The sequence below is a fragment of the Variovorax sp. J2P1-31 genome, from assembly GCF_030317215.1.
Classification (GTDB): domain Bacteria; phylum Pseudomonadota; class Gammaproteobacteria; order Burkholderiales; family Burkholderiaceae_C; genus Variovorax.
The window spans coordinates 280105-335071 of record NZ_JASZYA010000001.1; the positions used below are offsets into that span (position 1 = coordinate 280105).

Sequence of the window (54967 nt, forward strand, 5' to 3'; positions counted from 1 at the left end):
CCAGCACCGGCAAGGCCGGCCAGTCGCGCTTCAAGTGCTGGTGGATCTCGATGGCGGCGGCATGGTCCTGCGAGAAGTCGAGGAACACGGCGCGCGGGCTGATGGTGGCGATCTGCGCATCCAGCGTGTCGATGCTGGGCGTGACCGGCATCACCGTACCGCCGCGCTGCAGCGCATGCAGCAGCCAGGTGATGTTCGTTCCGCTGTTCGAGGCGAACAGGTAGCTGTCCATGCCGACGTCGGGAGCGCGGAAGGGGGCGTTCATGGGGAGCCTGGGCGGTATCCGGTGTTGCTCAGCGAGAAAAGCCGGGCAGGGCCGAGCGCGACGCGGGGTCGAGGAACATGGTGCGCCAGACCGGGCCGTTGCGTTGTTCCGAACTGCCGGGCAGCTGCTCCGACAAGTCGGTGCCGCGTGCGATCGGTTTGACCAAGCGTGGCGTGACCATGATGACGAGCTCCTTCTCGTTCATCTGGTACTTGCTCTGGCGAAAGACGGTTCCCAGCACGGGAATGTCGCCGAGCCAGGGCACCTTGTCGACCTTGGAAGTCGTATTGCGGCTGACCAGTCCGCCGATGATGAAGCTCTCGCCGTCACCCAATTCCACCGTTGTGTCGGCGCGTCGCGTGGAAATGGCCGGCACCGGAACACCGTTGAGATTCACTTGGTTGGAATAGTCGATGTCACTGACCTCAGGCGCCACCTTGAGCACGATACGATCGTTCGAGAGGACGGTCGGCGTGACCGTCAGGCCAATGCCGAAAGGCTTGTACTCGATCGTGGTTGAGCCCAGGCCTTGCGGCACCGGAATGGGCAGTTCCCCACCCGAGAGAAAACTGGCGCTTTGCCCCGAGGTGGTCACCAGTGTGGGTTCGGCGAGCACACGTGCGAGGCCATTGCCTTCCAGCAAGCTCAGCGTCAGCGTCATGCCGCGGCCTTTGTTCGCATTGCCAAAGCCCAGCGCCAGGTTGAACGCATCCGTCAACACGCTGGCGGGTGTGTTGCTGAAGCTGAAGCCATGGCTGTTGGGGCCGTAGGAAGAGAGATTGATGCCGACCTCTTTCAACATGCTCTTGTTGAACTCCACCACCTTCACGTCGACCTGGACGGTGTGGCTGCGCACGTCGACGACCGAACGATCCGATAGGACTGCCTTGTCGGCGTGTGAGGCTGTGAACTCGTCACGGGCCTGCTGTTGCGCTGGGACGCTGTCGAGCGTTCCTTCCAATATGGCGATACGGCGCTGCACTTCGATCGCATAGGTTGTGGCGCTGTTGCTGCCCTTCTCCCACACCATCAGCGTGGTGCGGCCGGCGGCCTTGCCGTTGATGAGCAGGCGTGCGGCAGTGCTGCCAGCGGTCTTGCGCGTCACGAGTACCGTGGCGACCCCCTCATCTGCGATGGCGATGCGTTCAACCCCTTTCTCCATGAGGAGTTCCTGGTGGGTGCCGGCAACCAGCGTGAGTGGCCGGGTAGCGTCGGCTGCGAACAGCGAGGGCGAGGCGGTAACCGCGCCGAGGCTCAGGGCGAGTAGGGTGGTTTGAAGGAGGGCGTGGCGTGTCGCACGAGGCGGCTGGTCGAACATGATTTCTCCGTCTCGGATAAGGGCGGCCTGAGGCGTGCAGGAATAGGCCATCAATAGCTCAGCGTTTCGCGCTTGTCGCCACGGATGAATTCGACGTCGGCGCCGCGTGACAAACGAGCCGCCTGCGCCGATGGCGTTACGCGGGACGCGCTCGATGGCTCGTTGCGCACAGCGAGGGCGCTGCGGACCGAGGCTTGCGGGCCACCATTTGCTAGGTCAACTGTCGTCAATCCCGCCTGAGCCCGGTCGATACTTTCCAGGGGCCCGCGTGGAGGTGCGCCTGCCTTGAGAGGTTGAGGCCGCAGTGCTGTCGGCAACTCGGCGAACAGCGTTGGGTCAGGCTCGCTTCGATCGGTGGGGTTACGCAATGCAAGCATCAAGCGGCCGCTGGCTTCGCCCAGCGTCAGCCGATTGACCTCCGCCACTGGCACGGCGAGCACGGCCGTGCGTGCGGGCTCGTTGCGCTGGGATTGCGCCCCGGACTTGTCAGCCATCTGCGACGGCGAACCGTCCACTGATGCACTGCCGAAAGCCAGCACACGCATTCGCGAAAGCAGCAGTCGCGCTTGCGAACGGTCGACGTCTTTGCCGTCGGACTTGAGAATGAAGAACACGTCGACGAAGTCGCCGGGTCGAATCCTGTTGCCCACGCCTATCATCTCGTCGGCTTTGACGGCCAATGCACGTTCGCCTGGCACCACGTGCAGCGCGAGGCCCGTCACCAACTGATTCTCGAGCACCGGAGTGCCTTCACCCAGATCGGACACGGGTATCCCCCCGGCGGCTTTCTCCACTTCTTGGAACGCTCCGGCAGGATTGATTGGCAAACGTTCCACGCGCAGCGACTCGGCCTTGATGGGTTCGCCCGCCGGCACAGCTCGGGTCGTTACCACGACCGGAAAAAGTGCTCTTTGTTCCTTTGCTGCCATAGCTGCAGCCGTGACCGCTGGCGGCGGCGGGACTGGCTGGCGGCTCAACATCCAGGCATATATGCCCAGCGCGAGCGCCACAAGCACCAGCATGGCGGCAATGATTTTGGTGAGGTGGATCATGGGGCGGAAGGGGAGGTGGAATGACTGCCGAGAAATCGATCGTCTGTGCAGTGCGCCGTCGCGCTAGAAGGTGGCGTGATTGCGCCAAACCAGCCAACCCACGGACGCAATTGCAAGGTATGCCGCAAACGGAATATGGCGTTGGCGCCTTCGCATCTCTGTATCGTCATGCTGGAGTGAGAGTTCGCCCGAGAAAGCTTTGGTGAGCCGTGGGAAGTAGGGCCAGCGTTTCAGAAACATCCACAGAAGCGCATGTCCTCCAGCTAGCAAGCTAGCGCCGATCCATATTGGCAAGAGCGGTTGCAGTCCGACCCAAAGTCCGAGTGCTCCAGCGAACTTCACGTCACCTGCGCCCATGAGCCCGGCAACGTAGAACACCAGCAGGAACGTGAAGCCCGCGCAAGCTCCTGCAACGGCGTCAAACCCTTCGATGGAGAACGGCTGTGAAGCCGAAACCAGAGCAATGCTGCCTAGCACTGCTCCGATCAGAACCAACCAGTTGGGTACACGCCGATTGCGGAGGTCTTGGTCAGTGACCAGAAGCAGCCAGAGCAACCATGCGTAGAGCATTTTTAGGCGGGAGCGACGGGGCCCTTTACTGCGATCCCAATGTTCTTGAAGATCGTATCCAGCGCGCCGCGGACTTCGCCGGTAGGGCCAAAAAGTGCAATCAAGGCAACCGCCATCAGCCCAGCAATGATTCCGTATTCAATTGCCGTCGCACCTTCTTCATCGCGCAGAAACTTCATAATTGCGTTGGACATGGTTTTTCCTTCAGTAAATGGAAGATGTATTCGAAAAAATTACCGCGATCCACGGTGACTTCATCGTAATTGAATGTAAGTGGGCAGTTCAATTAGCCTGTAAGTTCACATTCGGTAACAAACGTCAAATTCGTCACCTTTTGTGATGTTTCCTGACAAGAACGCAACGGGCGTGCCGATGTCACCCACGCCTTCGAACACGTGCGGAAAATAAAAAAGCCGTTGAAAATCAACGGCTTGTACAAGAGATGGAAGGTCGCGTAGCGGGTGTGGGAGTGGGCGTTACGGCGTTGTTACGGTGACACCTTCGGAACACGCAACACCCGAATGAGACGGCGGCAGGGTTATTCGGGTCATTGCGGCCCGCGAGCCCGAATCAAATGAATACCAAGGTATTACGAGCCGGAGACTTCTTCCTGAAGAATTCGCCATTCGACGCCTTGGCGGATCCAGTATTGCCTGCGCTGGCGGCCTGTCCGCTGCCCTGCAGCCACCTCGCCGAATGAGCTGACCATGGTGTTGTCTTCACCGTTCCAGCGCAAATAGGAGACGTCCTTGAGCAGCAAGTGCTGCCCATTGGCGGCGCGGATGTCCTCGGTAATTCCCTGGGCGGAATCAATGGTCTTCTTGTTGCCGATGCGCCGGAAATCCGGGGCATGGAATTTCTGCAGGCGCGCGGTGTCGCCCTGGGCACGGGCGTCGAGCCACTGGGCCAGCGTCTTGTCGAAGGCCTGCTTGTCGCCCTGCAGCTGCGCGGGTGCGGTCCACTGCAGGTTCTGCGCGACCACCACCGGCGTGGCGCCGATCTGGGCGCGCCGGATCAGCTCCTGAAGGTCGTTGTTCGCGAGCACCACGCAGCCGTCGGTCGACAGCGGTGCCCGGGCGTACTGCGTGCGCGGGGTGCCGTGCAGCCAGATGCCGCTGCCGGTGCGCCCGCGGCGCACGTCATAGGGGTTGGGGTAGTTGATGGGCAGGGCACCGATGCCGTAGAAGTCGCGCAGGGTCTTCGGATCGAGGTTGCTGGTGACGTGGTAGATGCCCAGCGGCGTGCGTGCATCGCCTTCGGCCTGCTTGCCGATGCCGGACTTGCCGACCGATATGTAGTAGTCGGCCTTGAGCTGCAGGCCTTGCGGGCCGTTCTCCAGCAGGTACAGGCGCGAACGCGAGGTGTCGACCGCGATCGCGTGGCGGATGCTGGGCGCGAGCTCGACGAAGGCCGAGGGCACGGTGCCGGCCGGGGGCCGCTCCCGCAGCGCCTGCAGGCGGCGGCGCGACTCGTCCGCGAGTTCGCCCAGGGCCTGGGGGTCGGCGTCGGGCCGCATCTGCGAGGGCCGGCGCGCGGGCGGCAGCCGGGCGGCGAGCAGGTCGCCGTAGACCAGCTGCGCCAACTGGAAGTTGGGTTGGTCCGCCACCAGCTTCTGCGCCGCGGCCAGTGCTTCGCGGCTCTGGCCGCGGCCGAAGAGCCGGTAGACCTCGATCAACCGGGCTTCCGCGCCGGCGGCCGGGCGCATGGGCAAAACGGTGGGTGCGGGGCGGGCGGGGCGATCGGCGCGTGCCGTCGGTTTGGCGGCGGGCGCCGGAGGGGTCTTGCCGCGCTTGGCTTGCGCCTTCGCCGGCGTCTTGGCTTCGGCCTGTGGCTTGGACTTGGCGCGGTGCGGCGGCGTCTGTGCCGGCGTGGCCAGGGCCGGCAGGGCCGTGGCCAATGCCAGCAGCAGCGCGATGCCGAGCCGGTGGCGCGGGCCCTGCGGCCCGGCACTCGTCATCCCCGGACCCGCGGGCGGCCGGCCACTTCCTGCAGCAGCGTTCACCGGCCGGCGGTTTCCTTGCGGATGCGCCATTGCTTGTCGCGCAGCACCAGCTCGAGGGTCTTGCGGCTGTTCACGTTGAGCGAATCGGCGCGGTAGGCCTGGCGGAACTTGGCCGTGGCGGTGTTGCCTTCGACCTCGATCTCGAGGTTGCGCACGTCGACGCTGATCGCAGTCTTGCCCACGATGCGCGCGCGGCGTTCCTCTTCCCAGGCCTTGCGGGTCTGGTTGCCGGGCGGCGCGAAGCTGCTGTCGTAGGCGGACAGGTAGTCGTCCATGTCCTGCGCGGCCCAGGCCGAGGCCCAACGATGCACCGCGGCGCCGACGGCGGCATTGGCTGTCGACGTGGCGGCCGGTGCTGCAGGTGCAGCGGCCGGCTTGGGCGGCGCCACCGGTGCGGCGGCGACGGGCGGCGCAGCGGGAGGCGGTGCCACCGGCGCCGGTGGCGCAGCAGGCGCGGGAGCCGGTGCCGGCGGGGCGGCCTTGGCCGGCGCGGGGGCCGGCGCGGGGCTGGCTGCAGCGACCACGGCCGCGGGCGGCTTCGCCGGCACGGCGGGCTTGGCGGATGCCGGTGCCGCGAACAGCGTGCGGATCACGGCCAGCTTGGTCGGCACGACGCTGTTGCCCTGGTCGAGCTGCATCGCCTTGCTGTAGGCCTCGGTGGCGCGCCGGGCGTAGAGGTCGCCCAGGTTCTCCTGCGCCGTGGCATAGCTGGGGTTGGTGCGGATCGCGCTTTCCAGCGTGGCCTGCGCCTTGTCGAACTGCCCCTGCGCGGCGTAGAGCACGGCCAGGTTGTTGTAGGGCTCGGGCAGCTCGGGCGAATCCTGCGTGAGCTGGGTGAAGATCGCGATGGCTTCGGGGCGCTTGCCGGCATCGATCTGGATCACGCCCTTGAGGAAGCGCATCTGCGGATCGCGTGGATTGCCGGCCAGGTAGCGGTCGGCCTTGGCCGTGGCTTCGTCGAGCTTGCCGGCCTGGGTGAGCCGGTCGACCTCGTCGTGCTCGGCCGCGGCATGTGCGACCGAGAGGCCACCGAGCGCGAGCACGGCCGACAGCAGTGCAGCGGCCGCGGTCGACCCGGCACGGGGACGGAAGGAGGGTTGCGATGCCGCGTGGCGGGCTGCTGCATTTCCGAGCACGTTCTTCATACCTGATCGATCTGATGGATTCACGGATGCGAGCGGTTCCGGTGGGGCCGGCGCAGGAAGTCCCGGGCCCTGGCCACCGGAGCAACGCTCCCCTTCAGAAGCAGAAAGCCCGCAGGGCATGGACCGCTGCGGGCATTCACTTTTCTCTTGGTCGGGGCGAAAGGATTCGAACCTTCGACCCTCTGGTCCCAAACCAGATGCGCTACCAGGCTGCGCTACGCCCCGACAAGCCTGCGATTCTAGCCCGCCGCGATGGCGTTTCCGGGCAGGCATGCCTTAAATACTTTCCGGTCAGCGCTTGGCGTACTGGCTTTTGCCGAAAAGGATGTCGCGCGCCTTGTCGTCGGTGATGGGCTTGCGCCGATCGGCCAGCACCTTCACGCCGCGCTGCACCGCGGGCCGCGCGGCGATGCCTTCGAACCAGGCCTGCAGGTGCGGGAAGTCGGTCAGCACGATGCCCTGGTTCTCCCAGCTGCGCAGCCACGGGAAGATCGCGATGTCGGCGATCGAATAGTCCGGGCCCGCGATGAAGGCGCTCTGCGCCAGCTGCCTGTCGATCACGCCGTAGAGGCGCCGGGCCTCGTTGGTGTAGCGCTCGATGGCGTAGGGCAGCTTCTCCGGCGCGTACAGCCGGAAGTGATGGGCCTGGCCCAGCATCGGGCCGACGCCGCCCATCTGGAACATCAGCCACTGCAGCACGTCGAAGCGGCCGCGGTCGGTGGCGGGCATGAAGCGGCCGGTCTTGCCGGCCAGGTAGACCAGGATGGCGCCCGATTCGAAGAGCGAGATCGGCTGGCCGTCCGGTCCCTGCGGATCGACGATGGCCGGGATCTTGTTGTTGGGGCTGATCGCGAGAAAGTCCGGTCCGAACTGGTCGCCCTTGCCGATGTCGATGGCATGCGCCACGTAGGGGAGGCCGCACTCCTCCAGCATGATGTGGACCTTGTGGCCGTTGGGCGTGGCCCAGGTGTAGACGTCGATCGGGGCTTGGGGCATGGCGGTCGTTTCAGGCGATGAACAGAGGAGGGCGCCAGCATATAGGCGCGCCGGATTTCCTGCAGCGCGCCCGGCTTCAGGCGCTGCGTTCGCTGGCCGCCAGGTGCTGGTGGATCTGTGCCACCACCGCCGCCCCTTCGCCGATCGCGCCACCCACGCGCTTGACCGAGCCCGAGCGCACGTCGCCCACCGCGAACACGCCTGGCACGCTCGATTCGAGCGGCGCCGCGGGCCGCGCGGGAAAGCCGCCGCTGGCGGCCGGCCCCGTCAGCACGAAGCCGCTGCGGTCGACCGCCACCTGGCAACCCGCGAGCCAGCCGGTCTCGGGCTCGGCGCCGACGAACAGGAAGATGTTGCGCGCCGGGCAGTCGTATTCCTCGGCCGATCCGCGGCGGCGCCAGCTCGCGCCTTCGAGTCCGGTGGCAGGATCGCCGCGCAGGCTCACCAGCTCGGTGTGCGGATGCAGCTCGATGTTCGGCGTGGCCTCGATGCGGTCGATCAGGTAGCGCGACATGCTGGCGGCGAGCGAGGGCCCGCGCACCAGCACGTTGACCTTGGCCGCGTGCTGCGACAGGAACACCGCCGCCTGACCGGCCGAGTTGCCGCCGCCCACCAGCGCGACCTCCTGTTGCGCGCAGGTGCGGGCCTCGAGCGCCGAGGCCCAGTACCAGATGCCGCGGCCCTCGAACTCGGCCAGCCGCGGCACGCCGGGGCGGCGGTAGCGCGCGCCGCTGGCGATCACCACGGTGCGCGCGCGCAGCCGGCGGCCGTCCGCCAGGTGCACCGCCATCTCGCCCGCGGCCGCGCGGCTGCAGTCGAGCGAGGCGACTTCCGAGGGGATCATCATCTCGACGCCGAACTTCTGCGCCTGCACATAGGCCCGCCCGGCCAGCGCGCCGCCCGAGATGCCGGTGGGAAAGCCCAGGTAGTTCTCGATGCGCGCGCTCGCGCCGGCCTGGCCGCCGTAGGAGCGGCAGTCGAGCACCACCACCCGCAGCCCTTCGGAGGCGGCATAGACCGCGGTCGCGAGCCCGGCCGGCCCGGCGCCGACCACGATCACGTCGAACAGGTCGTCGTGGATGGCGCTGTCGACCATGCCCAGGCAGCGCGCCAGGGCCAGCTCGCTCGGGTTCATCAGCACCGAGCCGTTGGGGCAGGCGACCAGCAGCGTGGCCTCGCCGTACTGGGCGAGCATCGCGGCCGCGTCGGCGTCGCGGGTCGAGTCGACCACCTGGAAGGGGTGGCCGTTGCGGCTCAGGAAGTTCTGCAGCCGCCGCACGTCGGCGGTGTCGGGCGGGCCGATCAGCACCGGGCCGCTGGCACCGGATTCGATCAGCGCCACGCGGCGCAGGATCAGCGCGCGCACCAGCCGCTCGCCCAGGTCGGCCTCGGCCACGATCAGCGCGCGCAACTGCTCGGGCGGAATCAGCAGCGCCTCCACCGCGGTCTCGGCATGCCCGTCGACCAGCGAAGGCTTGCCAGAGAGCTGCGCGATCTCGGCCATGAACTGGCCCGGCCCCTGCCGGCCGATGGGCACCACATGGCCCAGACCGTCACGCTGGGTGATGGCGACCGTGCCCGCCAGCAGCACGAACATGCCGAGGCCGGGCTCGCCGGCCCTGAACATGCACTCGCCCTGCGCATAGGTGCGCAGGCTGCCGAAGCGCTGCATGCGCCGGATGTCCTGTTCACCGAGCACCGGAAACATCTGGTGGCGCCGGGTTTCGACCTCGACCTCGATCCGTCCTTCGTCGGCCATGGGCGACTCCTGTGGGGTTGGGGCAGCACTTATTAGACGACGAAGAAGGGCCATCGGCGGCGTCATGCAATTGCCATGACGGCGACACGGCACTTTCATCGGGGTTCTGGAGACTCGCGCTCAACACGAAGGGTCCCCCATGCAAGAACTGCCCAATCCGATGTTCGCGATCTCCCAGCTCGGTTCGCGCCCCGCCTTCTGGCGTGCGCCGCCCGCGGCCCGCGTGCCGTCCGCGGTGCCGGTCGTGCCGGCCACCACGCCCGCACCCGCGCGCGCCGCCGGCCCGGGCATCACCGTGAGCTGGGCCCGCCACCAGGACGACGTGCGCGCCGCCCAGCGCCTGCGCTTCGAGGTGTTCGCCGGCGAAATGGGCGCGCGCCTGACCACGCCGCTCGAAGGCCACGACATCGACCTGTTCGACGATTTCTGCGAACACCTGCTGGTGCGCGACGAAGAGACCGAGCAGGTCATCGGCACCTACCGCGTGCTCACGCCGGCGCAGGCCCGCCGCATCGGCAGCACCTACAGCGACACCGAATTCGACCTGACCCGGCTGCGCGACCTGCGCGAGCGCATGGTCGAGCTGGGCCGCAGCTGCGTGCACCGCGACCATCGCCAGGGTGGCGTGATCCTCGCGCTGTGGGGCGCGCTGGCGGCCTTCATGCACCGCAACAAGCTCGACACCATGATCGGCTGCGCGAGCATCCCGATGTGCCACGAAGGCGCGCGCAACGGCGACGCCGCGGCCAGCATCTGGCGCCAGCTCTCGGCCACCCACATGGCGCCGATCCAGTACCAGGTCCAGCCGCGGCTCGCGCTGCCGGTCGACCGGCTCGACAGCGAGATGGCGGTGGAGCCGCCGGCGCTGATCAAGGGCTATCTGCGCCTGGGCGCCAAGGTGCTGGGCGCGCCGGCCTGGGACCCGGACTTCAACACCGCCGACCTGCCGATGCTGATGCGCATCGACGACCTGCCGCCGCGCTACCGCAAGCATTTCCTGGGCAACTGATCGACGCCCGCGGGTGTCATATGACAGCGTCACGAAAATGTCATGAAGGCGCTCGACACTGTCATATCTCCGCTGACAGCGGCGCTCTCCGCCCTTGCGCCAGAATCCGTGATCATGTTGTCCAAACAGGCCCTTACGCCGGCCGAAACGCCACCCGCCACCGAAGCGGAATCCCCACGTCCCGCACTGATCCTGCTCGACCGCGACCTCAGCATCCTGGCCTTCAATGAGCGTGTGCTCGATTGGGCGCAGCGTGCCGAGGTGCCGCTGATCGAGCGGCTGCGCTACCTGTGCATCGTGTCGTCGAACCTCGACGAGTTCTTTGAAGTCCGCGCCGCACCGCACCTGATCGCGGCCAGCCTCGGCGAGGCCAAGGGCAACGAGACGGTCGCCTCCTTCGAGCGGCTGGCCGATATCGCGCACACGCTGGTCGACACGCAGTACGCGCTCTACAACAACGAGCTGATGCCGGCCTTCGCCCAGCATGGCGTGCACATCATTTCGCACGGCGAACGCAACCCGGCCCAGCGCAAGTGGGTGCACGACTATTTCGAGCGCGAGGTGCGGCCGCTGCTGATCCCGGTCGGGCTCGATCCCTCGCATCCCTTCCCACAGGTGGCGAACAAGTCGCTCAATTTCATCGTGCGCCTGGGTGGCAAGGATGCCTTCGGCCGCGAGAACCCGATCGCGATCCTCAAGGTGCCGCGCGTGCTGCCGCGGCTGGTCCGCATGCCGGCCAAGGTGTCGGGCGGCAAGACGCTGTTCGTGGCGCTGTCGAGCATCGTGCGCGCGCACCTCTCCAGCATGTTCCCGGGCCGCGAGGTGGGCGACTTCTCGCAGTTCCGCGTCACGCGGCACTCGGACCTGGCGGTCGACGAAGAGGACGTCAAGAACCTGCGCACCGCGCTGCGCCAGGGCCTGGAGCACCGGCACTACGGGCAGGCGGTGCGGCTCGAGGTCTCGGCCAGCTGCGCCGAGTCGCTGGCCAGCTTCCTGCTCGCGCAGTTCAACCTGCCGCCGCAGTCGCTCTACCGGGTGCACGGGCCGGTCAACCTGGCGCGGCTCACGCAGCTGATCGACCTGCTCGATGAGCCGCAGTTCAAGGAGCTGCGCTTCGCGCCTTACAAGGCGTCCTACCCGATCACGCTGTCGCCGGGCCAGTCCTTCTTCGACCGACTGCAGCGCGGCGACGTGCTGATCCACCAGCCCTTCGAGAGCTTCGACGGCGTGCTGGCCTTCCTGCGCGAGGCGGTGCTCGACCCGCAGGTGCTGGCGATCAAGCAGACCATCTACCGCACCGGCGCGGACTCGGTGCTGATGGACCTGCTGCGCGAGGCCGTGCGGCGCGGCAAGGAAGTGACCGTGGTGGTCGAGCTCAAGGCGCGCTTCGACGAAGAGGCCAACATCAACTGGGCCGAGATGCTCGAGTCGATCGGCGCCCAGGTCGTGTACGGCGTGGTCGGCCTCAAGACCCACGCCAAGATGCTGCTGGTGACGCGCCGCGAAGGCAAGCGCATGCAGCGTTACGGCCACCTGTCGACCGGCAACTACAACCCGCGCACCGCGGCGCTCTACACCGACATCAGCCACCTCACGGCCGACCCGCTGCTGACGGCCGACATGGAGGCGGTGTTCGTGCACCTGGCCAGCCAGAGCCGGCTGCCCAAGCTCAACCGGATGTCGCTCGCGCCCTTCGACCTGCACCGCAACCTGGTGGCGCAGATCGATGTGCTGGGCCTGGCGGCCGAGCAGGGCGAGCCCACGCGCATCGTCGCCAAGATGAATGCGCTGACCGACGAGGCGCTGGTCCATGCCCTGGTGCGGGCCGGGCAGAAGGGCGTGAAGATCGACCTGATCGTGCGCGGCGCCTGCACGCTGCCGGCACAGGTGCCGGGACTGACCGACAACGTCCGCGTGCGCTCGGTGATCGGGCGCTTCCTCGAACATTCGCGGGTCTTCTATTTCCGCAATGGCCAGGACGAGTCGCTCTACCTCTCGAGCGCCGACTGGATGAACCGCAACATGATGCGGCGCATCGAACTGTCCTGGCCGGTGACCGACCCGGGCCTGCGCCAGCGCCTGATCGACGAATGCCTGGTGGCCTACCTGCACGACGGCAAGGACGCCTGGGACCTGGGCGCCGACGGCGTGTACCACCGCGTCCAGGGCGACACGCATCCCGGCGAGGAGGGCGCGTCGCACCGCATCGAGGCGCATGGCGCCCAGGCCGCGCTGATGGGCCGCTATGCATCGCGCGGGCTGGGCCGCGTGCGCAACTGAAGGAGAACGCTCGAAATGGACTTGATCTTCTGGCGCCATGCCGAAGCCGAGGACTGGACCGAAGGCTGCGACGACATGCAGCGCGCGCTGACCGCCCGCGGTGAAAAGCAGGCCCGGCGCATGGCGAGCTGGCTCGACCGCCAGCTGCCCGACGGCACGCGCATCGTGAGCAGCCCCGCGCGGCGCTGCGAGCAGACGGTGATGGCGCTGGACCGCAAGTACAAGCTGCGCGACGACCTCGCGCCCGACGCCGGTCCCGAGGCGCTGCTGGCCGCGGCCGGCTGGCCCAACGGCAAGTCGGTGGTGCTGGTGGTCGGGCACCAGCCCGGCCTGGGCCAGGCGATCGCGCAGTTGCTGGGCATGGCGCACGACAGCTGCCCGGTGCGCAAGGGCGCGGTCTGGTGGATCCGCACGCGCGAACGCGACGGCGACGTGCAGACCGTGGTCGTGACGGTGCAGGCGCCCGAGCTGATGTGATGTAGCGAGGCGGGGCGCGCTGCCGCCGCGCCTCAGCCGCCGAGCACGACCTTCCAGCCGGTCTTCTGCCAGGCCAGCACTTCCTCTCGCAGCAGGTGGGCCGACTGCGGGAAGGCATCGGCCCAGTCGGGGCGGTAGCTGACGCTGAAGGTGCGCGCATCGCTACGCGCGAGCTTCAGCGCCTGCGGCTCGGGATCGCGCCGCGCGTGGCACAGGATCACCGCGAGGCGCAACGCGAGCAGCTGGGCCGCGAAGGTGTCGTCTTCCAGGGCCGTCTCGATCTTGCGCAGCTTGCCGCGATGGCCCAGCACCAGCTGGCTCAGCTGGTGCAGCTCGTTGGAGGCGAAGCCCGGTGCGTCGATGTTGTCCAGGATGTAGGCGCCGTGCTTGTGGCAATCGCTGTGCGAGATCAGCGCGCCGATCTCGTGCAGCTGCGCGGCCCAGCCCAGCTTGCGCAAGGTGCGGCCGGCGCGGCTGGCGGTGCTGCCGCCCCGCGCGGCCGGGTCGAGCTGCACATACAGCGACGCCGCCGTGTCGCCCACGCGCCGCGCCTGCGCCGCGTCGGCGGTGAAGCGGGTGGCCAGCCGAGCTACGGTGGCGGCGCGCAGGTCGGCCACGCTGTCGTCGCGCTCCAGCAGTTCGTACAGCACGCCGTGGCGCAAGGCGCCCTGGGCGATCTTCATCTCGCGGATGTCGAGCAGGTCGAACACCGCGCGCAGCACGCTCACGCCGCCGCCGATCACGGCCTTGCGGTCCTCGCGCATGCCGTCCATGCGCAGCTTCTCGATGCTGCCGGCCTTGAGCAGGCGGTCGACCAGCCAGTCGAGCCCCTCGCGCGTCACCACGCCGGCTTCGGCGCCCGAAGCGGCCAATATGTCGCCGACCGCGCCGATGGTGCCGGACGCACCGTAGGCCACGTCCCAGCGGTCGGCGCCGTAGCTGGAGAGCGCGTCGTCGAGCACGGCCTTGGCCGCGATCTCGGCCGCGCGGAAGGCCGGGGCGGTGAACTGGCCCTGCGGGAAGTGCTTGAGCGACCAGGCGACGCTGCCCACGCGGTAGGACTCCATCACCTGCGCCTCGAGCGCGCGGCCGATGATCATCTCGGTCGAGCGGCCACCGATGTCGACCACCAGCCGTCGTTCGCGGTCGGAGACATCGTTGTGCGGCAGCATGTGGGCCACGCCCTGGTAGATCAGGCGCGCTTCCTCCCGGCCCGGGATCACGTCGATGCCGAAGCCCAGCACGGTGCGCGCGCGCAGCAGGAACTCGTCGCGGTTGCGGGCCTCGCGCAGCGTCTGGGTGGCCACCACCCGCACCTGCGAGCGCTTGAAGCCGGCCAGCCGCTCGCCGAAACGCGCCAGCGCCTCCCAGCCGCGCTGCATGGCTTCGGGCGTCAGGTTGCGTGCGCTGTCGAGCCCGGCGCCCTGGCGCACGACCTCCTTGAGGTATTCGATCCGGTGGATCTGCCCGTGGTCGACCCGACCGATTTCGAGGCGGAAGCTGTTGGAGCCGAGATCGACCGCAGCGAGGAGGGAGCCGTTTTGCATGGAGAAATAGGAGGCGGTCGCTGGGAAATGGCGGGCTCCGATGGTAGCCGGGGCGGGGGTGTCCGATCGTGACGATTCTGTGACGGCGTCACATGTACACAGCGTCCCGGAGGCCTTTTTCATTGGGAAAAGGGGTGTCACATCGATGTCACACAAGCTTTCTAAAGTTCGCGGCAACCCCCAACCCGGGATTGCTGAACTTCACAAAGGAAGCCTCATGAAAACGACGATCAAATTCGCAGCAGCCAGCCTCGTGGCTGCCGCTTTCGCCCACGCTCCCGCCTTTGCGCAAGACGTGACCGGTGCCGGCGCCAGCTTCCCCGCACCCCTGTATTCCAAGTGGGCATCCGACTTCAACAAGGCCACCGGCGTCAAGGTGAACTACCAGTCGGTCGGTTCGGGCGCGGGCCTGAAGCAGATCGAAGCCAAGACCGTCGACTTCGGCGCTTCCGACGCACCCCTGAAGGACGAAGAACTGCAGGCCAAGGGCCTGATGCAGTTCCCCACCGTCATCGGCGGCGTGATCCCGGTCGTGAACATCACCGGCATCAAGCCCGGCGAACTCAAGCTCAACGGTCAGGTCCTGGGCGACATCTACCTGGGCAAGATCACCAAGTGGAACGACCCCGCCATCAAGGCCCTGAACGGCTCGCTGGCCCTGCCGGACGCCACCATCGCCCCGGTTCGCCGCGCCGACGGTTCGGGCACCAGCTTCCTGTTCACCAACTACCTGAGCAAGGTCAACGCCGAGTGGAAGAGCAAGGTCGGTGAAGGCACGGCCGTCAACTGGCCCCTGGGCACGGGCGGCAAGGGCAACGAAGGCGTCGCCGCTTTCGTGAAGCAACTGCCGAACTCGATCGGCTACGTCGAATACGCCTACGTCAAGCAGAACAAGATGACGTACGCCCAGATGCAGAACGCCGCCGGCACCATCGTGTCGCCCGACGACAGCGCCTTCAAGGCCGCCGCCGCCGGCGCCGACTGGAGCAAGACCTTCTACCAGGTGCTGACCAACCAGGCCGACAAGGGCGCATGGCCCATCACCGGCGCGACCTTCATCCTGATGCAGAAGGTGCAGGACAAGCCCGCCAACGCAGCCAGCGTGCTGAAGTTCTTCGACTGGGCCTACAAGAGCGGCGACAAAACGGCCGAAGACCTGGACTACGTGCCGATGCCCGACGTCGTGAAGACCTCGATCGCCAAGGCCTGGAACGACAGCATCAAGGACGCGTCGGGCAAGCCCGTCGCAGCCAAGTAAGGTCCACCGGCGCGTCGCATGAGCCACCATCCGCTCGACGACGCGCCGCCTTCCCCATTGCCGGAGCGACCCTTGTCATCCACCTTCCCCGCCAACGCCCAGACGCTCGACCTCGCGGCCGAGCGTGCCCGCGCTTCCGCCACCCCGCCGCCGGCCAAGCGCCCGCGCACCGGCGCCGCGACCGACCGTCTGTTCGGCATGCTGGCCAAGGGCGCAGCCCTGCTGACGCTGGTCATGCTGATCGGCATCCTGTTGTCGCTGATCGTCGGCGCCTGGCCCGCGATCACCAAGTACGGCCTGGGCTTCCTGACCAGTTCCACCTGGGATCCGGTGCAGGACGAGTACGGCGGCCTGGTGATGATCTACGGCACGCTGGCCACCTCGGTCATCGCCCTGGTGATCGCGGTGCCGGTGAGCTTCGGCATCGCCCTGTTCCTGACCGAGATGTCGCCGTCGTGGCTCAAGCGCCCGCTCGGCACCGCGATCGAGCTGCTGGCCGCCGTGCCCTCGATCGTCTACGGCATGTGGGGCCTGCTGGTCTTCGGCCCGATCCTGTCGACCTACGTGCAGCAACCGCTGCAGAAGCTTTTTGACGGCGTGCCCTACCTGGGCGCGCTGGTGTCGGGCCCCCCGGTGGGCATCGGCATCCTGTCGGCCGGGATCATCCTGGCCATCATGATCATCCCGTTCATCGCCGCCGTGATGCGCGACGTGTTCGAAGTCACGCCGCCGCTGCTCAAGGAATCGGCCTACGGCCTGGGCTCCACCACCTGGGAGGTCGTCTCCAAGGTGGTGTTGCCGTACACCAAGGCCGGCGTCGTCGGCGGCATCATGCTCGGCCTGGGCCGGGCGCTGGGCGAGACGATGGCGGTCACCTTCGTGATCGGCAACGCCAACCAGCTCAAGTCGCTGTCGGTCTTCGAGGCCGCCAACAGCATCACCTCGGCGCTGGCCAACGAGTTCGCCGAAGCCGGCGCGGGCCTGCACCAGGCCGCGCTGATGTACCTCGGCCTCGTGCTGTTCTTCATCACCTTCGTCGTACTCGCACTGTCGAAGCTGCTGCTGCAACGCATGAAGAAGAGCGAAGGAACCAAGTCATGACCACCGCAGAACGCCTGTTGAGCATCAAGGCACTCGACGAGACCCGCGCCGCGAAGTTCGCCGGCCGCAAGCGGGTCAACCAGATCGCGCTCACGCTGTCGCTGGCCGCCATGGCCTTCGGCGTGTTCTGGCTGGTCTGGATCCTCTGGGAGACGCTGCGCCAGGGCATCGGCGGCCTGGCGATCGCCACCTTCACCGAAATGACGCCGCCGCCCAACGAGGCCGGCGGCATCGCCAATGCGATCTTCGGCTCGGTCGTGATGGTGGCCATGGCCACCTTCGTCGGCACGCCGATCGGCATCATGGCCGGCATCTACCTGGCCGAGTACAACCCCAAGGGCTGGCTGTCGAACGTGACGCGCTTCGTCAACGACATCCTGCTGTCGGCGCCGTCGATCGTGATCGGCCTGTTCGTCTACGCGGTGGTCGTCGCCTACTTCAAGAGCTTCTCCGGCCTGGCCGGCGGCCTGGCGCTGGCGCTGATCGTGATCCCGGTCGTGATCCGCACCACCGAGAACATGCTGCAGCTGGTGCCGCCGGGCCTGCGCGAGGCGGCCTATGCGCTGGGCACTCCGAAGTGGAAGGTGATCCTGAGCATCACGCTGCGCGCGGCGCGTTCGGGCGTGGTCACCGGCGTGCTGCTGGCCGTGGCGCGCATCGCCGGCGAGACGGCACCGCTGCTCTTCACCGCACTCAACAACCAGTTCTGGACCTCGGACGTGACCCAGCCGATGGCCAGCCTGCCGGTGACGATCTTCAAGTTCGCGATGAGCCCCTACGAGAACTGGCAGCAGCTGGCCTGGGCCGGCGTGTTCCTGATCACCGTCGCCGTGCTCGCCCTCAACATCCTGGCGCGCGTGCTGACGCGCAACAAGCTCTGAAAGCCCCTATGTCCGCCACTCTTTCGCAACCCGTGCGCTCCAAGATCTCGGTCAAGGACCTGAACTTCTACTACGGCAAGTTCCACGCCCTCAAGGGCATCAACCTCGAGATCCCCGAGAACAAGGTCACGGCCTTCATCGGCCCCTCGGGCTGCGGCAAGTCGACGCTGCTGCGCACCTTCAACCGCATGTTCGAGCTGTACCCCGAGCAACGCGCCGAAGGCACCATCGCGCTCGACGGCGAGAACCTGTTGACCTCCAAGCAGGACGTGGCGCTGATCCGTGCCAAGGTCGGCATGGTCTTCCAGAAGCCGACGCCGTTCCCGATGTCGATCTATGACAACATCGCCTTCGGCGTGAAGCTGTTCGAGAACCTGAGCGCCAGCGACATGGACGACCGCGTCGAATGGGCGCTGAAGAAGGCCGCGCTCTGGACCGAAGTGCGCGACAAGCTGCAGCAGAGCGGCTCGGGCCTCTCGGGCGGCCAGCAGCAGCGGCTGTGCATCGCGCGCGGCATCGCCATCAAGCCGGAAGTGCTGCTGCTCGACGAGCCGTGCTCGGCCCTCGACCCGATCTCGACCGCCAAGATCGAGGAACTGATCGCCGAGCTGAAGAGCGAGTACACCGTGGTGATCGTGACCCACAACATGCAGCAGGCCGCCCGCTGCAGCGATTACACCGCCTACATGTACCTGGGCGACCTGATCGAGTTCGGCGCGACGGAACAGATGTTCTTCAAGCCGCAGCGCAAAGAGACGGAAGACTACATCACCGGCCGTTTCGGCTAAGGAGAAAGCGATGACCGAGAAACACCTTTCCAGCCAGTTCGACAGCGAACTCAACGGCGTCTCGTCGCGCGTGATGGAGCTCGGCGGCATGGTCGAGTCGCAGATCCACCAGGCGGTCTATGCGCTGGCGCAGTTCGACCCCGAAGCGGCCGACCGCGTGATGGAGACCGAGCACCGCGTCAACGCGATGGAGATCGAGATCGACCGCGAGCTGTCGTCGATCATCGCCCGCCGCCAGCCGACCGCGCGCGACCTGCGCCTGTTGATCGCCATCTCCAAGACCACCGCCAACCTCGAGCGCGTGGGCGACGAGGCCAACAAGATCGCGCGCATGGTCAAGTCGATCATCGAAAGCGGATCGGCGCGCGCGCTGCCCTCGACCGACCTGCGCATCGCCGCCGACATGGCCTCGGGCCTGCTGCGCAAGGCGCTGGACGCGTTCGCCCGGCTCGACACCGCCGCGGCGCTGTCGATCCTCAAGGACGACGACCTGATCGACAAGGAATTCGACGGCTTCGTGCGCAAGCTGGTCACCTACATGATGGAAGACCCGCGCACGATCTCGGCCAGCCTGGACCTGCTGTTCCTGGCCAAGGCCATCGAGCGCATCGGCGACCATGCCAAGAACATCGCCGAGTTCATCATCTACATCGTCAAGGGTGCCGACGTCCGGCACACCTCGATGAACGACATCGAAGCCGCACTGCAATGACGCTCGCCCCCAGGCTGCGCGCACTACGTGTCGCTTCGCCAACCCCCGGCCGGGGGCGACATCCGTGGACCGGCGGAGCCGGATCCACGATGTCCCTGGAAAAGACCTGGCGCACACCTGACAATCGATATCCATGAAGAAACCCCGCGTCCTGATCGTCGAAGACGAGTCGTCGATCGCCGAACTGATCGCCGTCAACCTGCGCCACAACGGCTTCGAGCCGATCTGGTCGGAAGACGGCGTGTCGGCCCAGCGCGAAATCGACGCCTTCCTGCCCGACCTGATCCTGCTCGACTGGATGCTGCCGGGCCAGAGCGGCCTGCAGCTCGCGCGCCAATGGCGCAAGGACCCGCGCACCAAGGCGATCCCGATCCTGATGCTCACGGCGCGTGGCGACGAGCCCGACAAGGTGGCCGGGCTCGATGCCGGTGCCGACGACTACATCACCAAGCCCTTCTCCACGCAGGAGATGCTGGCGCGCATCCGCGCCGTGCTGCGCCGACGCGCGCCCGAAGCCGTGGCGGAACGCGTCGAGATCGGCGAACTGGCGCTCGACACCGCCACCCACCGCGTGACCTGGCAGGGCGCGCCGCTGAAGGTCGGCCCGACCGAGTTCAAGCTGCTGGGCTACCTGATGCAGCACGCCGAGCGCGTGCACAGCCGCGCGCAGCTGCTCGACAAGGTGTGGGGCGACCACGTCTACATCGAGGAGCGCACGGTCGACGTGCACGTCAAGCGCCTGCGCGAATCGCTGGGCGCCGCCGCGCCGATGGTCGAGACCGTGCGCGGTGCCGGCTACCGACTGACCGCCCAAGCCACGGTGTGAGGCGTCTTTCGCTTCGCGGCCGCGGCGGATAATCGCGCGCCATGCCTTTTCGCATTGCCACCTTCCTGATGGCCTCCGCCGTCGTGGCGGGGCTCGCCCAATGGTTTTTCGGCTGGCATTTCGTCGGCTGGGGCGCCTGGATCGGCGCCGTGCTGTGGCTGGCGCTCGACGCCTGGCGTGCCGGCCGCCTGCTGGGCGTGCTGCGCCAGGGCGGTGCCGGGCTGCCGGCGCGCGGTGCCGGCGTCTGGGGCGAACTCGCCGAGCGCATCCGCAAGCTGCTGCGCGAGCGCGAGCAGCAGACCCGTCAGGCGGAAGACCGGCTGCAGGAATTCCTGGCCGCGATCCAGGCCTCGCCCAACGGCGTGGTGCTGCTCGACGAGCAGGGCCGCATCGAATGGTGCAACCAGACGGCCGCCGCGCAGTTCGGCATCGACGCCGAGCGCGACGTGCTGCAGCACCTGGCGAACCTGGTGCGCGACCCGGGCTTCGTCGCCTACCTGGCCTCCTGGAACTACAGCCGCGACGTGGTGATCGACGCCACCCATGCGCGCGGCCAGAGCGGCCATGCGCTGCGCCTGTCGGTGCAGGTGCATCCCTACGCCGGCAACCGCCGCATGCTGCTGACGCGCGACATCACCGCGCTCGAGCAGGCCGAGGCGATGCGGCGCGATTTCGTGGCCAACGTCTCGCACGAGATCCGCACGCCGCTGACCGTGCTGGCCGGTTTCGTCGAGACGCTGCAGAACCTGCCGCTCGATGCCGAGGAGCGCGCCCGCTATCTCGCGCTGATGGCGCAGCAGTCGCACCGCATGGAAACGCTGGTCAACGACCTGCTCACGCTGTCGCGCCTGGAGGGCAGCGCCGCGCCCACGCTGATGCAGTGGACACGCGTGCGCGCGCTGATGGCGCAATGCGAGGACGAGGGCCGCGGCCTGTCGAGCCGGCTCGCGCCGCAGGCCGGGCATCGGCTGTCGTTCACGGTCGAGGGCGACCTGGAGATCGCGGGCGTGCCGACCGAACTGCAGAGCGCGATGTCGAACCTGCTGAGCAATGCGGTGCGCTACACGCCGGGTGGCGGCGAGGTCGCGGTGAGCTGGCGCCTGCTGCCCGACGGCCGGGCCGAGTACGCGGTGCGCGACAGCGGGCCGGGCATCGCCAAGGAACACCTGCCGCGGCTGACCGAGCGCTTCTACCGGGTCGACCGCAGCCGTTCGCGCGAGACCGGCGGCACCGGCCTGGGGTTGGCGATCGTCAAGCACATCGCGCAGCGCCACGGTGCCGAGCTCCGCATCGAGAGCACCGTGGGGAAGGGCTCGCGTTTCGCGATCCTGTTCCCGGTCACGCGCTTGCGGCCGGCGCGTCCATCGGCGGGTGTGCCTGCCGTGTCCGCCTGAGGGTGTGCCAGAGCAGCGCCACGAAGAGCAGCGCGGTCAGTGCCAGCGCCGCTGCGCTCATCAGCCAGAAGGCCAGCGGTGACTGCATGGCCTCCCAGGGCCCGAGTCCGCGATAGGCCAGCAGGTAGCTGCCGCCCAGCCCCACCACCCACAGCAGCGCGCAGTAGAGCAGCAGCGGCATGACCGTCACGCGGTAGCAGCGCAGCACGAACACGCACAGCGTCTGCACCGCATCGGCCAGGTGGTAGACGGCGGTGGCGAGCAGCAGGCCGGCGGCCACCGCGATCACCGCGGTGTCGTCGGAATAGATGCCGGCCAGTTGCCAGCGCAGTGTCGCCATCAGCGTGGCGACGACCAGGGCGCACAGCAGCATCAGCTCGAAGCCCCGGACACAGGCGCGCCGCGCCAGCGTCGCATCGCCCGCGCCCAGCCAGTAGCTCACGCGCGCGCTGGTCGCGATGCCGAGCGACAGCGGCACCATGTAGGCGGCGGCCGTGAGGTTCGATGCGATCTGGTGCGCGGCCGACGCGGCCGTGCCCAGCCGCGCGATGAACAGCGCCATCAGCGTGAAGGAGGTGACCTCGACCAGCACCGACAGGCCGCCCGGAACGCCCAGTTGCGCGAAGCGCCGCAGTTGGGCCCAGTCGGGCTTCTCCATGCGCGCCCAGAGCCCGTAGCTGCGGTAGAAGGGCTGGGTGCGCAACAGCCAGACGGCCAGCACCACCTCGGCCCAGGTCACGACCAGCGTCGCCCAGGCGCAGCCCACCAGGCCCATCGCCGGCAGGCCCGCGCCGCCGAAGGTGAACCAGATCGACAGCGGCACCTTGAACAGCAGCGAGCCGAGCTGCACCCAGGTGACCAGCTTCGGTTTGCCCAGGCCCTGGTTCAGCGTGCCGAAGAGCCGGAACAGCAGCGCCGGCGGCAACGCGAAAGCCAGCACCGCCAGATAGGCCTCGACGGCGCTGCGCATGGCGTCGGGCACCTCGGTCCAGCGCAGCAGCGCGCCGGGCATCAGCAGCACGGCCATGCCCAGCACCATGGCGATGGCGCAGAGGTAGAGCGACTGCCGCACGGAACGGCCGACGTCGGCCGAGCGCCGCGCGCCGTGCAGTTCGGCCCACACCGGCAGCAGCGCCTGCAGCACGCCCATCAGGGACACGAACACGCTGGCGTAGATGGCGGCGCCGACCGAGAGCGAGGCCAGCGCGTCTTGCGCATAGCGGCCGGCCACGATGGTGTCGGTGACGCCGAAGGCCATGGCCGCGAACTGGCCCGCCAGCACGGTTCCGGCCAGCCGCGCAATGCGCTGCCGCTCGCTCGTCACGGCGTGATGCGCTGGAACAGCAGGATGTCGTCGTTGGCGCTGGTCGGGCGCCGCACCGTGCCGGCCAGGCGCCACTGCTTGAAGTCGATGGCGTTGCCGTGGCTGACCGCATCGGGGCTCACCAGCAGCCAGGGGCAGGCATCGGTGCCGTGGCCCGCGGTGTCCAGCGGCCGCAGTTCGAAGTGGCCGTGGTAGCGCAGGGCCGCGATGTGGGGCCGGCTCAGCGAGAGCGTGGCCACGCAGGTCGCCGAGCCGACGCGCTCGGAGATCGTGCGCACCTGCGGCGCGTAGCTCCAGGCATGGTCGAGCGCCGGCAGCCACAGCGTGGTGCCCAGCAGCCAGCACAGCGCCGCGCCGCCGCCCGGCAGCACGAGCGTCTTCCAGAGCGCGGCCTGGTGGCGCCCGGTGCGCCAGCGCACGAGCCAGCACCAGGCGGCCGTGGCGGCCAGCGCGAACAGCAGCGTGATCCAGGAAAACTGCGGGACGAAGCCGGGAATCTGCCGCGCGACGCTGGCCGCCATCTTGGGCGGCGTGCCGGTCAGCATGGCGATCCAGTAGGCCCAGATGATGAAGGCGACGCCGCTGAAGAAGAGCAGCGTGAACCAGTCGATCAGCGCCGCGGCGCTGCGGCGGAAGGTGGGCAGCGCGAAGGCCGCCAGCGTCGCCAGCGCGGGCAGGGCGAGCAGCAGCGAGCGTTCGGAAAAATCGGTGGTCCAGGTGGCGGCCAGCGGCACCAGCGCGAACCACAGCGGCAGTGCCACATGGCGTGCCGTGAGCTGGCGGCGCCAGCGCCAGAGCGTCCAGAGAGCCAGCGGCCAGGCCGGCCAGGTGAACCACAGCAGCAGCTTGGCCTGGCTGCGCAGGTCGGCGATCAGGGTCTTGCCCGCATGCTGGCCCGGCAGCACGATCTGCCAGTGCCACAGGCCCAGCGCGACGACCAGGCCGGCGGCGAGCAGCGCCACCGCCGCGATCGTGAGCGCGGCGGTCGGGGCGTAGGCGGGGGCATCGTCGGCCTCGGCGCGGGCCTGGCGGCGCCGGTCGATCAGGACCAGCGCCACGGCCCCGGCGCCCAGCGCCAGGCCGACCGTCGGCGCGCCGCTGAGTGCCAGCCCGAGCGCGCCGATGCCCAGCGCGACGGTCGCGCCGGCCCGGTGGTAGGGCATGGCGGCCACGCCGTAGAACAGGTTCGCGACGAAGAACAGTTGCGCCAGCGCGGGCGTGGTCTCATGGCCCAGCTGGGCCAGGCCCAGGCAGGCGATCAGCGCCAGCAGGGCGCCGTCGGCGATGGCGCGCGCGTAGTCGGTGGGATGGGCCTCGCCGCCGAAGGCGAAGGCCACGGGCTGGGCGTTCGGCGTGCGCGCCAGGTAGTAGGCCGCGTACCAGGTGGCCGAGAAGGTGCACCACAGCAGCGCCGCGAACACGATGCGCACCGCCAGGTCGGGGTGGATCCAGGCCGGGGCGATCTTGATCGCCAGCGCGCCGAGCCAGTAGGGGATCAGCGCCGGTGTCTCGGGCCGAAGGCCCAGCAGCAGCGGGTCGAGCCAGCGCATCCAGCCTTCGGTGCTGCGCGCCAGCTCGGCCATGTAGCCGTAGGCCGTCACATCGGCGCTTTTCCAGGGGCCGCGGCCGATCAGGCCGGGCAGCAGGTAGGCGGCGCACAGCAGCAGCAGCGCCATGCGCGGCAGGCGGCGCACGGCGCTCTGGGCGACGATGGCGGGCGTGGGTTGGCTCAACGGAAGCGTCGGTGGCGGTGTTGTCGTAAAGAAAAAGGGCAGCGCGGTAAACCGGGCTGCCCTCGACCTGGATGCGGCGAGCTTACTTGGAAGCGGTGCCGGTGGTCTTGCCGAAACGGTTGCGGAACTTCTCCACGCGGCCGCCCATGTTGTCCACCGACTTCTGGGTGCCGGTGTAGAAGGGGTGCGATTCGCTGGTGGTGTCGAGCTTGAACAGGGGCAGTTCGCGGCCGTCGTCGGTCTTGCCCATTTCCTTGGTGTTCGCGCACGAACGGGTCACGAACTTGAAGCCGTTCGACATGTCCTGGAACAGGACTTCGCGGTAGTTCGGGTGAATGCCTTCTTTTGCCATGGTGTTTCCTTTGGGGTCGATGCGAGAGCCACAAGCCGCCTGGGTCGCCACCCCGGATGAAAGAAGGTCGGCGGGCGTCGGTTCCGGGCCCTGCGCCCGGCTGCACTTTTCGCGAAGCCCGTGATTATCGCATACTGGCCCGCCCCGAGCTACAGAACCCCTGCCATGTCTTCTTCTCCCTTGCGCGTCGGCCTGATCGGCTACGGTTTTGCCGGCCAGACCTTCCATGCGCCGGTGCTGTCGGCCGTGCCCGGGCTCGAACTGGCGGCCGTGGCCAGCTCGCAGCCCGACAAGGTGCGCGCCGACTGGCCCGGCGTGGCGGTCGAGCCCGACAGCGCGGCGCTGCTGGCCCGCGCCGACATCGACCTGGTGGTGATCGCCGCGCCCAACGCGCAGCACCATCCGCTGGCCCAGGCGGCGCTCGAGGCCGGCCGGCATGTGGTGGTCGACAAGCCCTTCACCCTCGACGCGGACCAGGCGCGCGAGCTGGCGGCGCTGGCCGCGCAGCAGGGGCGCCTGCTCTCGGTCTACCAGAACCGACGCTTCGACGCCGACTTCCTGACGCTGCGCGCGCTGCTGGCGAGCGGCCAGCTGGGCCGGCCGGTGTACCTCGAATCGCACTTCGACCGCTTCCGGCCGCAGGTGCGCGAGCGCTGGCGCGAGCAGGCGGTGCCGGGCGCGGGGCTGTGGGTCGACCTGGGCGCGCACCTGCTCGACCAGGCGGTGCAGCTGTTCGGCCGGCCCGACACGCTGCAACTCGACACCGCGGCGCTGCGCGACGGCGCGCAGGTCGAGGACTATTTCCACGCCGTGCTGCGCTACGAGACCGGAGCGCACGCCCCGCTGCGCGTGGTGCTGCATGCCACGACGCTGGCCGCCCATGCGGCGCCGCGCTATCTGGTGCACGGCACGCGCGGCAGCTATGTGAAGCAGGGCGTCGATCCGCAGGAGGATGCGCTGCGCGCCGGCGCACGGCCGGGCGGTGAGGACTGGGGTGTCGACCCGCTGCCGGGCGATCTCAAGGTGGTGGCGGTGGAGAACTGGGTGCGCGGCAGCAGCGTGCCGAACCACCGCGGCAGCTACGTCGACTACTACGCTGCGGTGCGCGATGCGATCCTCGGCCACGGCCCCAACCCCGTGCCGCCTGAGGAAGCTGTGGCGCTGATGGCGCTGCTGGACCTGGGCGCGCGCAGCGCGAGAGAAGGCCGCGCGCTCGTGCCATGAAAAAAGCCCGTCGAAGCGACGGGCTTTCGTTGGTGGAACACCGTGGAACCGGCTTTGCCGGGCCGCTGGTGTTGCCCCCTTGAGGGGGAACTGGCTACACGAAGTGAGCCAGCTCGGGGGTGGGCTTCATCAGCCGCCTCTGCGCATCATGTCGAAGAACTCGACATTGGTCTTCGTCGCCTTCATGTTCTTGAGCATCAGCTCCATCGACTCGATCTCGTCCATGTTGTACATCAACTGGCGCAGGATGCGGGTCTTCTGCAGGATCTCGGGTGCGAGCAGCAGCTCTTCGCGACGGGTGCCGCTGCGGTTGAGCTGGATCGACGGGAACACGCGCTTTTCGTACAGGCGGCGGTCGAGGTGGATTTCGGAGTTGCCGGTGCCCTTGAACTCTTCGAAGATCACTTCGTCCATGCGGCTGCCGGTGTCGATCAGCGCGGTGCCGATGATGGTCAGCGAGCCGCCTTCTTCCACGTTGCGCGCGGCGCCGAGGAAGCGCTTGGGGCGCTGCAGCGCGTTGGAGTCGACACCGCCGGTCAGCACCTTGCCCGAGGAGGGCACGACGTTGTTGTAGGCGCGGGCCAGGCGGGTGATCGAGTCCAGCAGGATCACCACGTCCTTCTTGAGTTCGACCAGGCGCTTGGCGCGCTCGATCACCATTTCGGCGACGTGCACGTGGCGCGCGGCAGGCTCGTCGAAGGTCGAGGCAATGACCTCGCCCTTCACGGTGCGCTGCATTTCGGTCACTTCTTCAGGGCGCTCGTCGACGAGCAGCACCATCATGTGGACGTCGGGGTAGTTGGCGCTGATCGCATGCGCGATGTGCTGCATCATCACCGTCTTGCCGCTCTTGGGCGGCGCCACCAGCAGGGCGCGCTGGCCCTTGCCGATGGGGGCGATGATGTCGATCACGCGGCCGGTGATGTTCTCGTCGCTCTTGATGCCGTCGCGCTCGAGCTTCATCTGCTCCTTGGGGAACAGCGGCGTCAGGTTCTCGAACATCACCTTGTGCTTGTTCTGCTCGGGCGGGCCGTCGTTGACCTTGTCCAGCTTGGTCAGCGCGAAGTAGCGCTCGCCGTCCTTGGGCGTGCGCACTTCGCCTTCGACCATGTCGCCGGTGTGCAGGTTGAAGCGTCGGACCTGGCTCGGCGAGATGTAGATGTCGTCGGTGCTGGCGGTGAAGCTGGTGTCGGGGCTGCGCAGGAAACCGAAGCCGTCGGGCAGGATTTCGAGAACGCCATCGGCGAAGACCTGTTCGCCGGCCTTCGCGCGCTTCTTGATGATCGCGAACATCAGCTCCTGCTTGCGCATGCGGCCGACGTTTTCGATCTCAAGGGCTTCGGCCTGCTTGAGGACTTCAGACACGTGGAGTGCCTTGAGTTCGTTTAAGTGCATGGAGCGACCCCTCGCGGGGCGGTATCGAACGGAAAACGGGGGGAGGTTTCAGGAGAGGCGAGAACTGCCTCACGAACCGGGGAACTCAAACCGGGCGGGCCGGTGATCTGCAGGAGATTATGACAGGAAAAACAAGACGGCCGCCGCATTGCGCGACGGCCGCCGATTCGAAGCGGCTCAGGCGAGCTGCTGATCGATGAAGGCGGTCAGCTGGGCCTTGCTCATGGCGCCGACCTTGGTGGCGGCCAGCTGGCCGTCCTTGAACAGCATCAGCGTGGGGATGCCGCGGATGCCGAACTTGGCGGGGATGTCGCGGTTCTCGTCGACGTTCATCTTGGCGATCTGCAGCTTGCCTTCGTAGGTGCTGGAGACTTCGTCGAGAATCGGCGCGATCATCTTGCAGGGGCCGCACCACTCGGCCCAGTAGTCCACCAGCACGGGCTTGCCGGACTTGAGCACGTCGGCTTCGAAGGAAGAGTCGGAGATGTGTTTGATGAGATCGCTTGCCATGATTTTTCCTTGTGACGCGAGTGGTTTCGGTGCGGCTAAAGTGCGGGTCATTGTGGCAGAAACCAAGTGTCGGCGTGGTGTGCGCACCCGCTATGGGCTCGATAGCCAAAGCCCTTCTTTCCTCTGAACTTGGAACCCCGAATGAGCATTGAAAACACCGTCGCCGTGATCGGCGGCGGCCCCGCGGGCCTGATGGCCGCCGAAGTCCTGAGCGCGGCCGGACTGCAAGTCCATCTCTATGACGCCATGCCCTCGGTAGGGCGCAAGTTCCTGCTGGCGGGTCGCGGCGGCCTGAACCTCACGCATTCCGAAGACCTCGAGACCTTCGTGACCCGCTTCGGCGAACGCCGTGCCCAGATCGAGCCGCTGCTGCGCGGCTTCGGTCCCGACGCCCTGCGCGCCTGGGCCCAGGGCCTGGGCATCGAGACCTTCGTCGGCACCTCGGGCCGCGTGTTCCCCGCCGACATGAAGGCCGCGCCGCTGCTGCGCGCCTGGCTGCACCGGCTGCGCGCGGCGGGCGTGCAGTTCCATATGCGGCATCGCTGGCTCGGCGGCACCGAGGCGGCCCTGTCGCCGGCCGTGCTGCGCTTCGCCACACCGGCGGGCGAGGTGCAGGCCGAAGCGTCCGCCGTGGTGCTGGCCCTGGGCGGCGCGAGCTGGCCCCGGCTGGGGTCCGATGGCGCCTGGGTGCCGTGGCTGCAGGCACACGGCGTGGCGGTGGATGCATTGCAGCCGGCCAACTGCGGCTTCGACGTGGGCTGGAGCGAGCACTTCAGCACGCGCTTCGCCGGCCAGCCCTTCAAGTCGGTGGCCATCGCGTTCACCGACGGCCAGGGCCGACATTTCGCGCGCAAGGGCGAGTTCGTGGCGACCGCGACCGGCGTCGAGGGCAGCCTGGTCTACGCGGCCTCCGGCCTGCTGCGCGACGAGATCGCGGCGCACGGCAGCGCCACCTTGCTGCTGGACCTGCTGCCCGACCGCAGCGCCGAGCAGGTGCACGCGGCCGTGATGCATCCGCGCGGCTCGCGTTCGTTGAGCAGCCATCTCAAGAGCCGGCTGGGTCTCGACGGCGTCAAGGCCGGCGTGCTGTACGAGGTGTTGGGGCGCGACGGCGTGCAGGCCGGCGAGGCCCTAGCGCGTTCGATCAAGGCATTGCCGATCCGGCTGGCGGCGGCCCGCCCCGTGGCCGAGGCCATCAGCAGCGCGGGCGGCGTGCGCTTCGACGCGCTGGACGAACAGCTGATGGCGCCGTCCCTGCCGGGCGTGTTCTGCGCGGGCGAGATGCTGGACTGGGAGGCGCCGACCGGTGGCTACCTGCTCACGGCGTCGATGGCCAGCGGCGCGACCGCGGCCCGGGGCGTTCTGCAACGCATGAAGGAATCGTCCTACAAGACTTGAATACTTCCGGATTACATGCACTGGGACGGTGACTCTTGAAAATCTCCGGTCACAAAAGTTTCCAAAGCATGCAACCGCAAGTCGACATTCGCAAGATCCGGGACAGGTACTTCAATTACGGCGTCAGCATCGGTTCGGCCGACGACCGTCATCTGCGCGAGGGGCTCTGGTCGATCGCCGAATGCCTGCACGACGCGGCCACCGCCCTGAGCCATCATTTTTCCGTGGCCGTCCTGAGCTACGAGGGGCGGCAGCTCGGCGCCTACCGCATCGCCGCCATGGAGCATGAGACGCTGGCGCTGGCGGAGACGCTGGCAGCCAAGCTGCGGGCCCGCGAAGCGGGTGCGTGCCTGCCTGCCGGCGCGTCACTGTCGAGCTGAGGCGCCCGCAACCCGGGCACCGGATGCGGCCGGACCCGACGATTTTTGCGCTTCGCGCCCCCTGATCCGGTCGGTGCCCTTTCTTTGGGCAATGTGGCGGCAGGCCTGATGGATGCTCGCTTTGGCGCCTCTTGCCCCGGCAGAACTCACAGCTTTATCCACAGAAGAAGAGAACAACTTGGGGCTTGACGGCCGCGCTGGAATGAGGGATGTGGGGATGGATCGGAGGCGCGGTCCTGGCGGTGAACGACGGGCGGTAGCGCGATCAAGGCGCGGCTGTGCGCTCGGTCGACACGCGTCGGAGGTGTGGGCTTTCCAGGTCTTGCAGCGAAACCTTGGCGGTGCTGCGTTCCGTGGCGAACGGGCGCGGGGCCCTGGGTGACGCTCGAGTCGTTGACAACCCGAGGCTCTTGAAATGAGGTTGACGAGCCTTACCCCCGGCACTGACTACGCAGTTAGGGCTGCTTGGTTCCCCATCTGACCCGGTTGGCCGCTTCACCATGCGGGGAGGCCCGTCAGCACCCATTGTAGCCGGACCCGGGTGTGCGCCCCGTGACGCATCGCCTTGTCCCTGCGAGGGGATGTCCTTCGGCCGGATCGGTCGGTTGCGCGGCATTCGACCGGAAGAGGGCGCCGCGCCTTTTAGAATGCCCGCAATGTCCTATCTCGTGCTCGCCCGCAAATACCGGCCCCGTAATTTCGAAGAAATGGTCGGCCAGGAGCATGTGGTCCAGGCCCTGTCGAACGCGCTGACCACCCAGCGGCTGCACCACGCCTACCTGTTCACCGGCACGCGGGGCGTGGGCAAGACCACCGTCTCGCGCGTGCTGGCCAAGTCGCTCAACTGCCAGGGCCCGGACGGGCAGGGCGGCATCACCGCCACGCCCTGCGGCGTCTGCCAGGCCTGCCGCGACATCGATGCGGGCCGCTTCGTCGACTACACCGAACTCGACGCGGCCTCGAACCGCGGCGTCGACGAGGTGCAGTCGCTGCTCGAACAGGCGGTCTACAAGCCGGTCCAGGGGCGCTTCAAGGTCTTCATGATCGACGAAGTGCACATGCTCACCAACACCGCGTTCAACGCGATGCTCAAGACGCTGGAAGAGCCGCCCGAATACCTCAAGTTCGTGCTGGCCACCACCGATCCGCAGAAGGTGCCGGTCACGGTGCTGTCGCGCTGCCTGCAGTTCAACCTGCGGCCCATGGCGCCCGAGACCGTGCTGGACCACCTCACGCAGGTGCTGGCGGCCGAGTCGGTCGAGGCCGAGCCGCAGGCGCTGCGCCTGCTGGCGCGCGCCGCGCGCGGCTCGATGCGCGATGCGCTGTCGCTGACCGACCAGGCCATCGCCTTCGGCAACGGCCAGCTGCAGGAAGCCAGCGTGCGCCAGATGCTGGGCAGCGTCGACCGCGGCCATGTGTTCCGGCTCATCGATGCGCTGGCGCAGGGCGACGGCAAGACCGTGGTCGAAACCTCCGAGGTGCTGCGCCGCGACGGCCTGTCCGCCGCCTCCACGCTGGAAGAGATGACCACCGTGCTGCAGGGCATGGCGGTGCTGCAGGCCGTGCCCGCGCGCGCGGCGGCGGCCACCGGCGACACCGATCCCGATGCCGCCGAGACCGCGCGCCTGGCCGCCACCATGCCGGCCGACGAGACCCAGCTGCTCTACAGCCTCTGCCTGCATGGCCGCGCCGAACTGGGCCTGGCGCCCGACGAGTACGCGGCGCTGACCATGGTGCTGTTGCGGCTGCTGGCCTTCAAGCCCGCGAACGCATCGGCGACTGTGGCTTCGGCCTCCACGGAAAAAAAAACTCTGAATGAAGGGTCGGCGGCCCTGCCGCCGCCCGTTTCGGCTCCTGTGTCGGCCCCGCCGCCGGCCCCGGCCCGGCCGCTGGCCGTGCGTCAGATGTCCGAGCCGGCGCCGGCAGCCCAGGTCGCCCCGGCGCCTGTGGCGCCGCCCGCCGCCGCCGTGGCCGCGCCCGCCCGGCCGGTGCCGTCCACGCCGCCGGGCCATCGCCTGCCGGTGCGCGAATCGCCGCCCTCGGCCGACGGGCCGCCGGCCTATTTCGACGACATCCCGATGGAAGAGCCGCCCGCGCGCGTGCTCGCCATGCCGGTGCGCGTGCAGCCGGCCTCCGATGCGCGTGAGCAGCCGCGCGGTGCCGACAGCGTGGTTTCCTCTCCCATCCCGCCCAGCGAGGACGGCGACTTCTGGCACGCCACGGTGACGCAGATGGTGGTCGCCGAGGCCATCACCGCGCTGGCGCGCGAGCTGGCCCTGCAGTCGCAGCTGGTGGCGCGCGACGTCGACCAGTGGCTGCTGCGCGTCGAGCGCGAGACCCTCAATCAGCCCGCGAGCCGCGAGAAGTTGCAGGTTGCGCTTGCCGCGCTCGGCCATGGGGTGAGAATCGCCATCGAGATCGGCGGCGTGAGCGACAGCCCGGCGCGCCGCAACAAGCAGGCGGCCGATGCGCGCCAGCGCGCGGCGGAGGAGGCGATCCACGGCGACCCCGAAGTGCAGCAGCTGATGCGCGACTGGGACGCGAAGGTCGTGCCCGGTACGCTGCGGCCCGTCTGATTTTTTCTTTCTTTCACCCACCCAACCTATCAGGACCAACGATGTTCAACAAAGGACAACTGGCCGGCCTCATGAAGCAGGCGCAGGCAATGCAGGACAACCTCAAGAAGGCCCAGGAAGAACTGGCGCACATCGAGGTCGAAGGCGAGTCGGGCGCGGGCCTGGTGAAGGTCGTCATGACCTGCAAGCACGACGTCAAGCGCATCACCATCGATCCCAGCCTGCTGGCCGACGACAAGGACATGCTGGAAGACCTGGTCGCCGCCGCCTTCAACGCCGCGGTGCGCAAGGCCGAGGAAACCAGCGAGCAGAAGATGGGCAAGCTCACCGCGGGCATGCCCGGCATGCCGGCCGGCATGAAGCTGCCGTTCTGATGGCTTCACCACCCCGCCCCAGGGGCCGGGGTTTCCATTTCCATTTCTCCGTGAGGTGACTGTTGGCTGATTCCAGTTCCCTCGACATGCTGATCGAAGCGCTGCGTCGCTTGCCGGGCGTGGGCATCAAGTCGGCTTCGCGCATGGCCTTCCACCTGCTGCAGCACGACCGTCCGGCCGCGCAGATGCTCGCGCGTGCACTGCAAGAGGCGGCGGCCGAGGTGCGGCATTGCGAACGCTGCAACACCTTCACCGAGGCGCCGATCTGCCAGGTCTGCAGCGATCCGCGGCGCGACGGCAGCAAGCTCTGCGTGGTCGAGACACCGGCCGACCAGGCCGCGCTCGAACGCACCGGCGCCTTCCATGGCTATTACTTCGTGCTGATGGGGCGGCTGAGCCCGCTCGACGGCATCGGGCCGAACGACATCGGCCTGCAGAAGCTCTTCGATCGCGCGCTCGACGGCAGCGTGGTCGAGGTGATCCTGGCGACCAACTTCACCGCCGAGGGCGAAGCCACGGCGCACGTGATCGGCGAGACGCTGCGCCAGCGCGGCCTCACGGTCACGCGGCTCGCGCGAGGCGTGCCGGCCGGCAGCGAACTCGAGTACGTCGACCTCGGCACCATCGCGCACGCGCTGGTCGACCGCCGGTAGCACCTGCTTTCCACCGGAGACACCGCATGAGCCTGCCTTTCCTGCCCCTGGCCTACTGGTGCGTGCTGGTCGCGGCCCTGCTGCCCTATGCCTGCACCTGGCTCGCCAAGGCGGGCAGCTTCGGCCCGCGCGACAACGTCTCGCCGCGCGACTGGGCCTCCAAGCAGAGCGGCTGGCGCGCCCGCGCCAACGCGGCGCAGGCCAACAGTTTCGAGGGCCTGCCCTTCTTCATCGGCGCGGTGCTGATCGCGCACCAGCTCGATGCATCGCAGGCGCGCATCGACATGCTGGCCGTGGCCTATGTCGTGCTGCGGGTGATCTACATCGCGCTCTATGTGCGCGGTGCCGGCACGGCGCGCAGCGCCGTCTGGGCGCTGGGCCTGCTGGTCAATATCGCGCTCGTTTTCGCGGGCCGCTGACCCCCTTTGGTGAGGGGGATGACCCCTCTTTTTGCTTACGTGGAAACCCCCACGGGATGTTCCCGATGCAGGGGGTGCATGCGCGCGCCTAAGCTCGATTCGGTCTTCAAGCCGAATGACAAACCAGGGACCCACGCGCCATGCTCAATCGCCGCACCTTCACCTCCGCCGCAGCGCTGGGCGCCGCATCGATCGCCGTGCCACGGGTGGTTGCGCAGGCCAAGCCCGAGAAGACGCGGGTCTCCATCGCCGTGGGCGGCAAGGCGGCTTTCTACTACCTGCCCCTGACCATCACGGAGCAACTGGGCTACTTCAAGGCCGAGGGGCTGGACGTCGAGATCTCCGACTTCGCCGGTGGCGCGCGCGCGCTGCAGGCGGTGGTCGGCGGTTCGGCCGATGTCTGCTCGGGCGCCTACGAGCACACCATCAACCTGCAGGCCAAGAACCAGATGTTCCAGGCCTTCGTGCTGCAGGGGCGCGCACCGCAGATCGCAGTGGGCGTCTCGACCAAGAACATGGCCGGCTACAAGGGCATCGCCGACCTCAAGGGCAAGAAGATCGGTGTCTCCGCGCCGGGGTCGTCGACCAACATGGTGGCCAACCTGGTGCTGTCGCGCGGCGGGCTCAAGGCCAGCGACGTGAGCTTCATCGGCGTGGGCGTGGCCGCGGGCGCGCTCACCGCGCTGCGCTCGGGCCAGATCGATGCGATCAGCAACACCGACCCGGTGATGACCATGCTCGAGCAGAAGGGCGACGTGCAGATCATCAGCGACACGCGCACGCTCAAGGGCACGCAGGAGGTGTTCGGCGGCCTGATGCCCGCGGCCTGCCTCTATGCCTCCTCCGACTTCATCCAGAAGAACCCGGGCACCTGCCAGGCGCTGGCCAATGCGATCGTGCACGGCCTCAAGTGGCTGCAGACCGCCGGTCCCAGCGACATCATCAAGACCGTGCCCGAGACCTACCTGCTGGGCGACCGCGCGCTCTACCTCGCGTCCTTCGACAAGGTCCGCGAATCGATCGCCATCGACGGCCTGGTGCCGGCCGAGGGACCCAAGACCGCGCTCACCGCCATCGCCAGCTTCGACCCCAGCGTGAAGGCCGACAAGATCGACCTGAGCAAGACCTACACCAACGATTTCGCGCGCCGCGCGAAGGAGCGCTTCAAGGCCTGAGGCCGCGTCCATCGACCCGGCCCAGGCCGGGTTTTTTCTGGGGCGCCACGCGCGAGCGCCTTCCTTCCTCCGCACCATGTCCGCCGATTCCCCCTACGCCCTCGAACTGATCGACATCCAGTGCACCTTCCGCGCGAAGGACGACGCGAGCCAGCGCTATACCGCGGTGGCCGACACCACGCTGCGCATCCGCGAGGGCGAATTCGTCTCCGTGGTCGGGCCCACGGGCTGCGGCAAGTCGACGCTGCTCAACGTGGGGGCCGGGCTGCTGCAGCCTTCCTCGGGCACGGTGAAGGTGTTCGGCCAGCCGCTCGAGGGCATCAACACGCGCGCCGGCTACATGTTCCAGACCGAGGCGCTGATGCCCTGGCGCAGCGCGCGCGACAACGTGATGGTCGGGCTGCAGTACCGCGGCGTGTCCGATGCCGACGCGGCCGCGCAGGCCGAACAGTGGCTCGCGCGGGTCGGGCTCGCGGGCTTCGGCGACCGCTACCCGCACCAGCTCTCCGGCGGCATGCGCAAGCGCGCGGCGCTCGCGCAGACGCTGGTGCTCGACCCCGACATCATCCTGATGGACGAGCCCTTCAGCGCGCTCGACGTGCAGACCCGCCAGCTGATGGAGAACGAGGTGCTCGAACTCTGGAGCCGCAAGAAGAAGGCGGTGCTCTTCATCACGCACGACCTCGACGAGGCCATCGCGATGAGCGACCGCGTGGTGGTGCTGTCGGCCGGCCCGGCCACGCACCCGATCGGCGAGTTCGCGATCGACCTCGCGCGGCCGCGCGACGTGGCCGAGGTGCGCACGCATCCGCGCTTCGTCGAGCTGCACACGCAGATCTGGAACGTGCTGCGCGACGAGGTGCTCAAGGGCTATGCACAGCAGTTGAAGAAGGCGGCGTGACATGGCCACGTTCCGACCCACCGAACGCAACGCCCGCGCCTGGCAGGTCGGCCTGCTGGTCGTGCTGCTGCTGGCCTGGCACCTGGTGTCGCGCGGCGACAAGGCGGCTTTCTTCCTGGGCGAGCCGATCCAGGTCGCGGGCCGCATCTGGAGCTGGTTCCTGCCCTTCGCCGTGCCGCCCAACCCGCTGTTCCCCGAAGGGCTGCCCGGCAACGCGGACATCTACAGGCACCTCGGCACCACGCTGCTCGAGACCGTGCTGGCCTTCGGCATTGGCACGGTGCTGGGCCTGGCCTGCGGGCTCTGGCTGGCGCTCGCGCCCACCGCCAGCCTGATCCTCGACCCCTACATCAAGGCGGCGAACTCGATGCCGCGCGTGATCCTCGCGCCGATCTTCGCGCTGTGGTTCGGCCTGGGCATCTGGAGCAAGGTGGCGCTGGCGGTCACGCTGGTGTTCTTCATCGTGTTCTTCAACGTCTACCAGGGCGTGCGCGAGGTGAGCCCGGTGGTGCTGGCCAACGCGAAGATGCTGGGCGCCAACCAGCGGCAATTGCTGCGCACCGTGTACCTGCCGAGCGCGACGAGCTGGGTCTTCTCCAGCCTGCACACCTCGGTGGGCCTGGCTTTCGTGGGCGCGGTGGTGGGCGAGTACCTGGGCTCGGCGCGCGGCGTGGGCTACCTGATCCTGCAGGCCGAGGGCACCTTCGACGTCAACACGGTGTTCGCCGGCATCGTCGTGCTCACGGTCTTCGCGCTGGCGCTCGACGGCCTGGTGGGGCGCGTCGAGAAGCGGCTCATGAAGTGGCAGCCGCGCAGCGGCGAGACCGAGAAGCTCTGAGCGCGGCGCGCGACGGCCGCTCGCTCAGCGCTTCTGCTTGGACGGCGTGCCGCCGCGCTTCTCGCGCACGATCGGGGCGGGCTTGCTCTTGACCACCACCGGCCGGGTCTTGACCACGGCGGTCTTGCCGGCCAGCGCCTGGCGCGGTGCCACGGCGGTCTTGGCGCTCACGCCGCGCACCGCGGTGCCGGTGCCCACGCGGGCCGCGCGCGCGGCCTGCACCGGCAGGTAGACGACCACGCTCAGGCCACGCGCGAACACGTGGTTGGCCTTGACGTCGTTCCATTCGGCCACGCTGGCGGGGCTCACGCGGTAGCGCCGCGCGATGCTGGCCACGCTGTCGCTGCGGCCGGCCTTGACCGTGGTGCGGCGGGTGACGATCTCGGGCTGGAAGCTCAGGTGGCCGGTGTCGGCCACCAGCGCGGCCACGTCTTCCTGCACCCGCGCGCCGCGCGGCACGATCAGCGTCGAGCCGGCCTTGATCAGCATGCGCGGCGGCACCTGGTTGATGGCGCGCAGGTCGGCTTCGCTCATGCCCGAGCGTTGCGCCGCGTCGGCCACGGTCATGGTGCCGGGCACGGTCCAGGCGGTCCAGCTCGCGTACTGGCCCTGGCTGTAGGCCTCGAAGTTGCGCTGGAACACGGCGGCGTTGTCCCAGGGCAGCAGGATCTGCGGCGTGCCGGCCGCGAGCAGCACCGGCTTGTGGGCGGCGGGGTTGAGCGCGCGGAAGTCCTCGATGCGCACGTCGGCCAGCTTGGCGGCCAGCGCCACGTCCAGGTCGCGCGTGAGCGTCACGGTCTGGAAGTAGGGGTGGTTGGCGATCACCGGCAGGTCGACATTGAAGCGCTGCGGATCGGCCACGATGTTCTTGACCGCCTGCAGCTTGGGCACGTAGCCGCGCGTCTCGGCCGGCATCGTGAGGTCCATGTAGCCGGTCGGCAGGCCGGCGCGCTGGTTCTTGGCGATGGCGCGCCCGACGCTGCCTTCGCCCCAGTTGTAGGCGGCCAGCGCCAGGTGCCAGTCGCCGAACATGGTGTAGAGGCGCTGCAGGTAGTCGAGCGCGGCGCGGGTGGAGGCCAGCACGTCGCGCCGGTCGTCGCGGAAGATGTTCTGCTTGAGGTCGTAGTCGTTGCCGGTCGCGGGCATGAACTGCCACATGCCGGCGGCGCGCGCGCTGGACACGGCCTGCGGGTTGAAGGCGCTCTCGATGAAGGGCAGCAACGCCAGCTCGGTCGGCATGTTGCGGCGCTCGAGCTCCTCGACGATGTGGAAGATGTAGCGGTTGGAGCGCTCGGTCATGCGCTGCACGTAGTCGGGCCGCACCGCATACCACTGCTCCTGCTCGCGCACCGTGTCGGTGTCGAGGTCGGGCATCTTGAAGCCGCGGCGGATGCGGTCCCACATGTCGACCGGGGGCGCCAGCGTGACCACGCTGCGCGCACCGGCGCCGGCGCGGCCGGCGGTGATGGGGGTGAGCGCGCCGCCCGGGTACACCGGGGCGGCAGAGCCTTCAGGCAGGGCGACGGGAGGAACGCCGCCATCGGTGGCAGACAGGTCCGTCGACGAAGGCTGCTGCGTGCTTGCGCATCCCGCGAGAAAGACGGCGCCTGCCAGGCAGACGGCGGAGAGAAATTTCATCGGAAGTCGTTTTTCCATTGGCGCAATGCAGCGAACACCTCGACCTCGGCCGCATCGGCGCCGAGGTGGGCCTGTGCGCGCACGGCTTGAAGGACGGTGGCTTCGCGGCTGCGAAGAAAGGGGTTGATCCGGCGCTCGGTGCCGAGCTGCGAGGGCAGCGTCGGCGTACCGTGCGCGCGCAGCGATTCGCAATGCGCCGTGTAGTGAGTCAGATCGGCGTTGCCGGGTTCCACCGCGCGGGCGAATCGCAGGTTAGCAAGTGTGTATTCATGGCCGCAGCACACGCGGGTGTCGCCCGGCAGCGCGGCCAGCGTGTCGAGCGAGGCCAGCATCTGCGCCGGCGTGCCCTCGAAGATGCGGCCGCAGCCGCCCGAGAACAGCGTGTCGCCGCAGAACAGGATCGGGGCTTGGCCCCGCTGCGCGTCGGCGGGCAGGAAGAAAGCGATGTGGCCGGCGGTGTGGCCCGGGATGTCGAACACCTCGAAGCGCAGGCCCAGGGCTTCAGCATGGTCGCCGCGCGCCATGGGCGTGTAGGGCTCGGGAATGGTCTCGCCGGCCGGGCCGAAGACCTGGGCCCCGGTGGCCTCGCGCAGCGCCGCCACGCCGCCCGAATGATCGGCGTGATGGTGCGTGACTAGAATCGCGGCCAGCTGCAGATGCGCGCGCGCCAGTGCGTCGAACACCGGTTGGGCGTCGCCCGGGTCCACCACGATCGCGTGGCTCCCGTTCTGCAGCATCCAGATGTAGTTGTCAGCGAAGGCGGGCAGCGGAACAAGGGTCATGAGCGGTCAAATTATAGGTTTGCAGGATTGGTTCGAGACCCCGCCTGGCCAGTACCTGCTGGCATGGGAGCAGGCGCAGTTCGACCAGGCCGTGGCCGATGTCTTCGGCTACCACGCGCTGCAGCTGGGCCTGGGCCGCATCGAGGCGTTGCGCAGCAACCGCATGCCGCACCGCTGGCTGGCGCTCGCCGACACCGTGCCCACCGGCCGGGCCGCACTGCTGACCGAATTCTCCGCCTTGCCCTTTCCCGCGAACAGCCTGGACCTGGTCGTGCTGCCGCACACGCTCGAACTGAGCCCCGATCCGCATGCCACATTGCGCGAAGTCGAGCGCGTGCTGGTGCCCGAGGGCCGGGTCATCATCTGCGGCCTGAACCCGACCAGCCTCTGGGGCATGCGCCAGCGGCGCGCCCATCTTTACAAAAGGCTGGGCTTCGGCGAGCTGTTCCTGCCCGAAACCGGCGACTTCATCGGCTACTGGCGCATGCGCGACTGGCTGCGCCTGCTGGGCTTCGAGGTGGAGTCGGGGCGCTTCGGGGTGTACCGTCCGGCGGTGCGCAGCGAGGCCTGGCTCGAGCGGCTGCGCTGGTTCGACACCGCCGGCGAACGCTGGTGGCCGATCTTCGGCGCCGTCTATTTCCTGGTCGCGGTCAAGCGGGTGCGCGGCATGCGCCTGCTGAGCGCCGACTGGCGGCGCGCTTCGCAGCGCGCCAGCGCACCCGTGCCGATTGCCGGCCGGATGCATCGCGAACCCGGTTCGCACCACCCATCGTCATCCAAAGGAACAGGTTCTTGAACGAAGTACAGATCTACACCGACGGGGCTTGCAAGGGCAACCCCGGCCCGGGCGGCTGGGGCGCCTGGCTCAAGTCGGGGCCGACCGAGAAGGAGTTGTTCGGCGGCGAACTCGCCACCACCAACAACCGCATGGAGCTGCAGGCCGTGATCGAAGGCCTGGCCGCGCTCAAGCGGCCCTGCAAGGTCACGCTGTACCTCGACAGCCAGTACGTGCGCCAGGGCATCACCGAATGGATCAAGGGCTGGAAGGCCAAGGGCTGGATGACCGCCAGCAAGCAGCCGGTGAAGAACGTCGAACTCTGGAAGCGCCTCGATGCGCTGGTGCAGGAGGGCGGTCACCAGATCGAATGGCGCTGGGTCAAGGGCCATTCGGGCGACCCGGGCAACGAGCGGGCCGACATGCTGGCCAACAAGGGCGTGGACAAGGCCTTGGGACGCCTCTGAGCGATAGGTGGGGCCGAGTTCATTCGTGAAACACCGCGGAACCGGCTCTGCCGGGCCGCTGGACACGAAGTGCGCCGCGCCTAGAGACAGCCCTCGAACAGCATCACGTCGACGGTCTCGCCCGCGGCCACGCTGCCCTGCTCGTGGTGCAGCACCACCAGGCCATTGGCTTCGGCCATCGAGCGCAGCACGCCCGAGCCCTGGTTCGTCGCCACGCACACCTCGGGCAACGCGCCCGGCACCGTGCGCACGAAACCGCGCTGGTACTCGGTGCGGCCCGGCTTCTTGCGGATCGCGCTGGACGTGGTCGCGCGCAGCAGCGGAGGCGGGGCGCGGTGCGCGGCGTTGCAGCCCATGCGCTGCAGCAGCGCGGGGCGCACGAAGGCCAGGAAGGTCACCATCACGGCCACCGGGTTGCCCGGCAGGCCGAACAGCAGGGCGTCGCTGCCGTCGTCGCGCGTGATCAGCCCCACGGCCATCGGCCGGCCCGGCCGCATGGAGATGCGCCAGAACGCGATGTCGCCCAGGCGCTGCATCACGGCGCGCGTGTGGTCGGCCTCGCCGACGCTCACGCCGCCGCTGCTGATGATCACGTCGGCCCGCTGCTCGGCCTGGCGCAGCGTGGCTTCGAGCGCCGCGGGGTCGTCGCGCACCACGCCCAGGTCGACGATCTCGCAGCCCAGCCGCGTCAGCAGGCCCAGCAGCGTGTAGCGGTTGCTGTCGTAGACCGCGCCTTCGCGCGGTGCCTCGCCCAGGCTCAGGATCTCGTTGCCGGTGGAGAAGCTGGCGACACGCAGCCGCGGCCAGACCGGCAGCGTCGCCAGGCCGAGGCTGGCGGCGAGGCCCAGCGCGGCCGGGCCCAGGCGGTCGCCCTCGCGCAGCGCGGCGCGGCCGGCCGCGAGGTCTTCGCCGGCCCGCCGGCGGTTGGCGCCCCGGCGCAGCAGGGTCGTTGCGAAGCGCACTTCGCCCTGGTCGACCGTGCACAGCTCCTGCGGCACCACGGTGTCGAGGTCTGGCGGCATCACCGCGCCGGTCGTGATCCGGACCGCCTGGCCCGCGTCGATCCGGCCGCGCCAGCAGGTGCCCGCGAGCGCCGTGCCGGCGATCTGCAGGCGGAGCTCGCCCGCGGCGCCGTCGAGCGCCGCGCCATCGAAGGCGAAGCCGTCCATGGCCGAGTTGTCGTGCGGCGGCACGTCGAAGGGCGAGACGATGTCCCGGGCCAGCACGCGGTCGAGCGCCAGATGCAACGGCACCGTCTCGAGGGGCCGGTCCGCGGCCGGGCCCACGAGGCGCGCCAGGAAGGCGTGCACGCCCTCGACGCTCAGCGCCTGCGGGTCATGGCCGCTCAACGCGGCCGCGATCTCGGCGAGGCGGTTCATCGCGGCGTTCCGGCTTCGAGCGCCTGCAGTTCGGCCCGCGTGTTGGCGTTGGCGAAGGCGCCGGGTGCGTCGAAGCGCACCTGCACCGTGCGATGGCCGGCGGTCCAGGCGTCGATCTTGCGGCCGCCCTGGGCGATGAAGCGGGCGAGGCTGTCGCACAGCGCGGTGGGCAGCAGGCAGAACACGGGTTGCGGGCGCCACACGGCGGCGCCCTGCGCATCGGCCTCGGGGGCACAGGCGACGGCGATCTCGGCCTCCGCCGCCGCCAGCGCATCGGCCAGGCGGCGTGCCAGGTCGAGCGGGAACAGGGGCGTGTCGCAGGGCACGGTCAGCAGCCAGGGGGTCTCGCAATGCGCGAGTCCGGCCAGGAAGCCGGCCAGCGGGCCCGGCTGGCGGTCGTCGGCGTCGGGCCAGACCGGCGCGCCGAAAGCTTCGTAGGCCGCGAGGTTGCGGTTGGCATTGAAGCGCAGCGCGCCGACCTGCGGCGCGAGCCGGCGCGCCGCGTGCTGGGCCAGGGGCAGGCCGTCGAAGGGCTGCAGGCCCTTGTCGACGCCGCCCATGCGCGCGCCGCGCCCACCGGCGAGCACCAGGCCCGTGATGTCTTGGGTGGAAATCTTCATCCGCCGATGTAGCTCATCTCGACCCGGCGGGGCGCGCCCGGGTCGCTCGTGTCGGGGGCGCGCAGCGCGCGCAGTTCGGAATAGCGGTCGGACCGGCCCTGCCAGATGTGGCCGATGGCCGTCAGGATGGCGTCGTCGGATGCGTCGGCCGCGCGCAGCAAGGGCCGCAGGTCGTGGCCGCTGCTGGCGAACAGGCAGAGGAAGAGCTTGCCTTCGGTCGAGAGCCGGGCCCGGCTGCAGTCGCCGCAGAAGGCCTGGGTCACGCTGCTGATCACGCCGATCTCGCCGGCGCCGTCTTCATAGGCCCAGCGCTGCGCCGTTTCGCCGGGCGCGGAGGCCTGCAGCGGGCGCAGCGGGAACTCGGCGCCGATGCGCGCGACCACCTCGGCCGAGGGCAGCACCTCGTGCATGCGCCAGCCGTTGGTGGCGCCGACGTCCATGTATTCGATGAAGCGCAGCACCGCGCCGGTGCCGCGGAAGTGGCGCGCCATCGGCAGGATCTCCTGGTCGTTGGTGCCGCGCTTGACCACCATGTTGATCTTGACCGGCAGCCCGGCGGCCTGGGCCGCATCGATGCCGGCCAGCACCTCGGTCACCGGGAAGTCGACGTCGTTCATGCGGCGGAACACCGCGTCGTCGAGGCTGTCGAGGCTGACCGTCACGCGCTGCAGGCCGGCGTCCTTGAGGGCCTGGGCCTTGCGCGCGAGCAGCGAGGCGTTGGTGGTCAGCGTGAGGTCCAGCGGCTGGCCGTCGGGCGTGCGCAGGGCCGCGAGCTGCGCGACCAGCGATTCCAGGTTCTTGCGCAGCAGCGGCTCGCCGCCGGTGAGCCGGAGCTTGCGCACGCCGTGCGCCGCGAACAGCCTGGCCAGCCGCGTGATCTCCTCGAAGCTCAGCAGCGCGCCGTGCGGCAGGTAGCGGTAGTCCTTGTCGAACACTTCCTTGGGCATGCAGTAGCTGCAGCGGAAGTTGCAGCGGTCGGTCACGCTGATGCGCAGGTCGGTGAGCGGGCGGCCCAGGCGGTCGTGCAGCGTCCCCGTGACCGGCGCGGCAGGCAGCGGCACCGGGGCGCGCAGGGCGCGGCCGATGTCGGCAAGGGGGACGAAGGTCTCGTTCATGGGTGGGGCGGCAAGCAGAAGCCAATTTACCTGATCGCCCCCGCCATTCCTGCGGGCGGGGCAAGTCGGCGCGGGCCTGCGTCATCGGTAAAACCCTCGGATGGACGGTTTGGTTGAGAATGACTATCATTTATCGACCCGAGTACGCAAAGCTCCTCCTTCGACGCAAAGGGTGAACACAGGAGCTCTGCATGAACCGATCCGCCGGTCTTCCGCTCGCGCCCGCAGGCTCCCTGCCGCCGGGACTGCCCGAATGGGAAAGCCTGATGCGCGGCGCCTGCGACGCCAGGCGTCGTGGCCAGGCCGCGCTCGCCGAGGCGGGCTGCCGGCAGGCGTTGACCGTCGCGCAGGCCCTGCTGTCCCATGGCGAAGCGGCCTGCGCGGACGACCGCGTGGCGGCCTTCGTGGTCACGCATCTGCAACTCGCCGACCTGCAGCGCGACGCCGAGCGGATCCACGACGCCGCTGCGCACCTCTGCGCCGCGCACTGCACGCTGATGGCGCTGCTGCGCAGCCCCGTCACCGAGCCCCTGCTGCAGCAGGCGGCCTTCCGTCACAGCCGCGAGACCCATGCCGCGCTGCTGGCGCACCTGGCCGAGCACGGCAGCGAGCCGGCCATCGTGGCCGCGCTGCGTGCCGGCTGCATGCCTTTTTCGCCCGCCGCGCACGGCGCCACGCTGCACTGAGCGATCTCCCGATTTTTTCAAAGCCAAGGAACCTTGCCATGCCTCACGTCCTCCCCAGCCTGCCTTATGCCTATGACGCGCTGGAGCCGCACATCGACGCGCAGACGATGGAGATCCATTTCACGAAGCACCACCAGGCCTACGTGAACAACCTCAACGCCGCGCTCGCGGGCACGGCCTTCGCCGAGCAGCCCGTGGAGCAGCTGATCGTCGAGCTCGACCAGCTGCCCGAGGCCCTGCGCGCGCCGGTGCGCAACAACGGCGGCGGCCACGCCAACCACAGCCTGTTCTGGACCGTGATGTCGCCCACCGGCGGCGGCGTGCCCGACGGCGAACTCGCCCGCGCCATCGACGCCGACCTCGGCGGCTTCGACGCCTTCAAGGAGGCCTTCACCAAGGCCGCGCTGACGCGCTTCGGCAGCGGCTGGGCCTGGCTCGGCGTCTCGAAGGAGGGCCAGCTGGCCGTCGAGAGCAGCGGCAACCAGGACAGCCCGCTGATGCGGGGCATCGGTTCGGGCAACACGCCCATCCTCGGCCTCGACGTGTGGGAGCACGCCTACTACCTCAAGTACCAGAACCGTCGCCCCGAATACATCGCGGCGTTCTACAACGTGGTGGATTGGGCCGAAGTGGCGCGGCGCTACGCCGCAGCGCGTGCCTGAGGAGGACAGGATGGACGAGACACGGTCGGTGGCGGTGCGCCAGGGGTGGTCGATGCGTCAGTGCGTCGGCTGGCTGATCGTGGCGGCCGGGGTGGCGGTGCTGCTCGCCCAGTTCTGGCAGTTCGTGGCCGGCAACGCCGTCGTCTTCAATGCCTTCGTCGGCGGCTCGGTGGCGGCGCTGGCCACCGCGCTGGGCACGCTGCCGGTGCTGTTTTCGCAGAAGCTCTCGGACCGCGTGCAGGACACGCTGTTCGGCTTCGGCGCCGGCGTGATGCTGGCCGCCTGCGCGTTCTCGCTGGTCATTCCGGGCCTCGAGGCCGCGCGTTCGAGCCAGGCCTTCGGCGGCGGCCCGTGGGCGGCCGGCGGCGTGGTGGGCAGCGCGATCCTGCTGGGCGCACTGGCCCTGCTGATGCTCGACCGTGTGCTGCCGCACGAGCATTTCATCAAGGGGCGCGAGGGCCATTCGGCGCAGAAGCTGCGGCGCACCTGGCTGTTCGTGATCGCGATCGCGCTGCACAACCTGCCCGAGGGCCTGGCCATCGGCGTGGGCTATGCCGGCAACGAAGGCCTGCGCGCCAACGCGCTGGCCACGGGCATCGCGATCCAGGACGTGCCCGAAGGCCTGGTGGTGGCGGTGGCGCTGCTGGCCGCGGGCTACAGCCGCGCCTTCGCGGTCGGGCTGGGCATGGCTTCGGGCCTGGTGGAGCCGATCGGCGCCGTGATCGGTGCCGCCGTCGTGGGCTATTCGGCCGCGCTGCTGCCCTGGGGCCTGGGTTTCGCGGCCGGCGCGATGTTGTTCGTGATCAGCCACGAGATCATCCCGGAGTCGCACCGCAAGGGGCACGAGGCCTTCGCCACGGGCGGGCTGATGATCGGCTTCGTGCTGATGATGATGCTCGACACCGCGCTAGCCTGACGAGCGCGTCTTCCGGTCTGTTCGTAAACACCGCGGAACCGGCTTTGCCGGGCCGCTGGTGTTGCCCCCGGAAGGGGGAGGGCGAAGCGACACGCAGTGCGCGAAGCCCCGGGGGAGAGCCAGTCCTAGCCGTGCTTGACCGCGATGGTTTTCAGCGTCGTGAAGCCGTACAGCGCCTCGAAACCCTTCTCGCGGCCGTAGCCCGAAGACTTCACGCCGCCGAAGGGCAGCTCCACGCCGCCGCCGGCGCCGTAGTTGTTGATGAAGACCTGGCCGGCGCGCACGCGCTTGGCCATGCGGAACTGGCGGGCGCCGTTCTCGGTCCAGACGCCGGCCACCAGGCCGAACTGGGTCGCGTTGGCCAGGGCCACGGCTTCGTCCTCGTCGCGGAAGGACATGGCGGCCAGCACCGGGCCGAACACCTCCTCCTGCGCCAGGCGGTGGTCCACCGGCACGTCGCGCAGCAGCGTCGGGGCCTGGTAGAAGCCGGTTTCGGGGGCTTCGTCGACCACCACGCCCTGCGCCACCATCGGGATGCCGGCGACCTGCGCGTCGGACAGGAAATCCCAGACGCGCTGCTGCTGGGTCTGGCGGATCAGCGGGCCCACGTCCAGGTCCATCGCGGCCGGGCCGACGCGCAGCGCCTCGAAGGCCTTGCCCAGGCGCTCGAGCACCAGCTCGTAGATGTCGCGCTCGATCAGCACGCGCGAGCCGGCCGAGCAGGTCTGGCCGGCGTTCTGCACGATGGCGTTGATCAGCGTCGGGATCGCGGCGTTGATGTCGGCATCGGCGAACAGGATCTGCGGGCTCTTGCCGCCCAGCTCCAGCGTGACCGGGCAGTGGCGCTCGGCCGCGACCTGCTGGATCAGCGTGCCGATCTTGGGGCTGCCGGTGAAGCTGATGTGGTCGATGCCTTCGTGGCGCGCCAGCGCGTCGCCCACTTCGTGGCCGTAGCCGGTCACGATGTTGAGGGCGCCGGCCGGGAAGCCGGCTTCGGCCGCCAGCTGGGCCACGCGGATCAGCGACAGGCAGGCGTCCTCGGCCGGCTTGACCACGCAGACATTGCCCGCGGCCAGGGCTCCGCCCACGCTGCGGCCGAAGATCTGCATCGGGTAGTTCCAGGGGATCACGTGGCCGGTCACGCCGTGCGGCTCGCGCCAGGTGAACACGCTGTAGCCGTCCTGGTAGGGGATGGTCTCGCCATGCAGCTTGTCGCAGGCGCCGGCGTAGAACTCGAAGTAGCGCACCAGCGCCAAGGCGTCGGCGCGGGCCTGCTTGACCGGCTTGCCGCAGTCGCGCTGCTCGAGCAGTGCCAGTTCGTCGACGTGCTCGGCGACCTTCTGCGACAGGCGGTAGAGCAGGCGGCCGCGTTCGGCCGCGCTCACCTTGTGCCAGACGCTCTCGAAGCAGTCGCGCGCGGCGCGCACCGCGGTGTCGATGTCGGCGGCGTTGCTGCGCTGGATTTCTTCGAAGACCTGGCCGTCCGACGGGTCGATGACGGGCAGGGTGCGGCCCGACGAGGAGGGCACGTCGGCATTGGCGATGTAGTTGAGTTGCATGTCGGATCACGCGGCGGGGAGCCGCTCGGAAGGGGGTCTTGGAAAGCGTCTGGAAGGGTCGGTCCGCAAGCGCGGTATGGTCGGTACCCAGCCGCCAATGGTAAGAGGCCTGCGCCCATCGCGCCGGCACTGCCTGGCGCGGACCTTGCAAACGGCCCTGAATGCCCCAACTTCGATCCATGAACGCAACTCCCAAGATCAGCCTCGACGTCACCGAAAGGTTGGCCCAGCTCCTCGAGCGGCTCGACCACAGCGCCGTGCCGGTGGGCGCGGACCAGTACCGTTCGGTCGTGATGCACCTCGTGCATGAATTCGCCGACGTGGCCCCCGGCGCCGCCCTGGGCCAGCTGCTCGACAGCTACCCGGCGGCGGCCGAGGTCTATGAGAACCTCCAGTACCAGCACGCCGGCCTGTGCCGCTCCGGGCTGGATGCCGCCATGGCCGCCGAACTGCGCGCCAAGGAAGCCATCGCCCGCGCCATGGCCACCCCTCCCGCACCGGATGCCGCCCATGTCCAAGGATGAGGTGAAGACGGCCGTGGTGGCCGACGGACTGCGCTACAAGTCCAAGCCGTCGGGTTCGCCCTTCCGGGCCTCGTCGTCCTTCAGTGGCGCGACCATGTCCTGCTTCATGTGCGGCAAGCACCGGCTGCGCTCGCAGATGCGCACGCGCCAGGTGCTGGGCAAGTCGCAGAGCGTCTGCGCGCCCTCCTGCAAGGCTCTGGCCGAGCAGCTCGACGGCGCCGCGCCGGTGGCCGAGGGCGGATAGGCGCGGATGGCGCGGGTGGAATGCCTGTACTTTCGAACGAAGTAGTTCAAACGGGTACTTGAAATCGACACATTGCTGCAGTGAAATGGCGTGTAAGAGTTGGAAACAAATGATTCTTGAGTTTTCGTTTGTTTCTGATTTTGGGGCGACTGGTCGTCCGTTCTGCGGGAAGAGACGTTTTCCCGGAACGATTCCCCGACCCGGCCCCCAGGAGGACCATGTTGAACAACCCGCGCCACGTCATCATGCAGGTCGTCAAGCGCTCAGGCGGCGCCACGCACCACGTGAGCTTCACCATCGACGACCACTTCGTCGAGCGCCTGGCCCAGTTGCGTTCGCTGGTGCCGCCGCTCACCAGCCTCAACAAGCAGCGTGACCTGGTGATCGACAAGGTGCGCGTGCGCCTGCCGACCGCGGTCTGGCGCGCCGGTTCGCAGGTCGAGGACCAGGTCGAGGGTTCCTGCATCGTGATCGCCAACGAAGGCCTCTTCAGCTGCGGTGGCAAGGACCGCCGCACCAAGGAGAAGCTCGTGACCTATGCCTTCTCGATCGCGCGCCTGAGCGAACTGCATGCCGAGCGGCGCGCGGGCGAGACCTTCTACATCCGCGACGGCGTCTTCACCAACGACGAACCGGCCGATTCGGCCGCCGGCCGCTGGGTGGCTTCGCTGCTGGAGTTCGAGGAGGTGCGCGTGCCAGATGCGCCCTCGGATTTCGACACCCTGCAGGGCGTGCCGTTGCGCAGCGAGCAGAGCAGCCCCGTGCGGCCCGGGGTGCGCTTCAACTGAGCGCCGGGCGGTGCTCCAGTAGACTGCGCGGCCTGAGGCTGTTGCGATCTCCGCATCGGCGACGGAGACAACACTCGACATGAATCGCAAGACACTGCTATCGCTGCTGGCCCTCTCGGCCCTCTCGACTCTCACCTTGGCCCCGAGCGCCGCCCTGGCGCAGGGCACGGCCGCCTACCCCAACAAGCCGATCCGCCTGATCGTTCCCTTCCCGCCGGGCGGCGGCACCGACATCCTGTCGCGCATCGTCGGCCAGCGCCTGACCGAGGCCAACAAGTGGACCGTGGTGGTCGACAACCGGCCGGGCGCCGGCGGCACCATCGGCATCACCGAGGCGGTGCGCATGCCCGCCACCGGCTACGAGATGGTCATGGGCCAGAAGGACAACCTGGCCGTGGCGCCCTGGCTCTACAAGGGCCTGAGCTACGACCCGTCGAAGGACCTGACGGCGGTGGCGCTGGTGGCCGAATCGCCGCTGGTGATCGTCACCGCCGCCAACTCGCCCTTCAAGAACATGGCCGACGTGATCGCCGCGGCCAAGACCGCGCCCGACACCATCACCTACGGCAGCCCGGGCAACGGCACCACCATCCACCTGGCGGGCGAGATGTTCAAGATGGACGCCGGCATCAAGATCACGCACGTGCCCTACAAGGGCTCCAACCCGGCGGTCATCGACACGATGAGCGGCACGGTCTCGATGATGGTGTCGTCCATTCCCTCGGCCATCTCGCAGATCAAGGCCGGCAAGCTGCGCGCCCTGGCCGTGACCTCGGCCAAGCGCAGCGTCAGCCTGCCCGACGTGCCGACGATCGCCGAATCGACCCCGCTCAAGGACTTCGACGTGAGCTCCTGGTACGGCGTCTTCATGCCCGCCAACGCGCCCAAGGACGTGGTCGCGGCGATGAACGCCGCCATCAACAAGCAGCTGGCGCTGCCCGAAGTGCGCGAGGCGATCCACGCCCAGGGCGCCGAGCCGCGGCCGCTCACGCCCGAGGCCTTCGGCGCGCTGGTCAAGGCCGACTACCTCAAGTGGAAGGGCATCGTCGCCGCTTCCGGCGTCAAGGTCGAGTGAGGTCGGGCGGGCCGATGACCGCAGCGGCGGCCGACTGATGGGAGCCACTTTCCAGGCCTTGTCGCTGCCCGCGGTGATGCTCTGGGGCCTGGCCTTCTTCGGCGGCCTCTACCTGAGCTTCGGCGCGATCACCTGGCTGCTCACGCAGCGGGTGCTGCCCGCGCTGGGCATCGGCCGCATGCTCGATCCGCGGCCGGTGCGCGCCGAGCAATGGCGCCGCGAGTTCACGCAGTCGGGCCTGTCGGTGCTGATCTTCGGCCTGGGCATGGTCTTTCCCTGGGGCCTGCTGCAGCTGGGCTGGGCCCGGCTCGCGGTCGATGCGAGCGGCTGGCGGATCGCGGCCGAGATCCTGGTGCTCGCGGTCTGGAACGACGTGCATTTCTGGATCAACCACCGGCTGCTGCACACCCGGCCGCTGCGCCGCTTCCATGGGCCGCACCATCGTTCGGTGGTCACGACGCCGTTCTCCACCTACAGCTTCCATCCGATCGAGGCCCTGATGCTGGGCAACGTGATCCTGTGGCCGATGCTGGTGCACGACTTCAGCTTCTGGTCGCTGGCCTCGGTGCCGGTGTTCAGCCTGTTCTTCAACTGCATCGGCCACGCCAACTACGACTTCTTCACCCGCGTTTCCTACGGCCACTGGTTCGCCGCGAGCCGGCGCCACCACCTGCACCACGCGGCGCACGCGGGCAACTACGGTTTCCAGTTCACCTTCATGGACCGGCTGTTCGGCACCCGCCTGCCGGCCGATGCGGCCGAGGTGCAGCTCGAGGCCTTCCGCCGCAAGCAGGCGACACAAGGGCCTGGCGCCTGACCCGCGCACGCATGCCGCGCCTGCGCCACTTCCGCGACTGGCAGAGCCTGGCCTACCTGGTGGCGCTGCCCGCGCTCGCGGCCTGGCAATGGGTGCACGGCTTCTGGTGGCCGCTCTATGCGCTGATGCTCTTCCTCACGCTGGGCATCGGCGTGATCCACCACAACCACACGCACCTGCGCATGTGGCACGGGCGTTGGGCCAACCGGGCCACCGACCTTTACATCACGCTGCTGCAGGGCCATCCGACCTTCGTGTTCTGGCCGGCGCACGTGGCCAACCACCACCGGCATCGGCACGGCGAGCGCGACGTGGCGCGCACCTACCGCTTCGGCGGCGACACCAACCACTTGCTGGGCTACCTATTGCATCCGCTGCAGGCGGTGGTCGTGCTGTACCCGCACATCCTGGGCTGGCTCGCCGCGCTGCGCCGGCGCGGCCCGGGCGCCTTCCGCTACTGCCTGGCGCAGTACGCGGTGTGGCTGGGCTCCTGGGCGCTGCTGCTGGCGATCGACTGGCGCCGGGCGCTGCTGTTCGTGATCGTGCCGCAGCTGCACGGCCTGCACTGGCTGCTGGCGACCAACTACCTGCAGCATGCGCATGCCGACGGCAGTCCTCGCCGCGACAAAGGCGCGCCAGGCGATACGCAGGGGGGCGCACTGAACTACGCGCGCAACTTCGAGGGGCTGGTGAACCCGCTGTTGTTCAACATCGGGCTTCACACCGCTCACCACGAGAACCCGCATGCCCATTGGTCCGAACTCACCCGACTGCACCGCGACACCTACCGCGGGCGCGTCGACCCCGCGCTCAACGAGGGCGGCCTGCTGCCCTACATGTTCCGCGTGTTCGTGCTCGGCACCGTCGTGCCGCGCTTTCGCAGCCGCTCGCTGATGCCCGCGCGTCCCGCCGTCGACCCTTCCTCGCACTGAATCCCATGCCCGTTCCCTTCCAACGCGTCTATCTCCAGAGTGCCGGCAGCTTCCTGCCCGGCGAGCCCGTCGACAACGAGCGCATGGACGACTACATCGCGCCGCTCAACCGCCTGTCGCAGCGCATCAAGCGCCGGATCCTGGCCGAGAACGGCATCCGCGCGCGCCACTACGCGATCGACACCGAAGGCCGCACCGTTTTCACCAACGCGCAGCTCGCCGCCGGCGCGATCCGCGACTGCCTCGCGCGCGGTGGCGCCGACCTGACGCAGGTGTCGATGCTGGCCAGCGGCTCCTCGGGCGGCGACACGCTGATGCCCGGCTTCGCCAACATGATCCAGGGCGAACTCGCCGCGCCGCCGATGGAGACGCTGTCGGTGCACGGCATCTGCGCGGCCGGCGTGGGCGCGATCCAGGCCGCCGCGCAGGGCATCGAGCTGGGCGCGCACCGCAGCGCGCTCGCGGTGGCGGCCGAGATGCCCTCGCGCCTGTTCAAGCGCTCGCGCTTCGCCGCGCGCGGCTACGAGACCGACTTCGACTCGCACTTCCTGCGCTGGATGCTGTCCGACGGCGCCGGCGCGCTGCTGCTGTCCGACGGCGCGGCGCTGGCCGGCGCCAAGGGCCTGAAGCTCCGGCTCAAGTGGGTGCACCAGCGCGCCTTCTCGGGCGACTACCCGGTCTGCATGCAGCTGGGCCTGACCGAGGACCGCGAACGCGGCCACCTCGACTTCGGCTCCTGGGCCGAGGCCGAGGCCGCGGGTGCGCTGTCGCTGCGCCAGGACATCCGGTTGCTGCCGCACCTGTTCGACATCGGCATCCACGAGTACGCGGAGCTGGTGAAGGACGGCTGGGTCGACCCGGCGCGGGTCGACCATTTCCTGTGCCACTACTCCTCGGAGAAGTTCATCCCGGTCGTGGAAGACCTGATGGCCAAGGCCGGCCTCGCGATCCCGCGCGAGCGCTGGTACAGCAACCTGGCCTGGCGCGGCAACACCGGCGCGGCGTCGATCCTGGTGATGCTGGCGGAATTCCTGCAGACCCGCACGCTCCAGCCCGGCGAGCAGATCTTCTGCTACGTGCCGGAGTCGGGCCGCTTCATGGCTGCCTACATGCTGCTCGAGGTCGAAGCCGCCGACGCGCCGCCGGCCGCGATCGCCGCGCCGCAAGCCAAGGCGGCCCCGGCCGAAGACGAGTTCATCGCGCCGCCGCACGATCCCGGCGCCGCCCCCGACGGCCTGCGCGACCTGCTCACCGAGCTGGCCTCGGTCTGGCACGACTACCGCTCGCAGGTCTGGCGCACGCCGCTGGTGCGCAAGATCCGCGAGCGCCGCTTCGCCGTGCCCGACTACCTGAACTGGATGGCGCAATGGGTGCCGCAGGTGCGCGAGGGCAGCCTCTGGATGCGCGAAGGCGCGGCCTCGCTGACCGGCGACTACCGGACCCTGGCCGCGCTGATCGACGTGCATGCGGGCGAGGAGCAGAACGACTTCCAGATCCTGTTCGATGACTACCGCAAGGCCGGCGGCCCGGTCAGCGACATCGCCCAGCTGCGCCGCAACCCCGGTGGCGAGGCGCTCAATGCCTACCTGCACGGCCTGGCCGCCACGCCCAACCCGATCGGGCTGCTGGGTGCGATCTACGTCATCGAGGGCACGGGCCAGCGCATCGTGCCGGCGCTGCTGCCGCTGCTGAAGGCCGCGTTGAAGCTGCCGCCCGACGTGTTCCGCTTTCTCGAATACCACGGCCACAACGACGAGCACCACCTGAGCCGCTGGCTGATGGCGGTCGAGATGGTGATGGCGATCGACCCCGGCGGCGACGCGCCGCGGAAGATCGTCGAGACCGCGCGCCACACGGCCGCCCTGTATCTGATGCAGTTCCAGCACATCACGCAAGGATGAAATGAGCCGCCACCCGATCCCGGAATTTCTCTCGAAGCCGCACGACGAACGCGACCCCAGCCCCTGGCGCGCGCTCTACCTGGACCAGAGCACGCCGCTGCCGGACGAGGTCAAGGCGGCCTGGCTGGCCGATTCGAGCTCGGCCTCGCGGCAGTTCCTGCTGCCCTTCCTGCGGCCGCTGGCGCGCACCTTCATCGTCCTGTTCCAGGTCGTGAAGGTCTTCGTGCCGCGCAACTGGTCGCACTCGGGCCTGCTGCACCGCTTCCTGGCCTGGGGGCTGCAGCACTTCGTGTCGCCCGAGGCCAACTGGCTGATCCTGCGGCACTTCCATCTGGGTTCGCAGGTGCTGGCCTTCATCGGCGCCAATTCGCCGGTGCCGGTGGCCACCACGCCGCTGAGGCCGATGGACATCGATGCGCTCAAGGACCACACCTTCCTCAAGCACGACCTCAACCTGTTCAATTTCGTGATCCGCCTCAACACGGCGCTGCGGGAGAAGGGGCTGGAGCTGTGCAAGCCCGAGCACGTCGACTTCTCAATGATCCGCGACCCGGGCCTGAAGCTGGAGGACATGCCGCACGGCAAGCTCAACTTCCTCGACCTGCAGAGCGCGATCGAGCTGTTCACGCCGCTCTACCAGCTGATGCTCACCGACAACGATTTCTGGCGCGCGGCCAACTCGCTGCAGCTCGACGAGACCATCGGCATCTACGCGGCCACGCTGCTGGCGGCGCCGGAGCACCTGGTGCTGGTCAACAACAAGCACCCGCTGGTGCCGCTGTCGACCCTGCGCGCGGGCTACCGGCTGGTGATCCACGGCCTGTCGACCGAGATGCTGCACAGCCTGCTCGACCGCTTCCGCGCGGCGCAGGAGGAGGGCGTGGCGGTCAACACCACCAGCGGGCCGGCCGACGCCGGCTGAACTACTTCTTCGCCGCCGAGGGCAGGTCCTTGACCGCCGCCAGCATCTTCTCGACATGCTTGGCCGGGTTCAGGCTCTGGTAGTAGAAGGCGACCGCGCCATTGGGCGCGATCACGTAGGAGATCCGGTTGGCATACTCCGGCCGCGTCTGCATCAGCGCGTCGAAGGACTTGCTGATGGTCCGGGTCTGGTCGGAGGCCACCGGGAACTTGCCCTGGCAGGATTGGCTGGAGAATTTCGCCAGCGTTTCCGGGTCGTCGGTCGAGACGCCGATCACGGTGGCGCCGGCGGACTTGAAATCCTCGATGGCTTCGGCGAAGGCGTGGGCCTCCATCGAGCAGCCGGTGGAAAATGCGGCCGGAAAGAAGTACAGCACCACCGGTCCCTTCTGCAGCGCCTCGCCCAGCGAATAGGTGAAGGGCTTGCCGTCGAGGGCGGCCGGGGCGCTGAAGCGCGGGGCCGCCTCGCCGATGTCGAGCGCGGCCGAGGCTGGCGCCGAGACCCCGAAAGCGAGCATCATCAGCGGTATGACA

General features: G+C 68.7%; 55 protein-coding genes, 1 tRNA gene and 1 other RNA gene (1 of these 57 cut by a window edge). 33 read left to right on the forward strand and 24 right to left on the reverse strand.

What is annotated here, in order from left to right:
• From QTI20_RS01300 to QTI20_RS01345, 10 genes are all read right to left on the reverse strand, one after another.
• A protein-coding gene (locus QTI20_RS01300) for a CpaE/TadZ family protein (protein ID WP_286550690.1) crosses the window boundary here: on the reverse strand, positions 1-265 show its start. It extends 1028 nt beyond the left edge of the window; 265 of the gene's 1293 nt are visible here — the first part of the coding sequence; it begins with the start codon at positions 263-265; the stop codon falls past the left edge of the window.
• Between the two features lie 28 nt (positions 266-293).
• Positions 294-1583, reverse strand: coding sequence for a type II and III secretion system protein family protein (locus tag QTI20_RS01305; protein WP_286550689.1), 1290 nt, complete (start codon positions 1581-1583; stop codon positions 294-296).
• 50 nt (positions 1584-1633) lie between these two features.
• Positions 1634-2635, reverse strand: coding sequence for a Flp pilus assembly protein CpaB (cpaB, locus tag QTI20_RS01310; RefSeq protein ID WP_286550688.1), 1002 nt, complete (start codon positions 2633-2635; stop codon positions 1634-1636).
• A gap of 63 nt (positions 2636-2698) precedes the next feature.
• Complete coding sequence (locus tag QTI20_RS01315) at positions 2699-3205, reverse strand: A24 family peptidase (RefSeq protein ID WP_286550687.1); 507 nt, start codon at positions 3203-3205, stop codon at positions 2699-2701.
• A 2-nt stretch (positions 3206-3207) separates the two neighbouring features.
• Positions 3208-3399, reverse strand: a complete 192-nt coding sequence (locus tag QTI20_RS01320) for a Flp family type IVb pilin (RefSeq protein WP_286550686.1) — start codon at positions 3397-3399, stop codon at positions 3208-3210.
• Between the two features lie 395 nt (positions 3400-3794).
• A complete protein-coding gene (locus QTI20_RS01325; protein ID WP_286550685.1) occupies positions 3795-5162 on the reverse strand; it encodes a L,D-transpeptidase family protein in 1368 nt (455 codons plus the stop codon).
• A 41-nt stretch (positions 5163-5203) separates the two neighbouring features.
• On the reverse strand, positions 5204-6352 hold the full coding sequence (locus QTI20_RS01330; protein WP_286550684.1) for a L,D-transpeptidase Cds6 family protein: 1149 nt from the start codon (positions 6350-6352) through the stop codon (positions 5204-5206).
• A gap of 148 nt (positions 6353-6500) precedes the next feature.
• A tRNA-Pro gene (locus QTI20_RS01335) sits at positions 6501-6577 on the reverse strand.
• A gap of 66 nt (positions 6578-6643) precedes the next feature.
• Positions 6644-7348: a glutathione binding-like protein gene (locus QTI20_RS01340; RefSeq protein ID WP_286550683.1), complete on the reverse strand. Its 705-nt coding sequence runs from the start codon at positions 7346-7348 to the stop codon at positions 6644-6646.
• A 76-nt stretch (positions 7349-7424) separates the two neighbouring features.
• A complete protein-coding gene (locus QTI20_RS01345; protein ID WP_286550682.1) occupies positions 7425-9107 on the reverse strand; it encodes an FAD-dependent oxidoreductase in 1683 nt (560 codons plus the stop codon).
• Positions 9108-9246: 139 nt separating this feature from the next.
• Between QTI20_RS01345 and QTI20_RS01350 the strand changes: the two genes are divergently transcribed.
• From QTI20_RS01350 to QTI20_RS01360, 3 genes are read left to right on the forward strand one after another with little or no spacing between them, the layout of a single operon-like run.
• Positions 9247-10116 (forward strand): GNAT family N-acetyltransferase, encoded by an 870-nt coding sequence (locus QTI20_RS01350; protein ID WP_286550681.1) that lies wholly within the window; start codon positions 9247-9249, stop codon positions 10114-10116.
• 42 nt (positions 10117-10158) lie between these two features.
• Complete coding sequence (ppk1, locus tag QTI20_RS01355) at positions 10159-12396, forward strand: polyphosphate kinase 1 (RefSeq protein WP_503011373.1); 2238 nt, start codon at positions 10159-10161, stop codon at positions 12394-12396.
• Positions 12397-12411: 15 nt separating this feature from the next.
• Entirely contained in the window at positions 12412-12873 is a 462-nt protein-coding gene (locus tag QTI20_RS01360) for a SixA phosphatase family protein (RefSeq protein WP_286550679.1), read from the forward strand.
• A gap of 32 nt (positions 12874-12905) precedes the next feature.
• Here the strand turns inward: QTI20_RS01360 and QTI20_RS01365 are convergent, their stop codons facing one another.
• A complete protein-coding gene (locus tag QTI20_RS01365) occupies positions 12906-14420 on the reverse strand; it encodes a Ppx/GppA phosphatase family protein (protein ID WP_286550678.1) in 1515 nt (504 codons plus the stop codon).
• Between the two features lie 217 nt (positions 14421-14637).
• On the opposite strand from QTI20_RS01365, the gene pstS reads away from it, so the two are divergent.
• The 7 genes from pstS to phoR all read left to right on the forward strand — a co-directional run bounded on the left by pstS (position 14638) and on the right by phoR (position 21380).
• The gene (gene pstS, locus QTI20_RS01370; RefSeq protein WP_286550677.1) at positions 14638-15678 is read left to right on the forward strand and encodes a phosphate ABC transporter substrate-binding protein PstS; all 1041 of its coding nucleotides are present in this window, start codon (positions 14638-14640) and stop codon (positions 15676-15678) included.
• Positions 15679-15696: 18 nt separating this feature from the next.
• Positions 15697-16779 (forward strand): phosphate ABC transporter permease PstC, encoded by a 1083-nt coding sequence (gene pstC, locus QTI20_RS01375; protein WP_286550676.1) that lies wholly within the window; start codon positions 15697-15699, stop codon positions 16777-16779.
• Positions 16776-17660 (forward strand): phosphate ABC transporter permease PstA, encoded by an 885-nt coding sequence (gene pstA, locus QTI20_RS01380; protein WP_286550675.1) that lies wholly within the window; start codon positions 16776-16778, stop codon positions 17658-17660. The genes pstC and pstA overlap by 4 nt, the downstream gene beginning before the upstream one ends.
• 8 nt (positions 17661-17668) lie before the next feature.
• Positions 17669-18448, forward strand: coding sequence for a phosphate ABC transporter ATP-binding protein PstB (gene pstB, locus QTI20_RS01385; RefSeq protein ID WP_286550674.1), 780 nt, complete (start codon positions 17669-17671; stop codon positions 18446-18448).
• 10 nt (positions 18449-18458) lie between these two features.
• Complete coding sequence (gene phoU / locus QTI20_RS01390; protein WP_183023731.1) at positions 18459-19160, forward strand: phosphate signaling complex protein PhoU; 702 nt, start codon at positions 18459-18461, stop codon at positions 19158-19160.
• 133 nt (positions 19161-19293) lie between these two features.
• Entirely contained in the window at positions 19294-19986 is a 693-nt protein-coding gene (gene phoB, locus QTI20_RS01395) for a phosphate regulon transcriptional regulator PhoB (protein ID WP_183023730.1), read from the forward strand.
• A 41-nt stretch (positions 19987-20027) separates the two neighbouring features.
• Entirely contained in the window at positions 20028-21380 is a 1353-nt protein-coding gene (gene phoR / locus QTI20_RS01400) for a phosphate regulon sensor histidine kinase PhoR (protein WP_286550673.1), read from the forward strand.
• Here phoR and QTI20_RS01405 read toward each other — a convergent pair.
• The 3 genes from QTI20_RS01405 to QTI20_RS01415 form a co-directional block, all read right to left on the reverse strand.
• Positions 21325-22704: an MATE family efflux transporter gene (locus QTI20_RS01405; protein WP_286550672.1), complete on the reverse strand. Its 1380-nt coding sequence runs from the start codon at positions 22702-22704 to the stop codon at positions 21325-21327. The genes phoR and QTI20_RS01405 overlap by 56 nt on opposite strands.
• On the reverse strand, positions 22701-24437 hold the full coding sequence (locus QTI20_RS01410; protein ID WP_286550671.1) for a hypothetical protein: 1737 nt from the start codon (positions 24435-24437) through the stop codon (positions 22701-22703). Before QTI20_RS01410 ends, QTI20_RS01405 begins: the two co-directional genes overlap by 4 nt.
• A gap of 82 nt (positions 24438-24519) precedes the next feature.
• Complete coding sequence (locus QTI20_RS01415; RefSeq protein WP_183023726.1) at positions 24520-24789, reverse strand: type B 50S ribosomal protein L31; 270 nt, start codon at positions 24787-24789, stop codon at positions 24520-24522.
• A gap of 165 nt (positions 24790-24954) precedes the next feature.
• Between QTI20_RS01415 and QTI20_RS01420 the strand changes: the two genes are divergently transcribed.
• On the forward strand, positions 24955-26013 hold the full coding sequence (locus QTI20_RS01420; protein ID WP_286550670.1) for an oxidoreductase: 1059 nt from the start codon (positions 24955-24957) through the stop codon (positions 26011-26013).
• A gap of 129 nt (positions 26014-26142) precedes the next feature.
• Here QTI20_RS01420 and rho read toward each other — a convergent pair whose 3' ends face one another.
• Together rho and trxA are read right to left on the reverse strand one after the other, a co-directional pair.
• Entirely contained in the window at positions 26143-27408 is a 1266-nt protein-coding gene (gene rho, locus QTI20_RS01425) for a transcription termination factor Rho (protein ID WP_219219852.1), read from the reverse strand.
• Positions 27409-27585: 177 nt separating this feature from the next.
• Positions 27586-27918 carry a thioredoxin TrxA gene (gene trxA, locus QTI20_RS01430; protein ID WP_183023723.1) on the reverse strand — a complete coding sequence of 111 codons (333 nt, stop codon included), beginning with the start codon at positions 27916-27918 and terminating at the stop codon, positions 27586-27588.
• A gap of 141 nt (positions 27919-28059) precedes the next feature.
• Between trxA and QTI20_RS01435 the strand changes: the two genes are divergently transcribed.
• Complete coding sequence (locus QTI20_RS01435; protein WP_286550669.1) at positions 28060-29316, forward strand: TIGR03862 family flavoprotein; 1257 nt, start codon at positions 28060-28062, stop codon at positions 29314-29316.
• Between the two features lie 68 nt (positions 29317-29384).
• The gene (locus QTI20_RS01440) at positions 29385-29696 is read left to right on the forward strand and encodes a hypothetical protein (RefSeq protein WP_286550668.1); all 312 of its coding nucleotides are present in this window, start codon (positions 29385-29387) and stop codon (positions 29694-29696) included.
• A 420-nt stretch (positions 29697-30116) separates the two neighbouring features.
• On the opposite strand, the gene ffs is transcribed toward QTI20_RS01440, so the two are convergent.
• An RNA gene (ffs, locus tag QTI20_RS01445) (signal recognition particle sRNA small type) lies at positions 30117-30213 on the reverse strand.
• A gap of 139 nt (positions 30214-30352) precedes the next feature.
• Here ffs and dnaX point away from each other — a divergent pair.
• From dnaX to QTI20_RS01480, 7 genes are all read left to right on the forward strand, one after another.
• Positions 30353-32272, forward strand: a complete 1920-nt coding sequence (dnaX, locus tag QTI20_RS01450) for a DNA polymerase III subunit gamma/tau (protein ID WP_286550667.1) — start codon at positions 30353-30355, stop codon at positions 32270-32272.
• Positions 32273-32313: 41 nt separating this feature from the next.
• Complete coding sequence (locus QTI20_RS01455) at positions 32314-32646, forward strand: YbaB/EbfC family nucleoid-associated protein (protein ID WP_183023719.1); 333 nt, start codon at positions 32314-32316, stop codon at positions 32644-32646.
• A 62-nt stretch (positions 32647-32708) separates the two neighbouring features.
• Positions 32709-33299 carry a recombination mediator RecR gene (gene recR / locus QTI20_RS01460; RefSeq protein ID WP_286550666.1) on the forward strand — a complete coding sequence of 197 codons (591 nt, stop codon included), beginning with the start codon at positions 32709-32711 and terminating at the stop codon, positions 33297-33299.
• Between the two features lie 26 nt (positions 33300-33325).
• Complete coding sequence (locus tag QTI20_RS01465; RefSeq protein ID WP_286550665.1) at positions 33326-33718, forward strand: MAPEG family protein; 393 nt, start codon at positions 33326-33328, stop codon at positions 33716-33718.
• Positions 33719-33858: 140 nt separating this feature from the next.
• The gene (locus tag QTI20_RS01470) at positions 33859-34893 is read left to right on the forward strand and encodes an ABC transporter substrate-binding protein (RefSeq protein WP_286550664.1); all 1035 of its coding nucleotides are present in this window, start codon (positions 33859-33861) and stop codon (positions 34891-34893) included.
• A 76-nt stretch (positions 34894-34969) separates the two neighbouring features.
• Entirely contained in the window at positions 34970-35794 is an 825-nt protein-coding gene (locus QTI20_RS01475; RefSeq protein WP_286550663.1) for an ABC transporter ATP-binding protein, read from the forward strand.
• Between the two features lies 1 nt (position 35795).
• Positions 35796-36632, forward strand: a complete 837-nt coding sequence (locus QTI20_RS01480; RefSeq protein ID WP_286550662.1) for an ABC transporter permease — start codon at positions 35796-35798, stop codon at positions 36630-36632.
• Between the two features lie 24 nt (positions 36633-36656).
• Here the strand turns inward: QTI20_RS01480 and QTI20_RS01485 are convergent, their stop codons facing one another.
• Positions 36657-38270, reverse strand: coding sequence for a transglycosylase SLT domain-containing protein (locus QTI20_RS01485; RefSeq protein ID WP_286550661.1), 1614 nt, complete (start codon positions 38268-38270; stop codon positions 36657-36659).
• The gene (gloB, locus tag QTI20_RS01490) at positions 38267-39052 is read right to left on the reverse strand and encodes a hydroxyacylglutathione hydrolase (RefSeq protein WP_286550660.1); all 786 of its coding nucleotides are present in this window, start codon (positions 39050-39052) and stop codon (positions 38267-38269) included. The genes QTI20_RS01485 and gloB overlap by 4 nt, the downstream gene beginning before the upstream one ends.
• On the opposite strand from gloB, the gene QTI20_RS01495 reads away from it, so the two are divergent.
• Positions 39051-39848 (forward strand): class I SAM-dependent methyltransferase, encoded by a 798-nt coding sequence (locus tag QTI20_RS01495; RefSeq protein ID WP_286550659.1) that lies wholly within the window; start codon positions 39051-39053, stop codon positions 39846-39848. The two genes, gloB and QTI20_RS01495, sit on opposite strands and share 2 nt — an antisense overlap.
• Entirely contained in the window at positions 39845-40294 is a 450-nt protein-coding gene (gene rnhA, locus QTI20_RS01500; protein ID WP_286550658.1) for a ribonuclease HI, read from the forward strand. Before QTI20_RS01495 ends, rnhA begins: the two co-directional genes overlap by 4 nt.
• Positions 40295-40374: 80 nt before the next feature.
• Here the strand turns inward: rnhA and moeA are convergent, their stop codons facing one another.
• The 3 genes from moeA to moaA are packed head-to-tail and all read right to left on the reverse strand — an operon-like array spanning position 40375 to position 43408.
• Entirely contained in the window at positions 40375-41673 is a 1299-nt protein-coding gene (gene moeA / locus QTI20_RS01505) for a molybdopterin molybdotransferase MoeA (protein WP_286550657.1), read from the reverse strand.
• Positions 41670-42293 (reverse strand): molybdenum cofactor guanylyltransferase MobA, encoded by a 624-nt coding sequence (gene mobA, locus QTI20_RS01510; protein ID WP_286550656.1) that lies wholly within the window; start codon positions 42291-42293, stop codon positions 41670-41672. Before mobA ends, moeA begins: the two co-directional genes overlap by 4 nt.
• Positions 42290-43408, reverse strand: a complete 1119-nt coding sequence (gene moaA / locus QTI20_RS01515; RefSeq protein WP_286550655.1) for a GTP 3',8-cyclase MoaA — start codon at positions 43406-43408, stop codon at positions 42290-42292. The genes mobA and moaA overlap by 4 nt, the downstream gene beginning before the upstream one ends.
• A gap of 191 nt (positions 43409-43599) precedes the next feature.
• Between moaA and QTI20_RS01520 the strand changes: the two genes are divergently transcribed.
• The 3 genes from QTI20_RS01520 to QTI20_RS01530 are packed head-to-tail and all read left to right on the forward strand — an operon-like array spanning position 43600 to position 45672.
• A complete protein-coding gene (locus tag QTI20_RS01520) occupies positions 43600-44094 on the forward strand; it encodes a DUF2753 family protein (protein ID WP_286550654.1) in 495 nt (164 codons plus the stop codon).
• Positions 44095-44132: 38 nt separating this feature from the next.
• Positions 44133-44756, forward strand: a complete 624-nt coding sequence (locus QTI20_RS01525) for a superoxide dismutase (protein ID WP_286550653.1) — start codon at positions 44133-44135, stop codon at positions 44754-44756.
• A gap of 10 nt (positions 44757-44766) precedes the next feature.
• Positions 44767-45672, forward strand: a complete 906-nt coding sequence (locus tag QTI20_RS01530; protein WP_286550652.1) for a ZIP family metal transporter — start codon at positions 44767-44769, stop codon at positions 45670-45672.
• Between the two features lie 125 nt (positions 45673-45797).
• On the opposite strand, the gene QTI20_RS01535 is transcribed toward QTI20_RS01530, so the two are convergent.
• Positions 45798-47231 carry an aldehyde dehydrogenase family protein gene (locus tag QTI20_RS01535; RefSeq protein ID WP_286550651.1) on the reverse strand — a complete coding sequence of 478 codons (1434 nt, stop codon included), beginning with the start codon at positions 47229-47231 and terminating at the stop codon, positions 45798-45800.
• A 179-nt stretch (positions 47232-47410) separates the two neighbouring features.
• Here QTI20_RS01535 and QTI20_RS01540 point away from each other — a divergent pair, with 179 nt between their 5' ends.
• The 8 genes from QTI20_RS01540 (at position 47411) to QTI20_RS01575 (ending at position 54434) form a co-directional block, all read left to right on the forward strand.
• Positions 47411-47755 (forward strand): hypothetical protein, encoded by a 345-nt coding sequence (locus tag QTI20_RS01540; protein WP_286550650.1) that lies wholly within the window; start codon positions 47411-47413, stop codon positions 47753-47755.
• Positions 47742-47999: a hypothetical protein gene (locus QTI20_RS01545; protein ID WP_286550649.1), complete on the forward strand. Its 258-nt coding sequence runs from the start codon at positions 47742-47744 to the stop codon at positions 47997-47999. The genes QTI20_RS01540 and QTI20_RS01545 overlap by 14 nt, the downstream gene beginning before the upstream one ends.
• Positions 48000-48217: 218 nt before the next feature.
• Entirely contained in the window at positions 48218-48787 is a 570-nt protein-coding gene (locus QTI20_RS01550; RefSeq protein ID WP_286550648.1) for a hypothetical protein, read from the forward strand.
• A gap of 79 nt (positions 48788-48866) precedes the next feature.
• Positions 48867-49862, forward strand: coding sequence for a Bug family tripartite tricarboxylate transporter substrate binding protein (locus QTI20_RS01555; RefSeq protein ID WP_286550647.1), 996 nt, complete (start codon positions 48867-48869; stop codon positions 49860-49862).
• Between the two features lie 37 nt (positions 49863-49899).
• A complete protein-coding gene (locus QTI20_RS01560) occupies positions 49900-50679 on the forward strand; it encodes a sterol desaturase family protein (RefSeq protein WP_286550646.1) in 780 nt (259 codons plus the stop codon).
• An 11-nt stretch (positions 50680-50690) separates the two neighbouring features.
• Positions 50691-51611 (forward strand): fatty acid desaturase, encoded by a 921-nt coding sequence (locus QTI20_RS01565; RefSeq protein ID WP_286550645.1) that lies wholly within the window; start codon positions 50691-50693, stop codon positions 51609-51611.
• 5 nt (positions 51612-51616) lie between these two features.
• Entirely contained in the window at positions 51617-53512 is a 1896-nt protein-coding gene (locus QTI20_RS01570; protein ID WP_286550644.1) for a beta-ketoacyl-ACP synthase III, read from the forward strand.
• A 1-nt stretch (position 53513) separates the two neighbouring features.
• A complete protein-coding gene (locus QTI20_RS01575; RefSeq protein ID WP_286550643.1) occupies positions 53514-54434 on the forward strand; it encodes a DUF6999 family protein in 921 nt (306 codons plus the stop codon).
• Position 54435: 1 nt separating this feature from the next.
• Here the strand turns inward: QTI20_RS01575 and QTI20_RS01580 are convergent, their stop codons facing one another.
• Positions 54436-54951 carry a peroxiredoxin gene (locus QTI20_RS01580; RefSeq protein WP_503011823.1) on the reverse strand — a complete coding sequence of 172 codons (516 nt, stop codon included), beginning with the start codon at positions 54949-54951 and terminating at the stop codon, positions 54436-54438.
• Positions 54952-54967 lie beyond the last annotated feature (16 nt).

Coding starts and splice junctions, on each gene's coding strand:
- QTI20_RS01305 (WP_286550689.1), bottom strand. CDS start 1,583: ATGTTCGACCAGCCGCCTCGTGCGACACGCCACGCCCTCCTTCAAACC.
- cpaB (WP_286550688.1), bottom strand. CDS start 2,635: ATGATCCACCTCACCAAAATCATTGCCGCCATGCTGGTGCTTGTGGCG.
- QTI20_RS01315 (WP_286550687.1), bottom strand. CDS start 3,205: ATGCTCTACGCATGGTTGCTCTGGCTGCTTCTGGTCACTGACCAAGAC.
- QTI20_RS01320 (WP_286550686.1), bottom strand. CDS start 3,399: ATGTCCAACGCAATTATGAAGTTTCTGCGCGATGAAGAAGGTGCGACG.
- QTI20_RS01325 (WP_286550685.1), bottom strand. CDS start 5,162: ATGACGAGTGCCGGGCCGCAGGGCCCGCGCCACCGGCTCGGCATCGCG.
- QTI20_RS01330 (WP_286550684.1), bottom strand. CDS start 6,352: ATGAAGAACGTGCTCGGAAATGCAGCAGCCCGCCACGCGGCATCGCAA.
- QTI20_RS01340 (WP_286550683.1), bottom strand. CDS start 7,348: ATGCCCCAAGCCCCGATCGACGTCTACACCTGGGCCACGCCCAACGGC.
- QTI20_RS01345 (WP_286550682.1), bottom strand. CDS start 9,107: ATGGCCGACGAAGGACGGATCGAGGTCGAGGTCGAAACCCGGCGCCAC.
- QTI20_RS01350 (WP_286550681.1), top strand. CDS start 9,247: ATGCAAGAACTGCCCAATCCGATGTTCGCGATCTCCCAGCTCGGTTCG.
- ppk1 (WP_503011373.1), top strand. CDS start 10,159: ATGAAGGCGCTCGACACTGTCATATCTCCGCTGACAGCGGCGCTCTCC.
- QTI20_RS01360 (WP_286550679.1), top strand. CDS start 12,412: ATGGACTTGATCTTCTGGCGCCATGCCGAAGCCGAGGACTGGACCGAA.
- QTI20_RS01365 (WP_286550678.1), bottom strand. CDS start 14,420: ATGCAAAACGGCTCCCTCCTCGCTGCGGTCGATCTCGGCTCCAACAGC.
- pstS (WP_286550677.1), top strand. CDS start 14,638: ATGAAAACGACGATCAAATTCGCAGCAGCCAGCCTCGTGGCTGCCGCT.
- pstC (WP_286550676.1), top strand. CDS start 15,697: ATGAGCCACCATCCGCTCGACGACGCGCCGCCTTCCCCATTGCCGGAG.
- pstA (WP_286550675.1), top strand. CDS start 16,776: ATGACCACCGCAGAACGCCTGTTGAGCATCAAGGCACTCGACGAGACC.
- pstB (WP_286550674.1), top strand. CDS start 17,669: ATGTCCGCCACTCTTTCGCAACCCGTGCGCTCCAAGATCTCGGTCAAG.
- phoU (WP_183023731.1), top strand. CDS start 18,459: ATGACCGAGAAACACCTTTCCAGCCAGTTCGACAGCGAACTCAACGGC.
- phoB (WP_183023730.1), top strand. CDS start 19,294: ATGAAGAAACCCCGCGTCCTGATCGTCGAAGACGAGTCGTCGATCGCC.
- phoR (WP_286550673.1), top strand. CDS start 20,028: ATGCCTTTTCGCATTGCCACCTTCCTGATGGCCTCCGCCGTCGTGGCG.
- QTI20_RS01415 (WP_183023726.1), bottom strand. CDS start 24,789: ATGGCAAAAGAAGGCATTCACCCGAACTACCGCGAAGTCCTGTTCCAG.
- QTI20_RS01420 (WP_286550670.1), top strand. CDS start 24,955: ATGTCTTCTTCTCCCTTGCGCGTCGGCCTGATCGGCTACGGTTTTGCC.
- rho (WP_219219852.1), bottom strand. CDS start 27,408: ATGCACTTAAACGAACTCAAGGCACTCCACGTGTCTGAAGTCCTCAAG.
- trxA (WP_183023723.1), bottom strand. CDS start 27,918: ATGGCAAGCGATCTCATCAAACACATCTCCGACTCTTCCTTCGAAGCC.
- QTI20_RS01435 (WP_286550669.1), top strand. CDS start 28,060: ATGAGCATTGAAAACACCGTCGCCGTGATCGGCGGCGGCCCCGCGGGC.
- QTI20_RS01440 (WP_286550668.1), top strand. CDS start 29,385: ATGCAACCGCAAGTCGACATTCGCAAGATCCGGGACAGGTACTTCAAT.
- dnaX (WP_286550667.1), top strand. CDS start 30,353: ATGTCCTATCTCGTGCTCGCCCGCAAATACCGGCCCCGTAATTTCGAA.
- QTI20_RS01455 (WP_183023719.1), top strand. CDS start 32,314: ATGTTCAACAAAGGACAACTGGCCGGCCTCATGAAGCAGGCGCAGGCA.
- QTI20_RS01465 (WP_286550665.1), top strand. CDS start 33,326: ATGAGCCTGCCTTTCCTGCCCCTGGCCTACTGGTGCGTGCTGGTCGCG.
- QTI20_RS01470 (WP_286550664.1), top strand. CDS start 33,859: ATGCTCAATCGCCGCACCTTCACCTCCGCCGCAGCGCTGGGCGCCGCA.
- QTI20_RS01475 (WP_286550663.1), top strand. CDS start 34,970: ATGTCCGCCGATTCCCCCTACGCCCTCGAACTGATCGACATCCAGTGC.
- QTI20_RS01480 (WP_286550662.1), top strand. CDS start 35,796: ATGGCCACGTTCCGACCCACCGAACGCAACGCCCGCGCCTGGCAGGTC.
- QTI20_RS01485 (WP_286550661.1), bottom strand. CDS start 38,270: ATGAAATTTCTCTCCGCCGTCTGCCTGGCAGGCGCCGTCTTTCTCGCG.
- QTI20_RS01495 (WP_286550659.1), top strand. CDS start 39,051: ATGAGCGGTCAAATTATAGGTTTGCAGGATTGGTTCGAGACCCCGCCT.
- gloB (WP_286550660.1), bottom strand. CDS start 39,052: ATGACCCTTGTTCCGCTGCCCGCCTTCGCTGACAACTACATCTGGATG.
- moeA (WP_286550657.1), bottom strand. CDS start 41,673: ATGAACCGCCTCGCCGAGATCGCGGCCGCGTTGAGCGGCCATGACCCG.
- mobA (WP_286550656.1), bottom strand. CDS start 42,293: ATGAAGATTTCCACCCAAGACATCACGGGCCTGGTGCTCGCCGGTGGG.
- moaA (WP_286550655.1), bottom strand. CDS start 43,408: ATGAACGAGACCTTCGTCCCCCTTGCCGACATCGGCCGCGCCCTGCGC.
- QTI20_RS01520 (WP_286550654.1), top strand. CDS start 43,600: ATGAACCGATCCGCCGGTCTTCCGCTCGCGCCCGCAGGCTCCCTGCCG.
- QTI20_RS01525 (WP_286550653.1), top strand. CDS start 44,133: ATGCCTCACGTCCTCCCCAGCCTGCCTTATGCCTATGACGCGCTGGAG.
- QTI20_RS01530 (WP_286550652.1), top strand. CDS start 44,767: ATGGACGAGACACGGTCGGTGGCGGTGCGCCAGGGGTGGTCGATGCGT.
- QTI20_RS01535 (WP_286550651.1), bottom strand. CDS start 47,231: ATGCAACTCAACTACATCGCCAATGCCGACGTGCCCTCCTCGTCGGGC.
- QTI20_RS01540 (WP_286550650.1), top strand. CDS start 47,411: ATGAACGCAACTCCCAAGATCAGCCTCGACGTCACCGAAAGGTTGGCC.
- QTI20_RS01545 (WP_286550649.1), top strand. CDS start 47,742: ATGTCCAAGGATGAGGTGAAGACGGCCGTGGTGGCCGACGGACTGCGC.
- QTI20_RS01550 (WP_286550648.1), top strand. CDS start 48,218: ATGTTGAACAACCCGCGCCACGTCATCATGCAGGTCGTCAAGCGCTCA.
- QTI20_RS01555 (WP_286550647.1), top strand. CDS start 48,867: ATGAATCGCAAGACACTGCTATCGCTGCTGGCCCTCTCGGCCCTCTCG.
- QTI20_RS01560 (WP_286550646.1), top strand. CDS start 49,900: ATGGGAGCCACTTTCCAGGCCTTGTCGCTGCCCGCGGTGATGCTCTGG.
- QTI20_RS01565 (WP_286550645.1), top strand. CDS start 50,691: ATGCCGCGCCTGCGCCACTTCCGCGACTGGCAGAGCCTGGCCTACCTG.
- QTI20_RS01570 (WP_286550644.1), top strand. CDS start 51,617: ATGCCCGTTCCCTTCCAACGCGTCTATCTCCAGAGTGCCGGCAGCTTC.
- QTI20_RS01575 (WP_286550643.1), top strand. CDS start 53,514: ATGAGCCGCCACCCGATCCCGGAATTTCTCTCGAAGCCGCACGACGAA.
- QTI20_RS01580 (WP_503011823.1), bottom strand. CDS start 54,951: ATGCTCGCTTTCGGGGTCTCGGCGCCAGCCTCGGCCGCGCTCGACATC.